The 55,996-nt window shown below is 65.0% G+C and carries 56 protein-coding genes, 1 tRNA gene and 2 pseudogenes (1 of these 59 cut by a window edge); 40 read left to right on the forward strand and 19 right to left on the reverse strand.

The features are described 5' to 3' along the window. The 23 genes and pseudogenes from ACSU1G_RS32340 to ACSU1G_RS32450 all read left to right on the forward strand — a co-directional run. A partial coding sequence (locus ACSU1G_RS32340; protein WP_439285402.1) for a hypothetical protein occupies positions 1–580 on the forward strand: 580 nt, incomplete at its 5' end. Continuing rightward, positions 526–1,344: a hypothetical protein gene (locus ACSU1G_RS32345; protein ID WP_439285404.1), complete on the forward strand. Its 819-nt coding sequence runs from the start codon at positions 526–528 to the stop codon at positions 1,342–1,344. The genes ACSU1G_RS32340 and ACSU1G_RS32345, both read left to right, overlap by 55 nt. Continuing rightward, the gene (locus tag ACSU1G_RS32350) at positions 1,345–2,376 is read left to right on the forward strand and encodes an HAD-IIA family hydrolase (RefSeq protein ID WP_439285405.1); all 1,032 of its coding nucleotides are present in this window, start codon (positions 1,345–1,347) and stop codon (positions 2,374–2,376) included. It abuts the gene before it with no gap. Between the two features lie 44 nt (positions 2,377–2,420). Continuing rightward, entirely contained in the window at positions 2,421–2,603 is a 183-nt protein-coding gene (locus tag ACSU1G_RS32355; protein ID WP_439285407.1) for a hypothetical protein, read from the forward strand. Beyond that, the gene (locus tag ACSU1G_RS32360; protein ID WP_439285409.1) at positions 2,600–3,397 is read left to right on the forward strand and encodes a TlyA family RNA methyltransferase; all 798 of its coding nucleotides are present in this window, start codon (positions 2,600–2,602) and stop codon (positions 3,395–3,397) included. The genes ACSU1G_RS32355 and ACSU1G_RS32360 overlap by 4 nt, the downstream gene beginning before the upstream one ends. Then, entirely contained in the window at positions 3,394–4,317 is a 924-nt protein-coding gene (locus ACSU1G_RS32365; RefSeq protein WP_439285411.1) for an NAD kinase, read from the forward strand. The genes ACSU1G_RS32360 and ACSU1G_RS32365 overlap by 4 nt, the downstream gene beginning before the upstream one ends. Then, the gene (gene recN / locus ACSU1G_RS32370; protein ID WP_439285413.1) at positions 4,314–5,996 is read left to right on the forward strand and encodes a DNA repair protein RecN; all 1,683 of its coding nucleotides are present in this window, start codon (positions 4,314–4,316) and stop codon (positions 5,994–5,996) included. Before ACSU1G_RS32365 ends, recN begins: the two co-directional genes overlap by 4 nt. A 26-nt stretch (positions 5,997–6,022) precedes the next feature. Further along, positions 6,023–7,720, forward strand: coding sequence for a CTP synthase (locus ACSU1G_RS32375; protein WP_439285647.1), 1,698 nt, complete (start codon positions 6,023–6,025; stop codon positions 7,718–7,720). Further along, positions 7,713–8,282 carry an NUDIX domain-containing protein gene (locus tag ACSU1G_RS32380; RefSeq protein WP_439285415.1) on the forward strand — a complete coding sequence of 190 codons (570 nt, stop codon included), beginning with the start codon at positions 7,713–7,715 and terminating at the stop codon, positions 8,280–8,282. The genes ACSU1G_RS32375 and ACSU1G_RS32380 overlap by 8 nt, the downstream gene beginning before the upstream one ends. Before the next feature lie 2 nt (positions 8,283–8,284). Continuing rightward, the gene (gene xerD / locus ACSU1G_RS32385) at positions 8,285–9,187 is read left to right on the forward strand and encodes a site-specific tyrosine recombinase XerD (RefSeq protein ID WP_439285417.1); all 903 of its coding nucleotides are present in this window, start codon (positions 8,285–8,287) and stop codon (positions 9,185–9,187) included. Between the two features lie 213 nt (positions 9,188–9,400). Next, positions 9,401–10,234: a ParA family protein gene (locus ACSU1G_RS32390; protein WP_439285649.1), complete on the forward strand. Its 834-nt coding sequence runs from the start codon at positions 9,401–9,403 to the stop codon at positions 10,232–10,234. After that, a complete protein-coding gene (locus ACSU1G_RS32395; protein WP_439285419.1) occupies positions 10,218–11,042 on the forward strand; it encodes a segregation and condensation protein A in 825 nt (274 codons plus the stop codon). Before ACSU1G_RS32390 ends, ACSU1G_RS32395 begins: the two co-directional genes overlap by 17 nt. Next, positions 11,032–11,601 carry an SMC-Scp complex subunit ScpB gene (scpB, locus tag ACSU1G_RS32400; protein ID WP_439285421.1) on the forward strand — a complete coding sequence of 190 codons (570 nt, stop codon included), beginning with the start codon at positions 11,032–11,034 and terminating at the stop codon, positions 11,599–11,601. Before ACSU1G_RS32395 ends, scpB begins: the two co-directional genes overlap by 11 nt. Continuing rightward, positions 11,598–12,437: a pseudouridine synthase gene (locus tag ACSU1G_RS32405; protein WP_439285423.1), complete on the forward strand. Its 840-nt coding sequence runs from the start codon at positions 11,598–11,600 to the stop codon at positions 12,435–12,437. The genes scpB and ACSU1G_RS32405 overlap by 4 nt, the downstream gene beginning before the upstream one ends. After that, on the forward strand, positions 12,434–13,558 hold the full coding sequence (locus ACSU1G_RS32410; protein ID WP_439285424.1) for a prephenate dehydrogenase: 1,125 nt from the start codon (positions 12,434–12,436) through the stop codon (positions 13,556–13,558). The genes ACSU1G_RS32405 and ACSU1G_RS32410 overlap by 4 nt, the downstream gene beginning before the upstream one ends. Next, positions 13,551–14,252 (forward strand): (d)CMP kinase, encoded by a 702-nt coding sequence (gene cmk, locus ACSU1G_RS32415; protein ID WP_439285425.1) that lies wholly within the window; start codon positions 13,551–13,553, stop codon positions 14,250–14,252. Before ACSU1G_RS32410 ends, cmk begins: the two co-directional genes overlap by 8 nt. Next, complete coding sequence (gene der / locus ACSU1G_RS32420) at positions 14,242–15,765, forward strand: ribosome biogenesis GTPase Der (RefSeq protein WP_439285427.1); 1,524 nt, start codon at positions 14,242–14,244, stop codon at positions 15,763–15,765. The genes cmk and der overlap by 11 nt, the downstream gene beginning before the upstream one ends. A gap of 109 nt (positions 15,766–15,874) precedes the next feature. Further along, a complete protein-coding gene (locus tag ACSU1G_RS32425) occupies positions 15,875–16,960 on the forward strand; it encodes a Glu/Leu/Phe/Val dehydrogenase dimerization domain-containing protein (protein ID WP_439285429.1) in 1,086 nt (361 codons plus the stop codon). A gap of 135 nt (positions 16,961–17,095) precedes the next feature. Then, positions 17,096–18,196: a FecCD family ABC transporter permease gene (locus ACSU1G_RS32430; RefSeq protein ID WP_439285431.1), complete on the forward strand. Its 1,101-nt coding sequence runs from the start codon at positions 17,096–17,098 to the stop codon at positions 18,194–18,196. Then, entirely contained in the window at positions 18,193–18,987 is a 795-nt protein-coding gene (locus tag ACSU1G_RS32435; protein WP_439285433.1) for an ABC transporter ATP-binding protein, read from the forward strand. The genes ACSU1G_RS32430 and ACSU1G_RS32435 overlap by 4 nt, the downstream gene beginning before the upstream one ends. A 19-nt stretch (positions 18,988–19,006) precedes the next feature. Beyond that, on the forward strand, positions 19,007–19,996 hold the full coding sequence (locus ACSU1G_RS32440; RefSeq protein WP_439285435.1) for an ABC transporter substrate-binding protein: 990 nt from the start codon (positions 19,007–19,009) through the stop codon (positions 19,994–19,996). Positions 19,997–20,316: 320 nt separating this feature from the next. Then, a pseudogene (locus ACSU1G_RS32445) lies at positions 20,317–21,629 on the forward strand (ATP-binding cassette domain-containing protein). Continuing rightward, complete coding sequence (locus ACSU1G_RS32450) at positions 21,629–23,323, forward strand: ABC transporter ATP-binding protein (protein WP_439285437.1); 1,695 nt, start codon at positions 21,629–21,631, stop codon at positions 23,321–23,323. The pseudogene ACSU1G_RS32445 and the gene ACSU1G_RS32450 overlap by 1 nt, the downstream one beginning before the upstream one ends. 9 nt (positions 23,324–23,332) lie before the next feature. Here the strand turns inward: ACSU1G_RS32450 and ACSU1G_RS32455 are convergent, their stop codons facing one another. Next, positions 23,333–23,890 carry a nucleosidase gene (locus tag ACSU1G_RS32455; RefSeq protein WP_439285439.1) on the reverse strand — a complete coding sequence of 186 codons (558 nt, stop codon included), beginning with the start codon at positions 23,888–23,890 and terminating at the stop codon, positions 23,333–23,335. A gap of 80 nt (positions 23,891–23,970) precedes the next feature. Between ACSU1G_RS32455 and ACSU1G_RS32460 the strand changes: the two are divergent. After that, a pseudogene (locus ACSU1G_RS32460) lies at positions 23,971–24,462 on the forward strand (NUDIX domain-containing protein); the annotation flags it as partial. A 6-nt stretch (positions 24,463–24,468) separates the two neighbouring features. On the opposite strand, the gene ACSU1G_RS32465 reads toward ACSU1G_RS32460, so the two are convergent. From ACSU1G_RS32465 to ACSU1G_RS32475, 3 genes are read right to left on the reverse strand one after another with little or no spacing between them, the layout of a single operon-like run. Then, positions 24,469–24,837 carry an RNA-binding S4 domain-containing protein gene (locus ACSU1G_RS32465; protein ID WP_439285441.1) on the reverse strand — a complete coding sequence of 123 codons (369 nt, stop codon included), beginning with the start codon at positions 24,835–24,837 and terminating at the stop codon, positions 24,469–24,471. Continuing rightward, the gene (locus ACSU1G_RS32470; protein WP_439285442.1) at positions 24,834–25,505 is read right to left on the reverse strand and encodes a lysoplasmalogenase family protein; all 672 of its coding nucleotides are present in this window, start codon (positions 25,503–25,505) and stop codon (positions 24,834–24,836) included. Before ACSU1G_RS32470 ends, ACSU1G_RS32465 begins: the two co-directional genes overlap by 4 nt. A 23-nt stretch (positions 25,506–25,528) precedes the next feature. After that, positions 25,529–26,119, reverse strand: coding sequence for a GNAT family N-acetyltransferase (locus ACSU1G_RS32475; RefSeq protein ID WP_439285443.1), 591 nt, complete (start codon positions 26,117–26,119; stop codon positions 25,529–25,531). Positions 26,120–26,226: 107 nt separating this feature from the next. On the opposite strand from ACSU1G_RS32475, the gene ACSU1G_RS32480 reads away from it, so the two are divergent. The 7 genes from ACSU1G_RS32480 (at position 26,227) to ACSU1G_RS32510 (ending at position 30,463) form a co-directional block, all read left to right on the forward strand. Then, a tRNA-Pro gene (locus tag ACSU1G_RS32480) sits at positions 26,227–26,300 on the forward strand. Between the two features lie 319 nt (positions 26,301–26,619). Further along, positions 26,620–27,597 (forward strand): hypothetical protein, encoded by a 978-nt coding sequence (locus tag ACSU1G_RS32485; protein WP_439285444.1) that lies wholly within the window; start codon positions 26,620–26,622, stop codon positions 27,595–27,597. A 70-nt stretch (positions 27,598–27,667) separates the two neighbouring features. Continuing rightward, a complete protein-coding gene (locus ACSU1G_RS32490) occupies positions 27,668–28,084 on the forward strand; it encodes a type IV toxin-antitoxin system AbiEi family antitoxin domain-containing protein (protein WP_439285445.1) in 417 nt (138 codons plus the stop codon). Further along, positions 28,081–28,500: a nucleotidyl transferase AbiEii/AbiGii toxin family protein gene (locus tag ACSU1G_RS32495; protein ID WP_439285446.1), complete on the forward strand. Its 420-nt coding sequence runs from the start codon at positions 28,081–28,083 to the stop codon at positions 28,498–28,500. Before ACSU1G_RS32490 ends, ACSU1G_RS32495 begins: the two co-directional genes overlap by 4 nt. Continuing rightward, on the forward strand, positions 28,458–29,024 hold the full coding sequence (locus ACSU1G_RS32500; protein ID WP_439285447.1) for a nucleotidyl transferase AbiEii/AbiGii toxin family protein: 567 nt from the start codon (positions 28,458–28,460) through the stop codon (positions 29,022–29,024). Before ACSU1G_RS32495 ends, ACSU1G_RS32500 begins: the two co-directional genes overlap by 43 nt. Positions 29,025–29,222: 198 nt before the next feature. Then, on the forward strand, positions 29,223–29,450 hold the full coding sequence (locus ACSU1G_RS32505) for a hypothetical protein (protein ID WP_439285449.1): 228 nt from the start codon (positions 29,223–29,225) through the stop codon (positions 29,448–29,450). 95 nt (positions 29,451–29,545) lie between these two features. Next, entirely contained in the window at positions 29,546–30,463 is a 918-nt protein-coding gene (locus ACSU1G_RS32510) for a phosphodiesterase (protein WP_439285451.1), read from the forward strand. Here the strand turns inward: ACSU1G_RS32510 and ACSU1G_RS32515 are convergent. From ACSU1G_RS32515 to ACSU1G_RS32530, 4 genes are all read right to left on the reverse strand, one after another. Then, complete coding sequence (locus tag ACSU1G_RS32515) at positions 30,411–32,009, reverse strand: stealth conserved region 3 domain-containing protein (RefSeq protein ID WP_439285453.1); 1,599 nt, start codon at positions 32,007–32,009, stop codon at positions 30,411–30,413. The two genes, ACSU1G_RS32510 and ACSU1G_RS32515, sit on opposite strands and share 53 nt — an antisense overlap. A gap of 213 nt (positions 32,010–32,222) precedes the next feature. Then, a complete protein-coding gene (locus tag ACSU1G_RS32520) occupies positions 32,223–34,727 on the reverse strand; it encodes an FtsX-like permease family protein (protein ID WP_439285455.1) in 2,505 nt (834 codons plus the stop codon). Next, positions 34,721–35,515: an ABC transporter ATP-binding protein gene (locus ACSU1G_RS32525; protein WP_439285457.1), complete on the reverse strand. Its 795-nt coding sequence runs from the start codon at positions 35,513–35,515 to the stop codon at positions 34,721–34,723. Before ACSU1G_RS32525 ends, ACSU1G_RS32520 begins: the two co-directional genes overlap by 7 nt. Positions 35,516–35,540: 25 nt before the next feature. Next, a complete protein-coding gene (locus ACSU1G_RS32530; RefSeq protein ID WP_439285459.1) occupies positions 35,541–36,167 on the reverse strand; it encodes an NADPH-dependent F420 reductase in 627 nt (208 codons plus the stop codon). A gap of 165 nt (positions 36,168–36,332) precedes the next feature. On the opposite strand from ACSU1G_RS32530, the gene ACSU1G_RS32535 reads away from it, so the two are divergent. Continuing rightward, a complete protein-coding gene (locus ACSU1G_RS32535) occupies positions 36,333–36,995 on the forward strand; it encodes a TetR/AcrR family transcriptional regulator (protein ID WP_439285461.1) in 663 nt (220 codons plus the stop codon). Between the two features lie 131 nt (positions 36,996–37,126). Further along, positions 37,127–37,999, forward strand: coding sequence for an LLM class flavin-dependent oxidoreductase (locus ACSU1G_RS32540; protein WP_439285463.1), 873 nt, complete (start codon positions 37,127–37,129; stop codon positions 37,997–37,999). 15 nt (positions 38,000–38,014) lie between these two features. Here the strand turns inward: ACSU1G_RS32540 and ACSU1G_RS32545 are convergent, their stop codons facing one another. Both ACSU1G_RS32545 and ACSU1G_RS32550 read right to left on the reverse strand, forming a co-directional pair. Then, positions 38,015–38,797, reverse strand: coding sequence for an alpha/beta fold hydrolase (locus ACSU1G_RS32545; RefSeq protein ID WP_439285465.1), 783 nt, complete (start codon positions 38,795–38,797; stop codon positions 38,015–38,017). Beyond that, positions 38,794–39,069: a DUF1905 domain-containing protein gene (locus ACSU1G_RS32550; protein ID WP_439285467.1), complete on the reverse strand. Its 276-nt coding sequence runs from the start codon at positions 39,067–39,069 to the stop codon at positions 38,794–38,796. Before ACSU1G_RS32550 ends, ACSU1G_RS32545 begins: the two co-directional genes overlap by 4 nt. A gap of 57 nt (positions 39,070–39,126) precedes the next feature. Between ACSU1G_RS32550 and ACSU1G_RS32555 the strand changes: the two genes are divergently transcribed. Next, on the forward strand, positions 39,127–39,777 hold the full coding sequence (locus tag ACSU1G_RS32555) for a TetR/AcrR family transcriptional regulator (RefSeq protein ID WP_439285469.1): 651 nt from the start codon (positions 39,127–39,129) through the stop codon (positions 39,775–39,777). A gap of 1 nt (position 39,778) precedes the next feature. Here the strand turns inward: ACSU1G_RS32555 and ACSU1G_RS32560 are convergent, their stop codons facing one another. Continuing rightward, positions 39,779–41,830 carry a heavy metal translocating P-type ATPase gene (locus tag ACSU1G_RS32560; protein ID WP_439285470.1) on the reverse strand — a complete coding sequence of 684 codons (2,052 nt, stop codon included), beginning with the start codon at positions 41,828–41,830 and terminating at the stop codon, positions 39,779–39,781. 261 nt (positions 41,831–42,091) lie between these two features. Between ACSU1G_RS32560 and ACSU1G_RS32565 the strand changes: the two genes are divergently transcribed. Beyond that, complete coding sequence (locus ACSU1G_RS32565; protein WP_439285472.1) at positions 42,092–42,718, forward strand: NAD(P)-dependent oxidoreductase; 627 nt, start codon at positions 42,092–42,094, stop codon at positions 42,716–42,718. Between the two features lie 14 nt (positions 42,719–42,732). Continuing rightward, the gene (locus ACSU1G_RS32570) at positions 42,733–43,617 is read left to right on the forward strand and encodes an oxidoreductase (protein WP_439285474.1); all 885 of its coding nucleotides are present in this window, start codon (positions 42,733–42,735) and stop codon (positions 43,615–43,617) included. On the opposite strand, the gene ACSU1G_RS32575 is transcribed toward ACSU1G_RS32570, so the two are convergent. Next, the gene (locus ACSU1G_RS32575; RefSeq protein WP_439285476.1) at positions 43,603–44,544 is read right to left on the reverse strand and encodes an AraC family transcriptional regulator; all 942 of its coding nucleotides are present in this window, start codon (positions 44,542–44,544) and stop codon (positions 43,603–43,605) included. The two genes, ACSU1G_RS32570 and ACSU1G_RS32575, sit on opposite strands and share 15 nt — an antisense overlap. A gap of 109 nt (positions 44,545–44,653) precedes the next feature. Here ACSU1G_RS32575 and ACSU1G_RS32580 point away from each other — a divergent pair, with 109 nt between their 5' ends. After that, positions 44,654–45,235: an isochorismatase family protein gene (locus tag ACSU1G_RS32580; protein WP_439285478.1), complete on the forward strand. Its 582-nt coding sequence runs from the start codon at positions 44,654–44,656 to the stop codon at positions 45,233–45,235. Here the strand turns inward: ACSU1G_RS32580 and ACSU1G_RS32585 are convergent. After that, positions 45,232–45,951 carry an alpha/beta fold hydrolase gene (locus ACSU1G_RS32585; protein WP_439285480.1) on the reverse strand — a complete coding sequence of 240 codons (720 nt, stop codon included), beginning with the start codon at positions 45,949–45,951 and terminating at the stop codon, positions 45,232–45,234. The two genes, ACSU1G_RS32580 and ACSU1G_RS32585, sit on opposite strands and share 4 nt — an antisense overlap. A gap of 151 nt (positions 45,952–46,102) precedes the next feature. Here ACSU1G_RS32585 and ACSU1G_RS32590 point away from each other — a divergent pair, with 151 nt between their 5' ends. Further along, a complete protein-coding gene (locus ACSU1G_RS32590) occupies positions 46,103–47,272 on the forward strand; it encodes a MalY/PatB family protein (protein ID WP_439285482.1) in 1,170 nt (389 codons plus the stop codon). Then, a complete protein-coding gene (locus tag ACSU1G_RS32595; protein WP_439285484.1) occupies positions 47,269–47,895 on the forward strand; it encodes a histidine phosphatase family protein in 627 nt (208 codons plus the stop codon). The genes ACSU1G_RS32590 and ACSU1G_RS32595 overlap by 4 nt, the downstream gene beginning before the upstream one ends. Here ACSU1G_RS32595 and ACSU1G_RS32600 read toward each other — a convergent pair. Genes ACSU1G_RS32600 through ACSU1G_RS32610 form a run of 3 tightly spaced genes read right to left on the reverse strand, consistent with a single transcriptional unit; the run spans position 47,892 to position 50,305 of the window. Further along, entirely contained in the window at positions 47,892–48,605 is a 714-nt protein-coding gene (locus tag ACSU1G_RS32600; protein WP_439285486.1) for an NADPH-dependent F420 reductase, read from the reverse strand. The two genes, ACSU1G_RS32595 and ACSU1G_RS32600, sit on opposite strands and share 4 nt — an antisense overlap. Positions 48,606–48,662: 57 nt before the next feature. Next, entirely contained in the window at positions 48,663–49,307 is a 645-nt protein-coding gene (locus ACSU1G_RS32605; RefSeq protein WP_439285488.1) for a DedA family protein, read from the reverse strand. 53 nt (positions 49,308–49,360) lie between these two features. Continuing rightward, complete coding sequence (locus ACSU1G_RS32610) at positions 49,361–50,305, reverse strand: methyltransferase family protein (RefSeq protein WP_439285490.1); 945 nt, start codon at positions 50,303–50,305, stop codon at positions 49,361–49,363. 72 nt (positions 50,306–50,377) lie between these two features. Here ACSU1G_RS32610 and ACSU1G_RS32615 point away from each other — a divergent pair, with 72 nt between their 5' ends. Continuing rightward, positions 50,378–50,758 carry a hypothetical protein gene (locus ACSU1G_RS32615; protein ID WP_439285492.1) on the forward strand — a complete coding sequence of 127 codons (381 nt, stop codon included), beginning with the start codon at positions 50,378–50,380 and terminating at the stop codon, positions 50,756–50,758. A gap of 26 nt (positions 50,759–50,784) precedes the next feature. Here the strand turns inward: ACSU1G_RS32615 and ACSU1G_RS32620 are convergent, their stop codons facing one another. The 3 genes in view from ACSU1G_RS32620 to ACSU1G_RS32630 are tightly spaced (each overlapping or abutting the next) and all read right to left on the reverse strand, a layout consistent with a single transcriptional unit that may run on beyond the window. After that, positions 50,785–54,123, reverse strand: coding sequence for an error-prone DNA polymerase (locus ACSU1G_RS32620; RefSeq protein ID WP_439285494.1), 3,339 nt, complete (start codon positions 54,121–54,123; stop codon positions 50,785–50,787). After that, positions 54,123–55,667 carry a DNA polymerase Y family protein gene (locus ACSU1G_RS32625; RefSeq protein WP_439285495.1) on the reverse strand — a complete coding sequence of 515 codons (1,545 nt, stop codon included), beginning with the start codon at positions 55,665–55,667 and terminating at the stop codon, positions 54,123–54,125. The genes ACSU1G_RS32620 and ACSU1G_RS32625 overlap by 1 nt, the downstream gene beginning before the upstream one ends. Beyond that, positions 55,667–55,996: the end of a hypothetical protein gene (locus ACSU1G_RS32630; protein ID WP_439285497.1), read on the reverse strand. The gene runs 456 nt beyond the window's last position; only the last 330 of its 786 coding nucleotides appear in the window; its start codon lies off the right edge, out of view; the stop codon is at positions 55,667–55,669. The genes ACSU1G_RS32625 and ACSU1G_RS32630 overlap by 1 nt, the downstream gene beginning before the upstream one ends.

Below are 55,996 nucleotides of genomic sequence, written 5' to 3' on the forward strand. Positions count from 1 at the left end.
GGTGGCGCTCCGCGCCGCGAAGGCGGATACCAGGGCAACCGCGATGGTGGCGCTCCGCGCCGCGAAGGCGGATACCAGGGCAACCGTGATGGTGGCGCTCCGCGCCGCGAAGGCGGATACCAAGGTAACCGTGATGGTGCTGCTCCTCGTCGTGAGGGTGGATACCAGGGCAACCGTGACGGTGGCGCTCCGCGCCGCGAAGGCGGATACCAGGGCAACCGCGATGGTGGCGCTCCGCGCCGCGAAGGCGGATACCAGGGCAACCGTGATGGTGGCGCTCCGCGCCGCGAAGGCGGATACCAAGGTAACCGTGACGGTGGCGCTCCGCGCCGCGAAGGCGGATACCAGGGTAACCGTGATGGTGCTGCTCCGCGTCGTGAGGGCGGCTATCAGGGCAACCGCGACGGTGGCGCTCCGCGCCGCGACGACCGCAGTGGCGGCCGCGGCTTCCCGCAGCGCGGAGGCGCTGACCGGGAACGTCCGGATCGCCATTCAGACGATCGCCCTCGCTTCAACGACCCTGAGGTGCCGGAAGACGTCACTCCGGATGATCTGCACACTTCGGCACGCAATGAGCTGAAGACGCTGAGCAAGGAGAACGCCGAGCAGGTCGCACGTCACCTTGCAATGGCCGCGCGTCTCATCGAAGAGGATCCCGCACTCGCCCACGAGCACGCACTTGCTGCATCCCGTCGCGCTGGTCGCATCGCAATCGTGCGTGAGTCGCTCGGCATCACTGCCTACGCGACCGGCGACTTCGCCCTCGCTCTTCGTGAGCTGCGTACGTACCGTCGCATTTCCGGTAAGGACGATCAGATCGCGTTGATGGTCGACAGTGAGCGCGGTATCGGTCGTTCCGATCGCGCTCTCGAGACTGGTCGTGCTGCGGATCGTTCCAAGCTTTCGACGCCCGTTCGCGTCGCACTTGCAATTGCGATGTCCGGTGCCCGCCTTGATCAGGGCGAGACTGAGCTCGCACTTGGCGAGCTTCAGATCCCCGAGCTCAATCCCGACCGCGCCTTCGAATGGAGTCCCGCGCTGTTCGGCGCGCACGCTGCTGTTCTGGAAGACCTCGGGCGAGACGATGAGGCGGCCTTCTGGATTGAGCGCGCAGACGTCGCGGCAGATGCTCTTGGACTGGGAGATGACGACGAAATGATCGTCGAAGACGGTCTGATCGAAGGGGAGTACCCCGACGACGAGAGCGTCGACGCACCGGTCGCTTCCGCTGTGGAAGAGCCCACCGTTAGCGAACCGGTCGACGAGCCGGCTGAGGAGCTCGAAACTGAGCCCGAAACGATCGTCGAAGACGAATCCGTCGAGGCACCGGAGGAGGATTCCTGAGTGGGTCTTTTCTCTCGATCGCGCCCGACTCCGCTCGATGGCGTCGACGTCGTCCTCGCTGACCTTGATGGCGTCGTTTACGCCGGCCCCGGTGCACTTCCGCACGCCGTTGAAAGCCTGAACCAGGTCGCAGCGAGCCGTCGTGTCGGCTACATCACGAACAACGCTTCCCGCACTGACGCCTCAGTCGCTGAGCACCTCACGTCTCTCGGCCTCACGGTCGTGGCGAACGATGTGGTGACCAGTCCGCAGGCTGCGATGCGCTTGCTCGTCACCATGGTCCCTCCGCCCGCCACCTTGCTGATCGTCGGGGGCGAAGGCCTTGTCGTCGAGGCGGAGAAGGCTGGTTACACCGTCACACGCAGCGCCGAGGACTCCCCGGATGCTGTCGTGCAGGGCTTCGCCCCTGAGGTGGCCTGGACCGACTTGGCAGAGGCAGCGTTCGCGCTCAAGGTTCCGGAGGAAGAAGGCGGCATCCCCTGGATCGCCACCAACAGCGACTGGACGATTCCGCGCGAGCGCGGTGTCGCTCCCGGCAATGGCACGCTCGTCTCGGCGGTTCACACCGCTGTGGGGCGTCTCGCGACTGTCGCCGGCAAGCCCGAGATCCCTATCTTCGAAGAAGCGATCGCGCGCTTCGGTGCGACCAAGACACTCTTCATCGGTGACCGGCTCGATACCGACATTTTAGGTGCGGCACGCGTCGGCATCGATTCCGTGCTGGTGCTCACCGGTATCGACAGGCCGAAGCATGTACTTGCGGCTCCCGAGGGATCGCGTCCGACCTTCATCCTGAGTGACCTTCGCGAACTGCACGAGCCCTACCCGCAGACGCAGCGCAAGGATGGCGTGGTCACCGTCAACGGGGCATCCGTTCGGGTGATCGGGGGAGACGTCGAGATCCTCTCGGAAGGTACTCGCCAGATTGATCTCGTCCGTGCCGGGGCGATTGCGATCTGGGATTCGGGCACTCCGGTGTTCGTGCTCAACGTTCCGGAGAAACTCTACGAAGATCCGTTCTACCGTCCCTGAGTGCGCCTCGCTGCCATGTCGGTGACGGCACGTAAAGTGGAACTGTGAGCGAAGAGAATGCGACCGCGCCGACCGATGGTCTGTGGAGTCGGCTGCGTCTGATCGAGGGACAGCCGCTTGCTTCGCGCGCCGATGCGTACTCGACGTTCCACGACGAGCTGTTCCGCCGACTTGAGAGTGGCACGAAGCTCGACTCCCGAGAAAAGACTACGTCCGGAGACAGATGACTCGCCTTGACGCCGCCCTCGCATCCCGAGGACTGGCACGCTCCCGCACGCACGCTGCCACGCTGATCGTCGCGGGGCTGGTGAGCGTCAATGGCCGACAGATCATCAAAGCCTCGGCTGCCGTAGGCGACGACGCCGTGATCACGTTGGCTGAGTCTGACCACTACGTCAGCCGCGGCGCCCAAAAGCTCGTCGCCGCGCTCGACGCCTTCGACGTGAAGGCCGAAGGCCGCCTCGCCCTCGACATGGGTGCGTCCACTGGTGGGTTCACGCAGGTTCTCCGCGAACGCGGTGCCCGTAAGGTGCTGGCCGTAGATGTCGGGCATGATCAGCTCGCGGCATCCATCGCCGAAGACCAAGCGGTCGTGAGCGTCGAGGGATTCAACGTGCGGTACATGACGCGCGAGAATCTGGCCGAGGCGACCGGCGAGACTGACGCACCCGACTTGATCGTCGGCGATCTCTCCTTCATCTCGCTCGAATTGATTCTTCCGGCGGTCGCAGGTGTCGCCGCATCCGACGCCGACATCGTCTTGTTGGTGAAGCCGCAGTTCGAAGTCGGGCGCACTGCTGTGCGCGGCGGCTTGGTCACCGATCCTGCCACGCGCTCCGACGCCGTCGCCCGTGTGGTGTGGAACGGCTGGGATGCCGGACTCGGCATGCTCGGAATCATTGCCTCGCCGATTCTCGGCACCCATGGCAACGCCGAATTCCTCATCCACATGTCGCCCGCACGCGGCAGTAATCCGACAGAATGGACGGAACGCATCAACGAGCTGGCAGGGGGCCGATGAACGAGCGAAATATCTTGGTCGTTGCCCACGCCGGCCGCGACGATACCGTCGCCGCAGCCCGTCGCGTCATCGAGTTGTTGCGTGGTGCGGGTGCCCGTCCCGTGCTGTCGGTCGATGACAGGGCAGAGCTCGCTGCAGTCGATCCCGTCTTCGGTGACGTCGACGCACTGGGCGATGTCGTCGGTGTTGATGACTTGGAGCTGGCGATCGTGCTGGGCGGTGACGGCACGATCCTGCGTGCGGCTGAGCTTGTCCGTGGCACGAACAGCGCGCCGGTGCTCGGCATCAACATGGGCCACGTCGGTTTCCTGGCAGAGATTGAACGCGATGCCATGGACGACGCCGTGCATCGCGTGATCGCCCGCGATTACGACGTCGAGGAGCGGCTCGCCCTCGCGGTGCGCGTGAAAGATGCCACAGGCTCGGTCGTCTTCGAAACGTGGGCTTTGAACGAAGCAACGGTCGAGAAGGCCAGTCGCGAGCGCATGATCGAGGTCGTCGTCGAGATTGATGGCCGACCGCTGTCGAGCTACGGCTGCGACGGCATGGTGATCTCCACTCCCACCGGTTCCACTGCCTACAACTTCTCCGCCGGCGGTCCGGTCATCTGGCCGAGCGTCGAGGCGATCGCAGTGATCCCGCTGTCCGCTCATGCGCTATTCGCCCGTCCGCTCGTGGTCAGCCCTGACGCTTCCGTCGCGATCGAGATGCTCGAGCGCACCGACGGTTCCGGCATCCTGTGGTGCGATGGGCGTCGATCGCATGAACTTCCTCCCGGAGCCCGTGTCGTGGTACGCCGTTCTTCACGGCCGGTACGTCTCGCCAGGCTCCACCCGACCGCGTTCACCGACCGTCTCGTGCGCAAGTTTCAGCTGCCTGTGGCTGGCTGGCGCGGACAGGCCGGGGGAGCTCCGGCGTGATCGAGGAGATGCGGATGCAGGGACTCGGCGTCATTGCAGACGCCGTGCTGCCTCTCGGTCCCGGCTTCACCGCGATCACCGGTGAGACCGGTGCGGGCAAGACCATGGTTGTCACAGGTCTCGGGCTGCTGCTCGGCCAGCGTGCCGACTCAGGCGCGGTGCGTGCCGGTGCGGCTCAGGCCTCGGCCGCAGGGGTATGGATCGTACCGGTCAAGGGTCGAGTGGCGGACATCGTCACAGACGCAGGCGGTGAACTGGAGCCACTCGATGACGGCTGGGGCGAGCTGTACATCTCGCGAACGCTGAACGCCGAAGGCCGCAGCAGAGCCAGCGTCGGCGGACGTGCGGCGCCTGCCGGCGTGCTGGCTGCCCTCGCCGATGAACTCGTCGTCGTACACGGTCAGTCTGAGCAGTTGCGGCTGCGTTCCACGGCCGCGCAGCGTGACGCACTCGACCGCTTCGGCGGAGAACCGATCGCCACGGCAGTGGAGGCGTACTCGACGGCGTTCGCACGCTGGCGTGAGCTGGACACCGAGATCGCCGAGATCACCGAGAATCGTGATCGTCGCGCTGAAGAAGCGGATCGCCTGCGTGAGGCACTGGCGCTGATCGAAGCGACAGCGCCAGAGCCGGGGGAGGATGCCGTGCTCGCGGAGCGCGCCGTGCGGCTCTCCAATTCTGAAGAGCTGCGACTCGCCGCATCCCTCGCGCGCAATGCGCTCTCCAGCGAAGAGGGCGAACCCGATGCATCCGCGCTCGTGGCGGAGGCCAGAAGAAACCTCGAGCGCGTCGCAGACCCGGCGCTCACCGAGATCTCCGAGCAGATCGCCGACGTCGGCTATCGCGTCTCAGATCTCGCACTCCAGCTCTCCGCATATCTCGCCGATCTCGATGAGACCGGCCCCCATGAACTCGCCGCCGTCGAAGAACGCCGCGCGGCTCTGACCACGTTGATCCGCGCGCACGGATCGTTGGACGAGGCGCTCGAGCTCTGGCACAGCGGGTCTACGCGGTTGGCAGAGCTCGACGATGACGGCGACCGTCTGCAACGGCTGCACTCGGAGCGAGACGTAGCCAGAGCGACGCTCGATGACGTCGCGGCGATCCTCACGTCGACTCGCACCGAAGCCGCCGTCAGACTGGGCAGCGCGGTCACCGAAGAGCTGCACGCGCTGGCGATGCCGGATGCCACACTCGAGGTCTCCATACGCGAGGGATCGGCGAGTGCACACGGCCGTGACGATGTCGCGATCCTGTTGGCCCCGCATCCTGGCGCCGAACCGCGCTCGGTGGCCAAGAGCGCATCCGGTGGTGAGCTCTCGCGTGTGATGCTGGCCGTCGAAGTCGTGATCGCCGGAACCGATCCTGTTCCCACGTTCGTGTTCGACGAAGTGGATGCCGGAATCGGCGGTGCCGCCGCAATCGAAGTGGGACGGCGACTCGCCCGACTTGCAGAGACATCTCAGGTGATTGCTGTGACACATCTGGCGCAGGTCGCAGCCTTCGCCACCAACCATCTTTCTGTCGTGAAAGCTAATGATGGCGCGGTAACCGCGTCCAGTGTCCGGCGTCTGGAGGGCAGCGATCGCGAGGCGGAGATGGCGCGACTGCTGTCGGGACTTACTGATTCGGATGCTGCCCTCACCCATGCCCGAGAACTTCTCAGCCTTAGTGCCTGAGCGAACTGTTAGGATTTAAGCCCGTGATGAACTCTTCTGCTGCGGGACCTAAAAACGACACAACCAAGCACATTTTTGTGACTGGCGGTGTCGTTTCGTCTTTGGGTAAAGGGCTCACGGCGGCCAGCCTGGGAAACCTTCTCACCGCGCGCGGTTTGCGCGTTGTGATGCAGAAGCTTGACCCGTACCTGAACGTCGATCCAGGCACGATGAACCCCTTCCAGCACGGTGAGGTGTTCGTCACCGACGACGGTGCAGAGACCGACCTTGACATCGGCCACTACGAGCGGTTCCTCGACATCAACCTGTCGGAGGCTGCCAACGTCACCACTGGTCAGATCTACTCGCAGGTCATCGCGAAGGAGCGCCGCGGAGAGTACCTCGGCGACACCGTGCAGGTCATCCCGCACATCACCGATGAGATCAAGCGCCGCATGCGCCTGCAGGCCGGCGAATCGCCGAAGCCCGATGTCATCATCACAGAGGTTGGCGGAACAGTCGGCGACATCGAGTCGCAGCCGTTCCTGGAAGCTGCGCGTCAGCTGCGCCACGAACTCGGCCGCGACAGCGTATTTTTCGTGCACGTCTCGCTCGTCCCGTTCATGGGCGCCTCCGGCGAGCAGAAGACCAAGCCGACGCAGCACTCCGTCGCAGCGCTTCGCCAGGTCGGCATCCAGCCGGACGCTCTTGTGCTGCGTAGCGACCGACCCGTCAGCGTCAGCAACCGCAACAAGATCGCGCTGATGTGCGATGTCGAGGTAGAAGCGGTAATCAACACGGTTGACCTCCCCAGCATCTACGACATCCCCTCGACGCTCAACGACCAGGGACTCGACTCGTACATCGCGCGTCGGCTCGGACTCGACGCCAAAGCAGCACCCGAGGTCGACTGGTCGCGGTGGCAGAAGGTTCTGCACGCCGTGCACAACCCGAAGCACGAGGTCACGATCGGTCTTGTCGGCAAGTACATCGACCTGCCCGACGCGTACCTGTCGGTGACTGAGGCGCTCAAGGCCGGTGGGTTCGCGCAGGAGACCAAGGTCAACATCCGCTGGATTCCCTCTGATTCCTGCGAGACGCCAGAAGGCGCGGAGAAGGCGCTGAGCACCGTCGACGGCATTTGCGTCCCCGGCGGCTTCGGCATCCGCGGCATCGAAGGCAAGCTCGGCGCGCTGAAGTTCGCTCGCGAACAGGGCATCCCCACCCTCGGCCTGTGCCTGGGTCTGCAGTGCATGGTCATCGAGTACGCCCGCAACATGGCCGACATCGTCGGTGCGTCCTCGACCGAGTTCGACCCGGAGACGGCTGAGCCTGTCATCGCGACCATGGCCGAGCAGGTCGACATCATCGACGGTGGCGACCTGGGCGGCACCATGCGTCTCGGGCTGTACCAGGCAACACTTGCCGAGGGATCGCTGGCTGCCGAGCTCTACGGCAGCTTGGAGGCATCCGAGCGTCACCGTCACCGCTACGAGGTCAACAACGCCTACCGTGCACGCCTCACCGAGGCGGGTCTCGTGTTCTCAGGCCTCAACCCGGAGCTCGACCTCGTCGAGTACGTCGAGTTGCCGCGTGCCGTGCACCCGTACTACATCGCCACCCAGGCGCACCCAGAGCTGCGCTCGCGTCCGACCGCCCCGCATCCGCTGTTCCGCGGTCTGATCGGCGCAGCGATCGAGCGTCACCGCTCCAGCGAACTGTTCGACGTCTCGGCCGATGACTGACGAGTTGCGCGACGAACCACTGAACCCGGAGATCATCTCCACAGAAGTGCCATATCGGGGTGCGGTGTGGGATATCCGCTCGGATACGTTCCGTTACGGCGATTCCGAGATCACTCGTCACTACGTCGATCACACCGGAGCGGTGGTGATCGTGGCGATCGACGATCAGGAGCGCGTTCTGCTGATTCAGCAGTACCGGCATCCGATTCGACACCGTGACTGGGAACTACCGGCCGGTCTCCTCGACATCGAGGGGGAGGAATTGGTGATCGCTGCGCAGCGTGAGCTGGCGGAGGAGACTGACATCGTGGCGGCGGACTGGCAGCCGTTGTTGTCGACGTACACGACTCCAGGTGGCAGCAACGAGATCGTGCATTTCTTCCTCGCAACGGGGCTGTCCGCAGCACCGGACTTGCACGCTCGCGAAGACGAAGAAGCCGACATCCGCATCGAGTGGGTGCCGCTGGCGGATGCCGTGGCTGCAGTGCTCGACGGGCGTATGCGCAACGCGTTGCTGGCGAACGGCGTGCTCGCCGCGACGCTCAGGCGAACCGGAGAGTAGTCATGCGGCTGGACCGTGCGATCGATACGTACATCCGGCATGTCACGATCGAGCGCGGACTGTCCGAGCACACGATCAGCGCATATCGCCGTGATCTGGACGTGTACCTGGCATGGCTGACCGATGTCGGAATCGATGACACCACGGCGGTCAGCGGCTCGATCATTGGCCGCTTCATCGCTGATCGGTCGGCGATGGTTCCTGCGCCAGCGGCGACGAGTCTTTCGCGGCTGCAGTCCTCGGTGCGGGGGCTGCACAGGTATCTCGTGCGGGAGGGGATCGAGCTCGAAGATCCGAGCGGCAGGCTCCGGCCGCCGAAGGCTCCGCAGCGGCTCCCGAAGGCACTCACGATCGATCAGGTGGAGCGGCTGCTTGCCGCGCCGTCGGCCGAGGAGCCCATCGGCATCCGCGACCGGGCGCTGCTTGAACTGCTCTACGCGACCGGCGCGCGTGTCTCGGAAGCCGTGGGTCTCGACGTCGACGACCTCGCGCACGGTGACGTGCTGCGTCTGCGTGGCAAAGGATCCAAGGAGCGCATCGTTCCGGTGGGTTCCTTCGCGAGGGATGCGGTGGACGCCTACCTCACCCGCGTGAGACCCGCCCTCGCGGCGAAGGGACAGTCGTCGGCGCGACTGTTCCTCGGCGCTCGCGGAGCGCCGCTGTCGCGTCAGAGTGCCTGGCTAGTGATTCGCGCTGCGGCTAGCGCCGCGCACATCACCTCCGAGGTGTCGCCGCACACCTTGCGGCACTCTTTCGCCACGCATCTGCTGCAGGGTGGTGCCGATGTGCGCGTCGTGCAGGAGCTGCTCGGTCATGCATCGGTGGCGACGACTCAGATCTACACGCACGTGTCGGTCGACACGCTCCGCGACATCTACGCAACGTCGCATCCCCGCGCCCGCTAGTTGCGAGCGGGCACTTGTGGCTCATTTTTTCGAAGAATTGCAGCCACACCCGCCCACTCGCAAGCTGGGAAAGGCGGGAATGCGGGGCGGCAACGAGGACAACGGGCGCGGGGTCGCTAGAATTGAAGACGCACGAGGGAAGCAGGAGAATCGGTGAGTCAGAACGTGGCGAAGTCCAAGGGTAAGACGTCGTCTAAGGGCGACGACATCCTGATGGGACCCACGGGGCGCCCCTACCACGGCTTCGACACCCCAACGCCGCTCGAATCGCACGGTCCTGCGCGCATCATCGCGCTGTGCAACCAGAAGGGCGGCGTCGGTAAGACGACGACGACGATCAACCTCGCGGCTGCCTTCGCCGAGTACGGGCGCAAGGTACTCGCGGTCGACTTCGACCCGCAGGGTGCACTCTCTGCCGGGCTCGGCATTCCCACGCACGACGTGCCAACGATCTATGACCTGCTGCTGGACACCAAGCGCGACGCGCATGAAGTGATTGTCCATTCGGCGACGCCCGGGCTTGACGTTCTTCCCGCGAACATCGACCTGTCGGCCGCCGAGGTGCACCTGGTCAACGAGGTCGCCCGTGAGACGATCCTCGCCCGCGTCCTGCGTCAGGTCGCCGGAGAGTACGACGTCATCCTGATTGACTGCCAGCCCTCTCTCGGACTGCTGACCGTGAACGCGCTGACGGCGAGTCACGGCGTACTTATTCCGCTGGAGTGCGAGTTCTTTGCTCTCCGTGGTGTTGCTTTGCTCATCGAAACAATCGAGAAGGTGCGCGACCGGCTGAACCCGGGGATCACCCTCGACGGCCTTCTGGCGACAATGTACGACGCGCGCACGTTGCACTCCCGTGAAGTTCTGGAACGGGTAGTGGAGACATTCGGGGACGACGTGCTGGAAACGGTGATCGGTCGCACGGTGAAGTTCCCCGACGCATCGGTGTCGGGCGTTCCGATCACCGAGTTCGCGCCGGAGCATGCCGCCGCCCAGGCGTACCTGCGACTGGCGCGGGAACTGGTCGCCCGTGGCGCTGTCGCATAGCTCCGAGGAAACTGAGCCCGACCCGGTCGAAGGCTTCCGCGTCTCGCTGTCCAACTTCGACGGGCCATTCGATCTGCTGCTGAACCTGATCTCCCAGCATGAGATGGACATCACCGAGGTGTCGTTGAGCGCGGTCACGAACGAGTTCATCGCATATCTGCGGGAGCTGGATTCGGACGAGGAGCTGGATCAGGCATCCGAGTTTCTTGTCGTTGCGGTGACCCTTTTGGATATGAAGGTCGCAGGCCTGCTCCCGCAGGGCGAGCTCGTCGACGCAGAAGCGGTCGCTCTGCTCGAAGCGCGGGATCTGCTGTTCGCCCGCCTGCTGCAGTACCGTGCCTTCAAAGAAGTTTCGACGTGGTTCTCACGTTGCCTGCAGCGCGAAGACCGCCGTCACATCCGCGCCGTGCGCCTGGATGAAAAGCATCGTAAGCAGGCACCCGAACTGGTCTGGACGCTCAACGTCGATGATTTCGCGGCGCTGGCGATGCTCGCGTTCGCACCCAAGGAAATCCCCAGCATCGGGCTCGGTCACCTGCATGCGCCTCTGGTCAGCATCCGTGAGCAGGCGGCGATCGTCGTGACGCTGCTGCGGAACACCGAATCGATCACCTTCCGTGAGCTCGTTGCCGGCGCCACTGAGCCCGGCATCGTCGTCGCACGATTCATCTCGGTGCTCGAGCTCTACCGACACGCCGCACTTTCCTTCGTGCAACTGGAACCGCTCGGCGAGCTGACGCTTCGTTGGGCCGCCGACTCCTGGTCGGACGAGACACTCGCGAGCCTGGGGGCTGACTATGACCGATGACACGCTCCCGCTGACAGAGAAGCTCGAGGCGATCCTGCTGATCATCGATGAGCCGTTGGGCCTCATCGCGCTTGCTACCGCTGTTGGCGCGCCAGTGCCTGCTGTGCGTCAAGCGATCGAAACCCTTGTGAACGATTACGACGGGAACGGCCAGGGGCCGCGTCGAGGGTTCGAACTGCGTGAGGTCGGCGGCGGCTGGCGGCTGTATGTCCGCGATGACCATGACGCACTGGTTGCCGATTTCGTCGGGGGACAGGCTCCGGCGCGTCTGTCGCAGGCTGCGCTGGAAACTCTTGCCGTGATCGCCTACAAGCAGCCGGTTACACGCAGCCAGGTGGCGTCCATCCGTGCGGTGAATGTCGACTCGGTGGTGCGCACGCTGCTGGCTCGTGGCCTGATCACCGAGCTGTTCGCCGACTCAGAGACCGGCGCGATCAACTACGGTACGACCGATGCGCTGCTGCAGAATCTCGGCATCAACTCGCTTGACGAACTGCCGCCGATTTCACCGTTGCTTGCTGACGGTGCCGAAGGATTTGAAGAAGGAAGCATCCGATGAATGACAACCAGTTCCCTACACCCACTCCAGTCAGCGGTGACGCGCCGGAAGGCATCCGGCTGCAGAAGGTACTCAGCGCGGCCGGCGTGGCATCGCGCCGAGTGGTCGAGCAGTACATCGTCGAGGGGCGCATCCGCGTCAACGGCAAGGTCGTCGAGGAACTCGGCCGCCGCATCGACCCGGAGACCGACCTGGTCGACGTCGATGGCGTCGCGGTCCAGTTGGATGTGTCCAAGCGCTACGTCATGCTGAACAAGCCCACCGGCGTCGTCAGCACCATGAGCGACGAGAACGGCCGACCTGACCTCCGTCAGTTCACTGACGACTGGGAAGAGCGGTTGTACAACGTCGGCCGTCTGGATGCCGAGACGAGTGGTCTGCTCATCCTCACGAACGACGGCGATCTCGCGCATGTGCTCGCGCATCCCTCATTCGGCGTGACCAAGGTCTACATCGCCAAGGTCGAGGGCACGGTCACCGCGCAGGTGATCGCGCAGCTCACCAAGGGAATCGAGCTCGACGACGGCCCGATCAAGGCCGATAAAGCACGGCTGTTGGACTCTTCAAAGGGCACGGTGGGCGGCCGCGGGGCGTCGAGCTTGGTAGAGCTCACACTGCACTCAGGTCGCAACCGCATCGTGCGCAGGATGCTCGCCGCGGTCGGGCATCCGGTCACCGAGCTCGTCCGTCGTCAGTTCGGCCCGCTCCACCTGGGAACTCTCCCTGCGGGGAAGACTCGGGAACTGACTAAAATCGAACGTGGTGCGCTGTTGACTCTCTCGCGCCATGATTCCCCCGCGGACGCTACGCCGGGAGACGCCCAGGAGAACCAGTGAGCGAAACCGCCAGAACGAATGGCAGCGGCAATGCGCCGCGGCTTTCGGGGACGGTGCGCATAGTCGGTGCCGGCCTTCTCGGCGCGAGCATCGGCCATGCGCTGACGGCCAAGGGCGTTGACGTCGTTCTCTCTGACACATCGCCTGCGCAGCTGCGTCTTGCGATCGATTACGGTGCTGGCCGCGCTGCGCGCGAGGATGATGCGCCCGCGCTGATCGTCGTCTCCGTGCCCCCGGATGTCACGGCCGATGTGATCGAGGCGGAACTCGCACGCTACCCGGATGCCGTCGTCACCGATGTCGCGAGCGTGAAGCTTGAGCCGTTCCGCGCGCTCAAGGCCCGCGGCGTCGACGTCACCCGTTACATCGGCTCGCACCCGCTCGCCGGGCGTGAGCGTGGGGGAGCGATCTCCGCACGTGCGGACCTGTTCATCGGTCGTCCGTGGGTCGTCTGCCGTGACGAGGAGACTCGCACCGCCGATCTTGCCCTGGTGGAGGCGCTGGCGCTCGACGTCGGCGCGATGCCACTGGAGATGACGCCAGAGGAGCACGACCGCTCCGTCGCCCTCACCTCGCACGTGCCTCAGGTCGTTGCGAGTCTGCTGGCGGCGCGTCTTGCGACGGCCGACGAAGACGCCCTCCGGCTTGCGGGCCAAGGGGTGCGCGACACCACGCGGATCGCCGCATCCGCTCCAGAACTTTGGGTGCAGATTCTCGGCGCCAACGCACGACCAGTGGTCGACGTGCTTGACGCGCTTGCCGCTGACCTGCGTACCGTTTCGGATGCTCTCCGCGAGCCTGAAGCGCCCGGCGCACGACGTGCCATTGCTGAGGCGATTCGCCAGGGCAATGACGGCGTCGAGCGGCTGCCTGGCAAGCACGGACAGAACCGCAGGTTCGATCAGCTCGTCGTCATGGTCGATGACACCGCCGGCCAGCTCGGTCGGTTGTTCGGTGAGCTCGGCGAGCTGGGCGTGAACGTGGAAGACCTGCGCCTGGAACATTCGCCAGGCGCACAGTTCGGCCTCGCAGAGATCAGCGTGGCCCCGGCAGCACTGCTCGGTGCGATCGAAGGACTGCAGCAACGCGGATGGCGAATTGCGGGAGCGACCAATGACTGATGCGACCCAGACCGATGCAGCGAAGTTCATCGCAATTGACGGGCCAGCGGGTTCTGGTAAGTCCAGCGTTTCCAAGGCTGTCGCGCGTGCCCGCTCCTACGGTTACCTCGACACCGGAGCGGCTTACCGCGCGCTCGCCTGGTACGTGCTCGACCGTGGTGCCGAGACAGACGATGCCGACGCGGTGCTCGCCGCGGCATCCGATTTCGATCTTCGTCTGGGTCTTGACCCGGACGACCGCACCGTCGCCGTTGGCGACAACGACATTACCGCGGCGATCCGCGAGCCGCGCGTCTCTGGCGCCGTCAGCGGCGTCGCGCGAGTTCCGGCCGTACGCGAACAGGTGAACATCCTCTTCCGTTCGCTGGTTGCGGTCTCGCCGTACCGTGCGGTTGTCGTCGAGGGACGCGATATCACCACGGTGGTCGCCCCTGACGCGCCGGTGCGGATTCTACTCACAGCTGCCCCCGAGGTGCGGGCTGCCAGACGAGCCGGCGAACTCGCCGGCGAGAATGCCGCTGCCGTGGCAGAAGCGCTGCACAAGCGTGATGCCTCGGACAGTGCTGTCGTCGACTTCCTGAACGCCGCGGAAGGCGTTGAGGTCGTTGACTCGACGGACCTCGATTTCCCACAGACCATCGACGCCGTACTCTCGGTGATCGAACGAAAGCAAGGAGCGGAAAATGCCCGCTGACGAAGAATACGAAGGCGGTCCCGACCGCCTCGCCGAGAAGATGGCGCAGCTCGACGAGCAGCTCGCCGAACAGCGCGCGGAGGCCCTGCGCGCTGGTCTCGCCGACTACGACCTGGACGACGAGGATGCCATACTTCTGGCCGGCATCACGCAGGGAGAGGGCGGGATCGAATTCCTGCCTGCGCTGCCTGTCGTTGCCATCGTCGGACGCCCGAACGTGGGTAAGTCTGCGTTGGTGAACCGCATTCTTGGCCGTCGTGAGGCCGTCGTGGAGGACACCCCCGGTGTCACCCGCGACCGCGTGACGTACAAGGCTGAGTGGAATGACCGCCGCTTCTCGCTGGTGGACACCGGCGGTTGGGAGCCCGACGCGAAGGGCATCGACCTTTCGGTCGCAGCGCAGGCAGAGGTCGCAATCGACCTGTGCGATATCGTGCTGTTCGTCGTTGACGCGATGGTGGGGGCGACCTCCACCGACGAGCATGTCGTCAAGCTGCTTCGCAAGAGCGGCAAGCCGGTGTTCCTCGTGGCCAACAAGATCGATGACGCCCGCCAGGAGCCGGAGATCGCGACCCTCTGGAGCCTCGGACTCGGCCAGCCGTACCCGACTTCGGCAGTGCACGGACGTGGTGTGGCAGACCTGCTTGACTCCGTGCTCGAGAAGCTCCCGGAGATCTCGGCCGTCGCGAAGTACGAGATCGGTGGCCCGCGTCGCGTCGCGATCCTCGGCCGCCCGAACGTGGGCAAGTCGTCGCTGCTGAACAAGGCTGCCGGCGAAGAGCGTGTCGTCGTCAACGAACTCGCTGGCACCACTCGTGACCCGGTGGATGAGGTCGTCGAGCTCGGTGGGAAGCTGTGGCGTCTCGTCGACACCGCCGGCATCCGTCGCCGCGTTCACCTGCAGCAGGGCGCGGACTTCTACGCCTCGCTGCGCACGTCTGCTGCGCTGGAGAAGGCCGAAGTTGCCGTCGTCGTGCTCGACGTCTCTGAGACGATCAGCGAGCAGGACATTCGCATCATCGACCTCGTCCTCGAATCTGGACGCTCGCTCGTTCTGGCGTTCAACAAGTGGGATCGTCTGACCGACGACGACATGGAGAACGAGGATCGCCGTCGTTACCTCGAGCGTGAGATCGAGCAGGACCTCGCCCACGTCACGTGGGCTCCGCGCGTGAACATCTCTGCCAAGACCGGTCGTCACTTCGACAAGCTGGTTCCTGCGCTGGAGACCGCGCTGGAGAACTGGGATCGCCGTATCCCGACCGGCAAGTTCAACGCATTCCTGGCTGAGCTGATCGCTGAGCACCCGCACCCTCTGCGTGGTGGCAAGCAGCCGCGCATTCTGTTCGGTACCCAGGCATCGACGCGTCCGCCGACGTTCGTGCTGTTCACGACCGGCTTCCTGGACCCCGGCTACCGCCGGTTCATCCAGCGCCGCCTGCGCGAGGTGTACGAGTTCGAAGGCACGCCGCTCGTCATCAACATGCGTGTGCGGGAGAAGCGTCAGCACTAGTGGTCTGACGGTTGCCTAACGGCTGACTGAGTGGTGCAATAGAAGGTGGATGCTGCGACAACGCGGCATCCACCTTCTGTGCCCACAAGGCCCGCCGAAAGAGGATGCAATGACGCACCACACCCTGCCCCTGCCCGAGTTCTCCCACGAGCGTGTGGAGGTGCTCACCGGTCGGCGCAGCGGCCTCTTCATCGCTGTTGCCCTGCATTCGTCTGTGCTCGGCTCCGCGCTCGGCGGCGCACGGCTGTGGACCTACCCGCACTGGAGTGACGCGCTGGGCGACGCCCTGCGGCTGTCTGCGGCGATGACTCTGAAGAATGCGACAGCCGGTCTTCATGCTGGTGGTGGCAAGGCCGTGATTGGGCTCGAACTGGGCACCGTTCTGGATGCTGAACGGCGTCGCGATGCCTTCCTCGATCTTGGCGATGCCGTGGAATCGTTCGGCGGACTTTACCGGACCGCCGAGGATGTCGGCTCAACCACCGAAGACATGGCCGTGGTCAGCGAGCGCACGGCGCACGTGGTCGGCCTGCCGGATGCCGTCGGCGGATCCGGTGAGCCCGCGGGCCCCACAAGCCTGGGCGTGTACGAGTCGCTCCGCGCCGTGTTGGAGCGCGTCACCGGAACGACCGATGTCGCTGGGCGACGTATTACGATCTCCGGACTCGGTCAGGTTGGTGGGCGTCTCGCCGTGCGACTCTCTGCCGAGGGTGCGGTCCTGACTGTCACGGACGTGAACCCGGCTCGTAAGCATCTCGCCAGCGAACTGGGGGCGAAGTGGGTGGAGCCTGGCACGGAGCACCTTGTGCCGGCGGACGTGTTCGTGCCTGCCGGCATCGGCGGACTGCTAACGGATGACGTCATCGATGCGCTCGACACTTCCGCAGTCTGCGGGCCCGCGAACAATCCACTTGCCTCGCACAGCGGCGCAGACCGGCTGGCAGCGCGCGGCATCCTGTACGCACCCGACTTCGTCGTGAACGCGGGTGGAGTCATCTATCTCGACCACGAGGCGAAGAAGCTCGGCACGCGTGCCGAGATCATGGATCGCGTCGCGCAGATCGGCGACACCGTCAGAGCGATCCTTGCGGATGCTGCAGAGCGGGGCATCACGCCGCTCGCCGCGGCGGAGGAATTGGCCGCGGCGCGCTTGCGCGCTGGCGCAGTTCCTGCGGAGGAACTCTCCCTCTCCTAAGCGACGACCTCCTAAGCGACGACCTCCTCAGCGACGACGGGCGCTGGACGTTAATTTGCAGTGTGTCATATTGAGAATGATTCTCATTACCGATACTGTGGATCGCGTTCACCTTCCGCAGCTCCGAGGACTCCCGTGCCACTTGCCTCCACCCCGATCACCTCCGCATCGGAGTCTGTTGACGCGCCGGGTGATGGGCATGCGCCCCGCGTACGCCGATCGCGCCGCGTGCTGGCGCTGCCGGTTCTGGTCGCCGGGACGCTTCTCGCTCTCATCATCGCGCTCGGGATCGGGCCGGTGGGAATCGCTCCGGCTGACACGCTAATCGCGCTACGCGACGCGGTCCTCGGTCGGGCGACGGAGGTCGCGAACGCCCTCGTCATCACCGAGGTCCGGCTGCCACGTTCGATCCTCGCGCTTCTTGCCGGTGCCGGACTCGCGATCGCGGGGGCAGCGATGCAGGCCTACTTCCGCAATCCATTGGCCGATCCCGGCGTGACCGGTGTCGCCAGTGGAGCTGCAGTCGGCGCGGTGCTCGTTCTGGTGACCGGCATCTCTGTGCTTGGTCCCTGGACGCTGCCTGTCGCGGCATTCGCTGGCGCCATGGCCGTGCTTCTGGTGATTCAGGCGGTGGCGATGCTGTCGCGCGATCGGGGCATCACCACGGTGTTGCTGCTCGGCATTGCGATGAATGCATTCTGCGGCGCGCTGACCGGTGCTCTCATCGCGAATGCCGACGACTCGCAGACCGTCCGTGGGGCGATGTTCTGGCTGCAAGGGGATCTGACCGCGGCGAACTGGCAGGACGTCGCGCTCGCGGCCGCGCCCGTCGCCGTCGGTGTGCTGCTGCTGCTTGGAATGTCACGCGAGCTGAACGCTTTGCTGCTGGGCGAAGAGATCGCCCGTTCCACGGGTGTGGACGTCGCGCGGACTCGATTGGGGATCCTCGTGCTGACGTCGGTTCTCGTCGGCAGCATCATCGCGGTGACCGGTGTGATCGGCTTCGTGGGACTCGTCGCCCCGCACATCGTGCGGATGCTGGTGGGCAGTGATCACCGCATCCTGCTACCAGCCTCCGCCCTGCTGGGAGCACTCTTCCTTCTCGCGGCCGACACGGTCGCGCGCCTCGCACCTGCCGGAACGTCGTGGCAGACCGGTGTCGTGACCGCGCTCGTCGGCTCGCCGCTGTTTTTCGCACTTGTGCTGCGGGCCAAGCACGGACGGCGGATGCTGTGACCCTGCGCGCGTGCGACCTCGAGGTCTCTCTCGAGCGAGTGCCGATCATCGGCGGAGTCTCGATTGAACTGCGTCAGGGAGAGATCCTCGGCATCATTGGCCCGAACGGCGCCGGCAAAAGCACACTGTTGCGTGCACTCGCCGGGCTGCTGACGCCGTCGCGCGGCGAGGTGCATGTGGATGGCCGTCCCCTCCTCTCGCTGCCCCCGCGCGAGCGTGCCGCGTGCATCGCCGTGGTCGCGCAGGACAGCCCTGTCGCCCACGATCTTTCTGTGCGCGAACTCGTACTCATGGGCAGGTACGCGTACCGCCGCCGCTTCGCTCCGCTCACGGCAGTCGACGACCACGCCGTGGACATGGCGCTCGAGCATGCCGGCGCAGTGGCGCTCGCTGATCGTCAGGTCGCCGCGCTCTCCGGCGGGGAGCGTCAGCTCGTGCAGATCGCCCGTGCGCTCGCACAGGGAGCCGCACACCTGCTCCTCGACGAGCCGACCTCGGCGCTGGACGTGCACCATCAGCTGCGCATCTTCGCGGTGCTGCGTTCCCGGGCCGAGACGGGAATCGGGATCGGCATCGTGTTGCACGATCTGAACGAGGCCGCACGGCACTGCGACCGGATCGCCGTCGTGCACGGCGGCGGTCTTCGTGCTATCGGCTCGCCGCACGACATCCTCACTGCCGACATGCTCGCCGACGTCTACGACATCGAAGCCCGTGTGTACGCCGACGAGTTCGGCTATCCGCACATCCATCCGCTCGGGATCCGTTCCGCGGTCCCTGAGCACATCTGAATGCCTGAGAAAGGCCCCAATGAAGTATCTTCGTCCCCTCGCCGTGATCGCCCTGACCGGAATCGTCCTGAGTTCAGCCGCATGCGCTGCCGACCCGGCCGACATCGCCGCGGAGACTGCATCCGTCACGGCGGCGTTTCCCGTGACTGTCACCGTGCCGGGCACAGCTGAGCCCCTCACGATCACGGCGGAACCGCAGCGAATCGTTGCGCTGTCATCCGACGCAGCGATCGCCCTGCACGAGCTCGGCCTGACCGAGCGACTCATCGCGATTCCCGCCGCTGCCCGGAACGCTACGTTGAACCCGTACGCCGACGAGATGGCCGACGTCGAGAACATCGTCGCGGGGGAGAACAGCCCGGAACCAGAGCAGGTGCTCGCCTTGAGCCCGGATCTCATCGTCGTCACCGCGCGCCACACCGGCGAACAGGATGCCTCAGATGTGCTCAGCGCGACCGGTGTGCCGGTGCTCACGCTGACGAACGGATGGTCCTCATCGGATGCCGTCATCGAGAACCTCGAAGTCATCGGCACGGCAACGGGCACCGCCGACGAAGCAGAGGCACTCGTTGCCGAGATCGGCGAAGGGCTCGCCGAGGTGCGCGAAAGCGCAGCGCAGGCGGCATCCGCTCCGAGCGTCGTGATCCTCAGCAACCAGGCGCAGGTTCCGTTCATCAACGCCGGATCATCACTCGTGTCGGAGCTCCTCGCCAACGGCGGTGGCACCAATGCTGCAGAGCAGATCGGGATCACGCAGACCATGCCGATCCAGCCCGAACAGCTCGTCGCCACGAATCCGGATGCGATCATGCTGGTCGACGTCACTGGTAAGGGCGAGGCATCATTTGATGCGGTGTTGGGCAATCCTGCTGTCGCGGCGCTGCCTGCCGTGCAGGAAGGACGTGTAAAGCTGTTCCTAGGGCGCGATGTCTACGCCCTCGCCGGACGAGAGGTCGTCTCCGGGAGCGCCGCGGTGCTCTCCTGGCTGCACCCAGAGCTCTCCGAGTGAGCGCGATGCCGCATCCGCTCATCCGGGCGTCGGTCCCGTGGACGACTACGGCGATCGCCGTAGTGCTCGCCTGGATGCAGGCCGCCTCGCTCGCTGTTGTGTTCATCGCGACCGGTGCGGCCGTGGATGCGTCCGGTAAAGAAGGACTCGGCCCGGCGATCATCACCGCTACCGTCGGCGTCGTGCTCGCTGCCGTGACCTCGGGACTCAGCGGGCTACTCACCGTCCGCGCTCAGAGTGATGCGGAGGCCGTGCTGCGCCAGGGCGTGACGGACGTACTGTTCGATGGAGGTGTGCGTGCGGCGCCCCAATCCGGCGCGATGCTGGCGCTGGCCACCGGGGCCGTCGAGCGCACCGCCCGGTACCGTGCGGCCTTCCTCGGACCGACGCTCGGCGCCTTCACTACGCCATTGCTCATTCTCGGCATCATCGCGCTCACGCTCGATCCGTTCATCGCGGCCGTACTGGCGGTGCTCGTCGTGTTGGTGCCCCTGCTCATCGGAATCGCTCAGCGGGCGGCGGGGAACGCCGGTGCTGAGAGCCGTAGGCAGCGCGGGGAACTCGCCGCACAGTTCCTGCAGAGCATCCAGGGGCTGGGAACGTTGGTTGCTGCGGGGGCGGCGGAGCGGGCGGAACGTGACCTCGCCGCGCAGGGCGAGCGACACCGTCGTGCGCTCATGCGCGTGCTGGCTGCCAATCAGATTCTCATTCTCGTGATGGATGCTGCCGTCTCTCTCGGCGTCGTCCTGATGGCCGCGCTGCTTTCGCTGGTACGTGTCGGGAACGGGACGCTCACGGCGGGGCAGGGGCTCGCGATCGTGCTGTGCACGCTGCTCGTCATCCGACCTGTCGACCTGGTCGGACAGTTCTTTTACATTGGCATCGGCGGGAGGGCCTCGCAACGGGCCATCGGCGCCCACCTCGCACGCGAGCGTGAGCGCGCCGTACGGACGCAGACGGACGGATCGGTGGCGGAGACCGCTTCGATTGTCCTTCGCAATGTCACCGCTGGATGGACGCCGGACCGTCCTGTGCTGCGTGATCTGAGCTTTCGCGTAGAAGAGGGCGAGAGGGTCGTGCTGGTCGGCCCGAGCGGCATCGGGAAATCGACTGTTTCGGCGCTCATCCAAGCGCATCTAACGCCGGATTCCGGCAGGGTCGAGGTCGCGGGTGCCGTCACGACGGAGACATCGTCCGTCGGCATCCGACGTTCCCTCGCCGTCGTCGAGCAGCGGACCCACCTTTTTTTCACGGCACGATCGCAGACAATCTGCGTCTCGCCGATGCGTCAATCGACGAGGACCGCATGTGGAAGGCTCTGGAAGGCGCCGGTCTCGCCGCCGAGGTACGTGCCATGCCTGCGGGCCTGGCGAGCATCGTTGGAGAGCATGGACTCGCGCTCTCGGGCGGACAGAGCCAGCGTCTCGCGATTGCGCGGGCCTTCATCCGTGACGCCCCGATCCTTCTGCTGGACGAGCCGACCTCTCAGGTTGACTTGGCCGGGGAAGCGGCGTTCCTCGACAGACTCGACGGGCTGGCCGCCGGACGTACCGTGCTCATGATCGCGCACCGTCCTGCCGCGATGATCGCCGCCGACCGCGTGATCGATCTCTCATCCTCGGAGGATCATTGATGTCCACGAGACGGGGCCTCGCAGCTTGGCTCATCCTGCACACCTGGCCGTTGCTCTGGCCGCTGAGCATCGCGACGCTCGCTCGCATCGTCGGTGATCTACTGAACGTCGCCGTGCTGGTCGTCGCCGCCTACGGTCTGGGCCGCGCGATGATCGGTGAAGTGGTCGCAGTGTGGCCGCTCGCATTGACAATCGTCGTGCTGGGTCTCAGCAAGGCCGTGCTGAGGTACGTCGAGCATTATGCGGGGCACTGGGTTGCCTTCGCTGCTCTGCAGCGGCTGCGTGAGTTGCTGTTTCGCCGCCTCATCCCACATGCTCCCGCAGCCACGACTGGCAAGGCGTCCGCCGAGCTGACTGCACGAGCGACGGAAGACATCGACCGCATCGAGGTGTTCTTCGCGCACACGATCCCGCCGATGATCGCGGCAGTGGTCGTGCCTGCGGTAGCCCTGACGTGGTTCGCGGTCCAGGTCAACCCGCTTCCGGCTACCCTCATCGCCGTGCCGCTCGCGATCGCCCTGCTGCTGCCGTTCCTGGCCGCTCGTCGTACGGCCGCGGCCGCGCGAGAGGAGCTCGCCGCACGTGGCGAGGTCGCGGTGCATGTGGCCGATGACGTGCAAGGGCTGCGTGAGGTGATCGCCTTCGACGCACGTGATCTCCGCGATCGGGAGCGGCGCCGCAGGGAAGGTTTCGTACGTCACGCCCGTCTGCGCATTGCCGGTGCGGTCGCGGTGCGCGAGGTCGCTGAGCGCCTCCTGTGGGGTGCTGCTCTGCTCCTGGTCGTCGTTCACAGTGGTGATGCGCGGACAGCTGTGCTCGCGATTGCGTTGCTCGTCGGTCTTTGGCTGGGCGGTGCGGGCACCGATGACTTCGCCAGCGGGCTCGATGCCGCACTCGCAGCCTGTGATCGCGTGCGCCGTGTCGTCGATGCCCCGCCCCTGGTGACGGATGCCGGAACATCCAATCTGCCGGGGACGGACGCACTGATGGTCGAGTTTGAGGATGTCTCCTTCTCCTATCCGGAAGGCCCGCCGGCGCTCGAGCAGGTACGATTCCATGTTGCAGCCGGTGATTGGCATAGCCTCGTCGGGGTCTCAGGCAGCGGTAAGTCGACGATCGCTTCGCTCCTGCTGCGCGCACACGATGCCGGTCACGGTCGGGTGCTGATCGGCGGTCTCGGTGTGGCAGAGATGCCGTTGGAAGAGCTGCGGCGCATCGTCGCGGTTGTGGATCAGCGGCCGGTGTTGTTCCCCGGGACGGTAGCCGACAACCTTCGGCTCGCGCGACCCGCAGCCGAAGATGCCGAATTGGAGGAGGTGCTGCGGATCGTGGTGCTCGACGGTGATGCATTGCCTGATGGTGTGCGTACCAGGGTTGGCGAGCGTGGTTCGGCGCTTTCGGGAGGGCAGTTGCATCGAGTGGCGCTGGCCAGAGCGCTTCTGCAGTACCCGCGCGTGCTCGTTCTCGACGAGGCGCTCAGCCAGCTCGACGAGGCGACCGCACAGTTGGTGCGGCAGCGTCTCAGAGCGATGGTGTCGCGACCGACCGTGATCGAGATCACCCACCGCACCGATCTGCTTCCTGGCGACGCCGAGGTCAGTGTGATCGACCGCGGACGCGTCGTCGAGCAGGGGCGTGCGTCGGATCTGCTCGTCGTGGGCAGCGCCTTCGCACGACTGAACGCGCGGGTCTGAGGGGTGTGATCAGACGCCGTATTCCTCGCGGACCCGGTCGCGCAGCTGGTGGCTGCACGCCGTGACTGCGTCGTTCCAGGTGGTGTTCGCGTCGTCCTGTGCGCGGTCGGAGATGGCCTTCCAGATGCGGATCGGCACACCGAACTGGGCTGCAACCCAGGCGTAGGCGTAGGACTCCATGTCGACGAGCTTGCCGCCGAGTCCGAGGATCAGCTCGGCTGCGGCGGCATCGTCGATGAAGCTGTCGCCGGTGGCGATGACGGCGTCGCCGTCGCTGAGGATGATCTGTTGGGGCATCGACACGTGCTGCCCTCGGATGCCTTCCTCATCGATGACGTCGTGCTGGAAGGTCGCGTTGATGTCGTACACGCCTGCGTCTAGTTCTGGATCGAGGGCTCCTGCCGTGCCGACCACGAGGATTTCTTCGTATTCGCCGGCATCGAGCGCGCGAGTGAGGCCGTACGTGGCTTTGAGCTTTCCAGGCCCGGTCACCAGGCGATCAAAGCCGTCTAGCGGGTCGGGGAAGGCATCGAGTTCGGATTCGAGAGCGGCGACGAGAAGTTTCACGGTTCCATTCTCCCAGAGCTACGTTACGTCTCTTGTCGGAGTGTGCGCCGATATGGCGGATGCTGTGAAAAGCTGGGGGAGTGACGATAGTTCCTCCGGCCCCTGGTGAACCGCGACGCCCTGAGGGGCCGCGGGATCCGGGTGATGCGTGGGTCGTTGCAGATACGGGGGAACGGTATTGGGGTCGCTTCGGTGCAGCAGGACTGCTCGCAGTGGATGCCGATCGTGGCATATTGCTGCAACACCGCGTCAGTTGGAGTCACTTCGGCGGAACATGGGGCCTTCCCGGTGGGGCCTTGCACGAGGGTGAGTCGGCGATCGACGGCGCCCTGCGCGAAGCGGCTGAAGAAGCCGGTATCCCGGAAGGTGCGGTGAAGCCGCGGTCCACGAGCGTGCTGGACTTGAAGATCTGGTCGTATACGACGGTCATCGCCGACGTGGTCACGCCGTTCGAACCGGTGATCAGCGACCCGGAGAGCGTGGCGCTGGAGTGGGTTCCGGTAGACGAGGTCACTGACCGGCCGTTGCATCCGGGGTTCGCTGATGCGTGGCCGCGCTTGCGTGAGCAGTTGGGCTGATCAGTCTTCGTCGCGTCCGCGTAGCTTGTCGATGTCTCGACGCTCGCGTTTGGTTGGTCTGCCCGCGCCGCGATCACGGAGGCCGAGAGCAGCCTGCGGTTCGCGTGGGGGAGTGCGTTCGTCGTAGGCGAGCGCAGCGACCGGTGCACCGACGCGTTTGACCAGGGTCTTACGGACGAAGAGGATGCGGTCGAATCCGCTGATGCGCACGCGCAGCTCATCGCCCGGCTTCACGGTCTGCGCGGCTTTGACCTTGTCGCCGTTGACGCGTACATGCCCTGCGCGACATGCGGTCGTTGCGGCGGAGCGGGTCTTGTAGACGCGGATGGCCCATAGCCAACTGTCCACTCGCACCGGAGCATCCGTCATGCTGTTCTCCTTGCACGCAGTGTCACCAGTGCGCCGGCGACGATGAGTCCTTGGCCGAGCGTGTAGGTGAGCATCACGAGAGGGCTCGTCCACTGGGGCATGGCGTCAGGGATGAAGAGGCGGAATGCAAGAACCGTGTCGCTGGTGAGGAAGAAGACGCCACCCCAGATCACGAGCGGGTGGCAGCGAGTGGAGAAGGCCGCGGTGCCGCCGAGTACGAGGCCGTAGACGGCGACCGCGATCAATAGCGGGCCGGTGTGTGGCCCGAGTACGGCGATCATCGCAACCCACCAGACGGCGTAGACCAGTGCCCACCATGGCATCCGTCGCACGCGCAGCACCCTGGCGAACAACACGATGTACGCGATGTGGGCGATTCCGAAGAACAGCAGCATGAGCGGCAGTTCGGGGCCGCCGGGGAAGAAGGTGCCAGCGCCGTCACCGATCCATGAGAGCACCACTGCCGCGAGGAGGAGAGCAATCGCACTCGGTGGGCGTAGCCGCAGCGCGAGCAGCACAGGGATCGTGAGCAGCGGCATCAGCCAGAGTTTGGTCGGGGCAGCGAGGTCGCTCTGCAGAGCGAGTGCCGTGACATGCACGATCGACATGACGATGTACGGGACGAACGACCACATCAGGGATGTTCGACGGAAGGTGCTGCGCTGCATGCCTCCATCGTAGATCGGTGCAGTCACATGTTGAGACTCAGGCTCACTAACGGGCGACCCGGTTTCGTGCTGGGAATCTCGGTGAAGCCGGCCGCGAGGAACGTTGACAGTGCGCCGTGGAACAGATCGTTGACGCGGACATCAGCGGTGGCGGTGGCGGTGTCGATCGGATAGCCCTCGACGACGCGGGCTCCGGATGCGCGGGCGAAGTTGAGGCCCGCTTCCAGCAGCACCGCGTTGAGACCCTGGCCGCGGTGCTCTTTTCTGACGACGAAGCAGGTGACGGCCCATGCGCTGTCATCGTCGAGTGGCTCACGCGTAGTGGTGACGATGTTGCGGGTGCGGGCGAGACGTCGCTGAGCGGGGCGGGGTCCGATGCAGATCCATCCTGCGGCCTCACCGTCGACGTACGCGACGAGCCCGGGAGGTGGGCCGTCGGCGATCTCGTTCTGGAACAATGCCGTGCGCTCGTCGAGGGTCGTCGCGTCCCATTCTTTGTTGGTGAGCACCGGCCAGACGCACTGGCAGCTGCGGCCGTCACCGCCTCCGCTCAGCGCGTGCTGGATGTCTTCCCATATCTCGGCGCTGGCGAGCGCGGTCGTGATCGTCGGCATGCAGGGCAGGCTACGCCCGGGGTGAGACAGAGGCAAGATGTCTGGTTCGCGAAGGCGTCGCAGTGCGGCTAAGATAGTGGAGTTGCCTCCGCGTGAGCGAAGAACAACGGGCTGTGGCGCAGCTTGGTAGCGCACTTGACTGGGGGTCAAGGGGTCGCAGGTTCAAATCCTGTCAGCCCGACAGATTTAGGCCCGGAAACTCGCAAGAGTCTCCGGGCCTTTTGCATGTCCCGGAAGTACGTGAGACCCCAAAAAGAGGGTTATAGGCCCGGCTTTGACGAGGCGGGCCAGGACCTGCTGCCCGGAACGGAGTCTTTGATGGATGAACCACCATCTCTGGCCGGGCCGTGCCCAGGACGGCGGGGCCACGCGGGAAGAGGCGTAGGTGCGCTGTCTGTCATCGAAACCCCATCTTGAACCCCTTTTGAATCTCCATCTGAACCGCATTTTTCCCAGTTCGCGAGCGTCGCTCGCGGGTGGTTTTGGTTGTTTTGGAGCGCGTGACGCACCTGGTCTGCATGACCGATCTACCGCGGCTGCTCGATATCCGCGAGCTGTTGACGTATGTGAGTGCCCATCTCGACGATCTGCGACTGGTGCTCGCGCGGCCTCGGCACCTCGTGCCTATCGCGTCGGCAAGCACCTCAAGTTCGCGATCACTGATGTCATCGAGGGGATCGAGGAGCGTCGTGACCCGGCGCCTTCTGCACAGCCTCAAGTTTCCCGGAGGTAACGCGATGAGTCACCCACTCCTGACGATCGGCACCTACGGCGAGATTATGACCCGTCGCCGCCCGAGTCGACGCATCGAAGCCCGCGCCCGCCGTCGCGACCCGGGCGGTGTCGCCCGGCTCGTGCAGGTGAGCGGCGATAGTGCAGCTGCCGCGACGCACGCGTTGAAAGCAAAGTGCGTCGACCGTGATCTGATTGCACCCAGCGCGGGACCGCTCGCGGCCGACAGCCTGTTCCCCTATCTGGTGGCGTACTGGCTCGAAGACATCGAGGTGGAGGATCGGTTGGCGGTTGCGACCCGGCAGCTGCTTGGCCTGAGCATGCCATCTGTGCGGATCAGCGGAACGATCATCAGCCCGAGAGGTGAACCGACGGCGTGGCAGGAGCACCCGAAGACCGCGCGGTCGCGACGCACGGTTCAGCAAACCGTCGCAACCACGATCAACGAGCATGCTGGCGTCGAACTGGTTTCGCAACTGCTCGGACATGCCGACCCGGCAATCACGATCAACCACTACAACTGCCGCAACGAGGCTGTCGACCCCACGACTGCGGATCTGTTGGAAAAGCGTTCGAGAGATGAACATCTAGTGATCCAAATGGGTAACAGGTATGCTGTATGTGTAACTATTATTGTCCGTTTAGGGGGCGGCCATGGAGACGACGCTGCCAGATCTGTTGGGATACCGAGACCTCGCAGATGCAGGACTCACGCGGAGGCAGCTCGAGCGACTTATCAAGGCTGAGGAGTACGAACGGATTGCCCCGGGCCAGTTCCTGCGCACCGGCGCAACCGACGACACCACAGCTGCGTGGATGGCAATCGCTGCAAAGCGACCGCAAGCGACGCTCTGCCTGCTGACGGCGTTATCGATTCATGACCTCACGGACGAGATCCCGACGCGCAGCAATATTGCGATTCCGCGCGGCACGAAGCCACTGAGCATCTGGTCTGCGCCGATCACTTGGCACCACTTCGATACCGCAACTTTCGACATCGACCGCACTGAATACGCACTGCCTGCCGGGAGAGCAATCGGACTGTATTCCGCGGAACGCACGATCATCGATCTGTTTCGTCTCAGCCACGAATGGGGCAGCGACCTCGCAGTCGACGCGCTCAAACGATGGCTCCGCGCGCGAGGAAACAGCCCTTCTCGGCTGCTCACTATGGCCAAGCGCTTCCCGAAAGCGAAGCCAGCTCTGCAGAACGCCTTGGAGATACTGCTGTGACACCGAAACCGCAGCGCGGCACGCCTGAAGGTGACGCGACCCTGGCAATTCAGAAGCTCGCGCGTGAGAACGGCGCAGACGTGCAGGAATTGCAGACCCTGTATGTAATCGAAGCACTTCTTGCTCGCATTGCCGCGTCGTCGCATCGCGATGATTTCGTACTCAAGGGCGGTGTGCTGTTAGCTGCTTTCGCAGCACGACGCCCGACCAAAGACATCGATCTTCAAGCCACTGGGTTCTCGAACGATGCCGACGACGTTGCCGAGCGCATTGGTGCGATTGCAGCGATCGAATTCCCTGATGGTGTTGTCTTTGACATGGACAGCATCATGCTTCCCTCATTCGAGACGGGGATCCCGACGAGTACGCTGGCGTGCGTGTTCGACTCGTCGGACTCCTCGGTCGTGCTCGGCTGACTGTCGGGATTGATGTCAACTTCGGCGACCCGATCTGGCCTGAACCGCAACTCATCGACCTGCCTCGCATCGTGCCACTCGGCCACCCGCCGGTTACCCTGCTCGCCTATCCGCTCGCGATGGTGCTCGCCGAAAAGATCGTCACCGCGATCGACCGAGGAGAAGGAAATACGCGCTGGCGGGACTTCGCTGACATCTACACGCTTACGCGTCTTCACTCTGTGGAAGCGGTCATCCTCCGAAGCTCGTTGGAAATCGTGGCGGCTCACCGAGGCGTCACCCTCACTCCGGTGCTACCTGCATTAGGGGAGATGCCAGCGCGCGCTCAATCCAAATGGCGCGCCTGGCGCACGCGGGTGAACCGTCAGAAGGAACTACCCGAAGCCTTCGCGGAGGTGCTCAATAGCATCGCGCGCTTCAGCGACCCCGTGTTGCTGAGAATAGCCAAGGGGAGCTGGAATATTGCAGATCAGATTTGGGACGCGCATCCAATGGGCGGACCCGTGGGCGGAAGGGGCGCGTGAGAATACCTTCGGTCAGATCGGCGTAGCTCCGTGCGGCAGATCATGCAGCAGAAGCTTCGCGCGAGGGAGACCCTTGGCGGCACAGTTGCAGAGGTATCCGCCGTTCTCGAATGAGCGGATGTCGCACCCACCGCCGCGGCAAAGAGCTTTCGATTGACGACTTCCAACGCATGCCGCGCACGACCGTAGAGTGGGGGCATGTCAGACCCTGTCGAGTTCATCCGGGCGGCCCCGTTTGGCACTCGGATGACGGTACGCACACGCATCGAGGGGGGCTTCACCGATGCGGTCGGCTACCTGCGCGAGCGCGACAACGACAAGTGCGTCCTCGAAACCCGTCGCGGCCTGGTCACCATCTCCTTGGATCGGGTCCACTTAGCCAAGGCTGTGCCACCTCCGCCGCCGCGCCGGGCGCCGCGCATCTGAGCTGTTTCGCGGACAGTTCACCGTGTCGCCGTGTCGTCGTCATCTCTCACCGGTACCATTCCGGGAAACCGCGGCCGAGGCGAGGAGCCGAAACGATGCGCAGCGCTGAGTATCCCTTCCCTGGGCAGACCCTTCTGCACCTGAGCGACACCCACCTGACTGCGGAGGGCGCACTCCTGTTCGATCTGGTGGATGGCACCGAACGACTGGCCCGCGCGCTCACCGTCTTTGAAGCATCCGGCATCACACCCGACGCGATCGTCTTCACCGGCGACCTCGCCGACCTGGGTGAGCCCGCCGCCTACGCGGCCCTGCGTGGCCTTGTCGAGCCGTTCGCCGAGCGATTGGGTGCGCGCGTGCTGTGGGTCATGGGCAATCATGATGAACGTGGGGCGTTCCGCGAAGGGCTGCTGGATGAAGCAGCCGACCTGCGGCCGGTAGACCGGGTCGACGAGCTCAACGGGCTGCGCGTGATTACTCTCGACTCGACCGTTCCGGGCGAGCACTACGGCGAGCTGCGCGACGAGCAACTGCAATGGCTTCGGGATGAATTGGCAACGCCGGCACCGCTGGGGTCGATCCTCGCGATGCATCACCCTCCCGTGCCCAGCGTGCTGCCGTTGGCGGTGAGCGTCGAGCTGCGCGATCAGTCACGGCTCGCCGAGGTGCTGCGCGGCACCGACGTGAGAGCGATCATCGCCGGTCATTTGCATTACTCGACCTTCGCGACGTTCGCGGGCATTCCCGTCTCGGTCGCATCGTCGACGTGCTACTCGCAAGACCTTACTGTGCCGACCGGTGGCATGCGTCCGCAGGACGGCGCACAGACCTTCAACCTCGTGCATGTGTTTGATGACACGATTGTGCACTCGGTAGTGCCGATCGACGCGCCGCGCACACTGGAACACATCGACGCGGCGGAGGTCCGCCGGAGGCTCTCCGCCGCGGGCATCCGCCCGTTCAGCGCGCCATCGGCGGATGCTCCGACTGGGCCGAGCGCCCTGCATCACTGACGTCGGCCCGCTCCCACGGCGGCAGCACCGGGAACATCCGATCCAGCGTCGCGCGGATAGTGCGGATTCTGATTTCTTCGGGGAGTTCTGTCTCGCCGCCGTCATTGAGGCAGAACATATCGACATCGGTTCTTTCAGCGAGCCGCTCCATGCGGCGAAGTGCGGTCGCGAGCGTCGTATGTACGTATCGCACTCGGGGTTCCTTGGTGGCGACTGCCCGCCCGGTCATGAGCGCGTAGTAATGGAAGAGGCTGTTGGTCACTGAGATGTCGGCGGCAGAGCGGAATCGAGATGCCGCGGTGCGCTCGAAGTCCTCAGGAAACTCATGTTCAAGCTCGGCCATGACGCTTTTGCGCAGCGGGGTGGCGCAGTGTGAGAGGTCGCGCGAGATCGTGCGACCGAAGCGGGTTCTCAGGAGTTCCCGGTTCACTCGCAGGCCATTATCGTGGCCGCTGCGATGCGGCGCGGGTATCCCGGTGCCGATGCGCACCTCGGACTCGACGAACTTCGTCACCCCGGCCGACGTGAAGAACAGCTCTGGGGAGACCAGCCGACCGAAGAACATGTCGTCGTTCGCATAGAGGAAATGTTCGGCGATGCCCGGGATCCGGTGCAACTGTGCCTCGACAGCGTGTGAGTTGTGGGTGGGCAGCACTGAGGGGTCGGTGAAGAAATCCTCGCTACGCATGAGCGTCACCTTCGGGTGATCGATCAGCCATACGGGGGCGGGGGAGTCGGTCGCGATGAAAATTCGTCGCACCCATGGGGCGTACATATGAACGCTCCGCAGCGCGTAGCGCAGTTCGTCGACATGACGGTACCGGGCGGGGCTGTCATCACCTTCACCGACGACGTACTCCTCCATGCGTGCCGCCCGCTGGCGCTGGAACTCACTCGTGGATCCGTCGACCCATGAGAAGACCATGTCGACCTCGTCGATGAACTCGTGCGGCTGCGGATCGAACATGCCCGCGATCGTGCGCCACTGGCGACCGTAGCGTTCGATGGTGGCGAAGGCGAGATCGTCGCGAGGGATCACGCGGCGTGTGAGCGCATTGTCGTTCGGAGCTTCGACGAGATCGTCCTGTAGGCGCCAGAACTCAAGTCGCACTCCGAGTGACGCGCCGTAGCGCAGCGAGCGATTCGGTGTGATGCGTGGGCGATACACGCGCACGGCCCGTGGGTCGGCAGTCTGCTCAGCAAGCGGGGCGGATGCTTCGCTCGCGAGCGCGGGCGCCTGCTGTTTCGCTTTGATGTACAGGGGTTCGCGATCGCACACGGCCGCCAGCGCAGCGATGACTGCAGCATGTGCATTGACGTCGACCACGAGCGCGGGGACGGAGTGATCGCTTCGGATCAAGACAACCTCGACCCCGGCGTCCTCCAACGCGGCCGCGACCAAGAGCAGATCTTCGCTACGCGCCTGTTGCGGTGTTACTGAGTCATGGACGATGTGCAACACACCCCCGTCAAGGACGACGTCATCGCGATCAAGCAGACCAGACCACGGACTCGGTTGTTCAGGGACGAGTGTGAGTGTTGGCACCGATACCTCTTTCGTGACGCGACAGAAGCTACAGGCACCGAAGCGCCGGAAGACGGGCGGAGCCCGGGCGCGAGCGTCACACTGAGCACCACAAGGTACAACACGCCCGGGGGTCGGATCATTCCATTTCAGGCACAATTGGTTCAGTCCATGCCGACCTGGTGTATGAAGGTCGTTTCGTTCGCGAAGCTGCATCTTGGGCCCTGGCAGACGTTACTGGCGCGATCCGATCTCGACGATTGGCGCGCTGCGCATGGCAGCCCGAGTCGCGACAGCCAGCGAGATCAGGCCGATGATGCTCAAAGAGCCGACGATCGCCACGCTCTCGACCAACGAGATGCTCGGCAGTAGCTGTCCCGATATGCCGTAGCTGATCCCGATCAACGGGGGTCCGGCCACCAGTACTCCGAGTGCGACGGCGAGCACGACGACCATCATGGACTCGGTGCGCATCATGGCCCGCACCTGCCTGCGCGTGGATCCGACCAGCTGCATCAGCGCGAACTCGCGTCGCCGCTCTCCGGTTGCCATCACCAGCGTGTTTACTACTGCAATGGCGATGTAGCCGAGGATGACGGCCAGCGCGATCAGGTTGACGAGCGAGTTCGCACCGCGCTCGCCGTCGCCTGCGGCCTGCAGTTCGCTGCGGTTCGTCACGGTGAATCCGGCCGCATCCAGTGTCTCTTGCACATGCGCCTGCTGCCCGGGCTCCGTGCCCACGAGCACATAGTTGTTGAGGCCGGTCGTCGTGTGGGCGAGTAGCGCAGGATTCGTCATGGTCACGTCTCCGAAGCCCAACCCTCGGGTATAGATGGCAACCACGGTCGAGGTGACTTCCGCTCCGTCGCCGAGATGCCCGCTGATTGTGTCGCCGACACCCACGCCCGCCGCTTGCGCTGCGTCAGAACTCAAAGCGATGGTTTGCGTGCCGGTCAAAGCGTCGAGTGTGCCGGCCACGACGCCCAAATCCATCGTTGCCGCCGTTGCTGCCGGGTCGATGCCCTGTACGGGGTATTGGTCGGATGTCGGATCGCCGAGTTGGACGAAACTGTAGATCATCTGGCTGAGGGCCACCGGGTTCGCTGCACTGACACCCGACGTCTGGGCGATGGCTGCGACGGCGTCATCAGAAAGTCCGGATGCTCCGCCTGTCACCATCAGCTCGGCTGTCACTCCGGCCTGTGACTGTGTCGTTGCTTCGGCTGCGACGATCGACTGCGTACCCACTTGCACAAGGCCCAGGCCGATGCCGAGAGCCAATGGAACGATCGCTGCCGCCAGTCGCCGCGAGTTACTGCGCGCATTCGTTGCTGCAAGGAACGCTGAGGGCGATTTCAGATGCCGTAGCGGCCCGCCGAATACCGTGATGGCGCCGCGTACCAGGCGTGGCCCGAGCAGACCGACGGCAACGATGAGGAACAAAGCGGCCGCGGCCGGCCCGGCGACCGCGATCGTGCCGGGGACGAACAGCGGAATGGCGGATGCGAGCAGGCCGATGACTCCGAGAATAACGCCAGTGATCGTGCGGCCACGCCCTACACGCGACGGCGTGGTCGACGCTTCCTGCAATGCTTCGATCGGGTTGATGCGTGCGGGGCGCCGTGCAGCGACCGCAGCAGCGAGTTGAGACGCCACGACCATGACCACGACGGCGATCAGCGCGGGAATCGGACCGAAGGTGAGTGCGAAATCGAGCGGAATTACTCCAGCTTGTGCGAAGCCGAATCGCATCACGACGGCCAGAAGGAAACCGGGAATCACTCCGACGAGTGCACCCGCGCCTGCAACCAGGAGCACCTCTTGTGCGATGATCCGATGGATCTGCAGAGGGGTTGACCCGATGGCTCGCATGAGAGCGAAGTCTCGTCGTCGCCGCTGGATCGACAGCGACAGTGTGCTTGCGACGACAAACAGAGCAATCAGGATGGCGGTGCCGGCGAACGACGAACCGATCGCCACGAGCGTTGCTCGGGCGGCGCCGGCGTCAAGAAACTCGGCGGCGCCGCGCTCGTACCCGGTGTATGTGACCGCGTCGGGCACCTGCGTGCGAATCTCATTCGCCAGATCGTCCGGCGAGATTCCTTCGCGGGCGAACACTCCGACAACCTCGGCAGCACCGCCGCGCGGCGCCAGAGCGGATGCCGTAGCATCCGTCAGGAACACGTGCGCGGCACGGTCGGGCTGGTCACTTGAAGTGACAGCAGCGATCCCGACCACGAGATAGTCACCGTCGATACCACCGTGGGCGAGCGTGATGGTTGCGCCAAGTTCCGTACGCGCCGCGAGGTTGCTATCAACGACTACCTCGTTCGCAGCACGAGGGGTCTGCCCGTCACTGATCTCATACGGGGTGAGCGCCGCGGAACTCCAACCGTGGGCCTCGATCAGCGATCCGTCCCACGACAACGGAACGGTCGTGTCTGTGACGACGCGCGCCGCGTCCGGGAGCGATCGAATCGCGTCGAGTTCATCGGCGGGAAGCGGCACACGCTCGGGAAGCGAATACGTTGCATTCTCTGGGGTCTCGAAGGACTGTGGGCCACCCACGATCACGTCGGCAGCGGCGTAACGTTCGGGGTCGACCCCGCCGCGTGAGCCGGACTCGATCAGAACGCCGAGCCCGGTAGCGAGCATGGTTGCAGTGAGCACGGCGACGAAAACGCCGATGAGCGTGCCCTTGTTCTGGCGGATTCCCGCCCGGATGAGCGTGTTCACCATTTCCCCAATTCGGTCATGCGATCGACGATCTGCTGTGTTGTTGCGCCGTCCTCGTATCCGACGAATGCGCCGTCGGCGAGAAAGATGACGCGGTCCGCGCGGGCTGCGACGGCCGGGTCGTGGGTCACCATGATGACGGTCTGGTTCAGCTCGCGCGTCATCTGTGCGAGCAGGTCGAGCACCTGTCGGCCGGTACGCGAGTCCAGCGCGCCGGTGGGCTCGTCGGCGAAGACGGCATCCGGTCGCGTGATCAGCGCACGTGCGATGGCCACCCGCTGCTGCTGACCGCCAGAAAGCTCCGCCGGGCGCCGCTGTCGAAGCTCGTCCAGACCAACCGAGCGGATGATGCGGTCGAGCCAGTTGCTTTCCACGCGTGAGCCTGCCAGAAGCAGCGGCAGCGTCACATTCTGCTCGACCGTCAGGGCCGGGAGCAGGTTGTATGCCTGGAAGACGAACCCGACGTGCTTGCGACGGAACTTCGCGAGCTTGTTGGCCCGCATCCGCGAGATATCGGTGTCGCCGATCCACACGGACCCGCTCGTCGGAGTATCCAGACCGGCCGCGGTGTGCAGGAAAGTGCTCTTTCCCGAACCGGATGGCCCCATGATGGCGGTGAACGACCCGCGCGCTAGTTTGAGATCGATGCCGCGCAGTGCAACCACTGCCGATGGGCCCGTGCCGTATTGCTTGACTACCGCCTCGAGTCGCACGGCTTGAGTCGTGGCTTGGTTCGCCGCTCGTGAGTCGATGGCGGTCGCAGTGTTGCCCGAGCCGATGTTGTTGGTCATGATGTGTGTTCCCTTCGGGGATGGATCAGATGGTCGTTCCGAGGTTGACGGCGAGCGAGAGGTTGAACCCCAGGCCGTTGCGCGCGAGGCCCATTTCCAGCAGCCCCGCGCCCTCCAACCAGTGCGCCATGCTGAGGTCGCCGGCGTCCCGAGGGCGCAGTCCGAGGCTCGTGATGAATGCCGAGACGCTCGCCTTGGCCTGTGCGTTATCGCCAGCTATGAACACATCCACCGGGTTTCCCGCGGCCAGGACGTGGCTGAAGAGGGTGTTGAATGCCTTCACGACGTGGGCGCGTGCGGGGGCGGCCTCGGCGATCATCTGCGCGACGGAGGTGTCTTGAGGGATGGCCAGCCCGGTGGCGTCAGCGTTGAAAGGGTTCGTGATGTCGACGACGATCTTGTCGGCCAGCGCGTCCCCGTACTCGCGGACGATCGGCACGGCGCCGGCGAATAGTACGGCGAGGATGACGATGTCCCCCGTCGGTACGGCGCCCCATGTTCCGGCGGTAGCGCCGTTGCCGAGCGTCCGAGCCAAGGCCGCGGCCTTATCCGCATCCCGGCCTATGACCTCGACCGTGTTGCCGCCTTTGAGTGCCTGGGTGCCAATGGCTGTGGCCATGTTCCCCGCGCCGATGATGCTGATGCTGCTCATGATGTGCTCCTTCGTCGTGTCCGTATCGGTGGGCCGGGGGAGCCTCAAGGTGAGGCATCCCTCCGGTTGGTGGATTCAACCGGAGGGATGCCTTATCTATTCCAGGCGCCGGCGTGAAATTCCGGAATCGGAGGGCACCCTCCGATTCCGAGGTAAATTTGATGCATGAGCATCATCGACGTTGAGCAGACGCGAAAGCCCCTGCGTCGCGACGCCCAGGAGCGCCGTGACAGGCTCATCGCTGCGGCACGGCACGAGTTCGCCGCTCGAGGCATGGATGCCTCCCTGGAGCGGATCGCTCGCGACGCCGACGTTGCCATCGGGACCCTCTATCGCCATTTCCCGACCCGTATGGACCTGCTCCTGGCCGCCCTTGAGCCGCGACTTCGGGAGTTCCTCGACGGTTCCACGCAGGCTCTGGAGATCGATGATCCGTGGGAAGGGTTCGTCTATTACGTGGAGAACCTGTTTCGCGTGCAGGCGGGAGACCGAGGTTTCAACGACTTTCTGTCCCGTCGCTTCCCCGGCAACGCTGACACCGAGCGCATCCACGACGAGATGTGTCGACAAATCGAAGACGTGCTCACCCGAGCTCAAGAATCCGGCCAGGCGCGCCCCGATATCACGCGGGCCGACATCGTCAACCTCATCTGGTTCAACGGCCGGATGCTCGACGCCACCAGCACCACCGCCCCCAATGCGTGGCGACGTCACCTCTACCTCATGCTCGACGCCTACCGGGCTGAGCGGGCACATCCGATCCCCGAGCCGCCGATGACAGACGAGCAACTCTACGACGCCATGGTCCGTCTCAACACGGTGGACTAGATAGCGGTCTGCATAGGCTGTTGCCTAAATGGAGTAATAAGCAGGAGTGACATGAAGATCGAACTGATTATTGACGCCACCCGCGTCGAAGTGGAACTGCACGACCATTCGACCGTTGAGAGTGGTGCTCTGTGACCCGTGTCGGCGCGGTCTTCAGCCCTTACCAGAATGCGCCTGAGGCCTTCCGTGTGGCTGTGGAGGCGGCAGAAGAAGCCGGTGTTCCGGAGTTGTGGCTCTGGGAGGACTGTTTTCGGGAGTCGGCGTTCGCCTCCGCAGCTGCCGCGCTCGCCTGGACGGACAGATTGCGCATTGGCATTGGGATCGCTCCGATGCCCCTGCGCAACGTGGCCGTTACCGCGATGGAGATCGCGACGATCGAGCGGATGTTCCCGGGTCGGCTCTACCCGGGGATGGGGCACGGCGTGCTGCCGTGGATGGCGCAGGTTGGTGCACGAGTCTCCTCGCCGCTCACCTTGATGCGCGAGTACATCCCCGCGCTGAGCGCACTTCTCGCCGGTGAGGAGGTGACGGTTTCGGGTCGGTATGTGACTCTCGATCGGGTGCGACTCGAATACCCACCGGAAACGGTACCTCCCGTGTACGCCGCGGGGGAGGGTCCGAAGACGCTCGCTCTTACGGGCGAGGTCGCCGACGGTACGATCCTTGTCGGCGGACACACACCGGCGGAGTTCGCGGACCAGATTCGTACAGTGCACGATGGTCGTGCCCATGCAGCCCGCGGAGACTCCACCGCGATCATCGCGTACGTCACCGCTGCGTTCGGCGATGGCGCTGAGGCTCGGGTGCGTGCTGAGCTCGGTGATCGTGGGATCCTCGACGACCGCGCAGTGTGGGGAGACGCCGACGATGTCGCGGCGGCGGTAAAGAGGTTCGCTGCCGTGGGCATCGATGACGTGGTTCTCGTCCCCGCAGCAGGAGAGTCCGATCTCGACGGCTTCTTGCGCGCGGTCGGGAAGGTCGCGCAGCTGGTGGCGTCGCGCTGAGCACGACGGCCAGAGCTATCCGGCCAGCCCGGCGAGCCGCGCGAGCCGCTCCGCCATCGCCTCCGGCTCCCACGAGTGCCAGGCACCGGCCAGTTGCTCCGATCGTCCGTCGGACGCCGAGGCCGCGAGTTCGTCGGCGGTCGCCGCCATGCCGGGAAAGGTCTCGGAGCCGACCAAGGCGAGGAGAGGGGCCGTGACAGATGACAGCACGTCGCGATAGCCGCGTTCCTCGACGGTCCTGAGCGCTTCGCCATCCGGAACCCAGCCGAGCACGATCTGCGGGTAGGTGGGGGACTGCTTGAGCTCTTCAAGCCATTCCGGCGGCATCCCGACCATGTACCGGGCGACCGCGTCCTCGAGATCGTCGGCGTCGATCGCGGCGCGGATGCTGGCCCACCATGATGGTGCGCCGTCCTCGAATAGTCCGAGTGGCGCCTCCCACAACACCATCCCTGCAAGGTCTGCGGTGCGGGCGGCGGCGAGCATTGCGATCGCGCAGCCGGAGGAATGCCCGATCAGGATGACTGGGGCGTCGGCCTCACGTGAAAGCGCGGCGATCGCCTCGAGTTGCGCGTCGAGGTCGATTGGGCCCGCTGGTATCGACTCGCCGCGCCCCAGACGGTCGGCGATGAAGGCGCGCCCACCACGTGCGGCGAACGCCTTGCCTGTAGCGAGTGTCACAGGGTCCTCGTCGCGAGCGGGTCCGGCTCCGGAAATGAAGATCGCGGTCGTCGCCCCGGTTGAGCCCAGGTCGTCGTAGACGATGCGATCGCCGCGTGGGGTGGTCAACGCGCTCAATTCGCAGCCTCGATCCGCACCCGCACACGGTCGCCGACTGCCTTGCCGATCAGCTTCCTTGTCGCTGCTTTCACAGGGCCGAAATGGAGTCCCCGCCCAGTGGGCATGAGCGTGATCTCCACCGGCGTCTCGTCGATCGTCCCGGTCACGCGCACCGGGTTTCCCGTGCCGAAGTGCTCGATCGAGCCGGGTACCTCGAACACGGTCCAGGATCCCGCTTCATCGGGGTGGATGAGCTCGGCATCGAACTCGAGAGCGGTCTTCGTGCTCATCATCATCTCCTATTTCAAGACTGAACAGTCTGATTTCTCTAAACTAGACTGGTGGGTATGAATTTATCAAGCGGTGCCGCGGATCTCCGTCCGAGTTCCGCGCGCAAACGCGAGTCCATGCTGGCGGCTGCGCAGGAGCAGTTCCTGGCCAACGGGTACGAGGGTGTGACCATGGAATCGATCGCACGAGAGTCCGGTGTCGCCAAGCAGACGCTCTACAGTCACTTCGGAGGCAAAGAGGGGCTGTTCCTCGAGCTCGTCGGATCGCAGACCCGCGCCGCGAGCGAACGTGTCCTCAGCTCGCCTCCGGTGATCTCGGAAAACGCCGATGCTCGTTCCGTGCTCGCCCCGATCCTCGAGCAGCAGCTCTCCACCGTGTTGGCTCCAGCTCTGCTCGCACTTCGACGCCTCGTGATCGGACTCTTGCCGCAGTTCCCTGATCTCGCCCGCGCTCTGCATGTGCACGGTCCGCAGCGTGCGATCGACTCTCTCGCCGAGGTGCTCAGGCGATTGGATGCTGCGGATGCTCTCAACACGCCCGATCCGGTTCTCGCGGCCACGCAGCTCAATTGGCTGATTATGGGCGACCCCGTCAATCGCGCCATGCTGCTCGGAGATGACGAAGCGCTGTCCGGCATTGACATTGCGACCCAGGTCGCGCGAGGGCTCGACGTCTTCCTCGCCGCCTATGGTTCGACAAGCGACTAGGTTATCGGCTGAGGATCGCGCGAGCCGTGGATTCGGGCCGAAGGTCGAGGCGACGCAGCAACTGAGCGTTGACCGCGACGACGATGGTCGACAGTGACATGAGAACTGCGCCGACCGACATCGGCAGGACAAATCCCACAGGTGCGAGGACACCAGCCGCAAGCGGCACAGCAAGAAGGTTATAGCCAGCGGCCCACCAGAGGTTCTGCTTCATCTTCCGGTACGCAGCGCGCGACAGTTCGATCACCGAGAGCACGGAGCGAGGGTCGTCGCTGGCGAGGATCACGCCTGCCGAAGCGATCGCGACGTCCGTGCCGGCTCCGATCGCCAATCCGACGTCGGCTTGGGCGAGGGCAGGGGCGTCGTTGACACCGTCGCCGACCATCGCCACTTTTCGGCCCTCGTTCTGAAGCTCTTGAACCTTCATGGCCTTGTCTGCCGGACGTACGCCGGCGAAGACCCGATCGATTCCCAGATCCTGCGCGACCGTCTGGGCGACAGCTTCGGCGTCACCCGTGATCATGACGACCTGCACGCCCAAGGCGCGCAGCGCATCAACTGCTTCGCGTGACTCGGTGCGCACCTCGTCGGCCAGTTTCAGTGCGCCGATAACCCGGCCATCCTGGATGACGTGGAGGATGATGGCGCCGTCGACGCGCCATTGATCGGCGATGGGAAGCTCTGCCAGATCCTCTTCCGACAGCAAGTGCGGGCCGCCAACGCGGACCGTGGTGCCGTCGATCGTTGCGGTGACGCCGACGGCGGGAGACGAGGTGAATTCATGGCTTCCGGGCACCGCGAGCTTCTTCTCGGCCGCGGCACGGACGATCGCCTTCGCGAGCGGGTGCTCGCTGTCGGCTTCCGCGGCCGCAGCGAGGGCGAGCACCTGGTCCGCGGTATTGCCGTCAACGACAGAGACGGCGGAGACGACAGGTTCTCCCTTCGTGAGGGTGCCGGTCTTATCGAACAGCACCGTGTCAACCGTGCGCATGCTCTCCAGCGCGAGCCGATCCTTGACGAGAACGCCACCACGAGCTGCACGCTCGGTCGCAATCGATACCACGAGCGGAATGGCTAATCCGAGTGCATGGGGGCAGGCGATCACAAGCACGGTGATCGTGCGGATGACCGCGGCGTCGGGAAGACCCCACACGCTCCATGCGATCGCGGTCAGGACGGCGGCACCCAGCGCGAACCAGAACAGCCACCCGGCGGCCTTGTCGGCGAGGCGCTGAGCACGAGAAGAGGAACCCTGCGCTTCGGCCACCAAGCGCTGAATGCCCGCGAGAGTCGTGTCGTCACCGGTCGCGGTGATCTCGACACGCAGCCCGGAGTCGGTGGCCACGGTGCCCGCTGTGACCGAGTCGCCGGTGCCACGGGTGACGGTGCGGGATTCACCAGTGACCATGGATTCGTCCATGGACGCGCGACCGTCGACAACGCGCCCGTCGGCGGGGATGCTGCCACCCGGGCGGACGACGACGATGTCGCCGACGACGAGATCGGCCGGTGAGACGACGACGACCCGGCCGTTGGCGACGCGTTCGGCCTCATCGGGCAGGAGCGCGGCCAACGAATCGAGGGCGGAGGTCGTCTGGGCGAGGGAGCGCATCTCGATCCAGTGACCGAGAAGCATGATGACGATGAGGAGCGCCAACTCCCACCAGAAATCGAGCTCGTGATGCAACAGCCCCAGGCTCGCACCCCACGATGCGAGGAACGCGACAGTGATGGCGAGACCGATGAGGAGCATCATTCCCGGCTTGCGGGAGCGGATCTCGCTGACCGCACCGACCAGGAATGGCTTGCCACCCCAGACGTACATCACGCTTCCGATCACCGGGGACACCCAGGCGAGGCCAGGGATGTCCGGAAGAGCGTAGCCGAGGATCATGGCGAACATGCCGGAGAAGCCAACGGTGGGGACGGCCAAGATGAGCATGATCCAGAACAGTCGCCGGAACTGCCCGACGTGCTCGCCGTGCCCGGCATGACTGGGGGATGGGCGGTGCTCGGCCAAGTGTCCAACATCGTCGTTGTGCGAGTTGCTCATGGAGTTTCCTCTTTGGGATGTTTGTTGCGTGCGGGGCGGCTCAGCGGTATTGATGTGCCCAACCGAATACCCACCCCGGGTATTCCGAGTGGGCATGAACGCCGAAGCCTGGAGCCGCTGATCTTCACAATCGCCAGGGGTGGGAACTCGCACAGCGCGTGGACGATGGCGTATGAAATCTAGACCATGCGCCATGGCGCATCCAGCATGAAGCGACTGAACTGAGTGTGACACGACACACACACACCCAAGGAGGTCGTCATGAAGGTAATCGTCTTCGGCGGAACAGGCAGTATCGGAACGCTCGTGGTCGGGCAGGCGCTCGAGCAGGGGCACAGGGTGACGGTGTTCACGCGAAGTGCAACATCAGTCGACAAGATGCAGACGCGACTCACCGTTGTCGAGGGCAACGTATTCGAGATCAGCGACGTCGCATCCGCGATCGAAGGACACGACGCGGTCATCGTCACACTCGGCGACGGGGCGAAGGGGGAAGTGCGATCGAGAGGCACCGCGACTATCGTCGCGGCAATGCAACAGCTCGGTGTACGCCGACTCATCGTGCAGTCGACGCTGGGAGTGGGGGACAGCTGGGAGAACCTCAACTTCATGTGGAAGCGCGTGATGTTCGGCTTCCTGCTGCGCAAGGCCTACGCCGACCACGTCGAGCAGGAGCGAGTGACGCGCGACAGCGGCCTGGACTGGACAATCGCGCGGCCAGCGGCATTCGTCGACGGACCGCGCACCGGGCAGTATCTGCTCGGCTTCGGACCTCGAGAGGCGGAGTCATCGCTCAAGATCGCTCGCGCCGATGTCGCTGACTTCGTCGTCTCGCAACTCACCGATCACGCCTGGCTCGGGAAGACCCCGGCGCTGGCCTACGCGTGAGGTGAGGTGTCGCTGTGGCGAAGTGGATCGCGGACGACGTGGCAGATCAGCGCGGATGCACCGTCATCATCACCGGGGCGAACAGTGGGCTCGGCGCCGAGATGACGCGTGTGCTCGCAGGTGTGGGCGCGAGAGTCATCGCAGCATGCCGCGACATCGACCGGGCATCCGCGTTCGCCCAAACTGTTGTTGGCGAGGTCGAGGTGCATCACCTCGACCTCGCCGATCTGGCCTCGGTGCGGGCCTTCGCGGCCGGCATCGACACCGGCGTTGATGTGCTCATCAACAACGCCGGCGTCATGGGCGTTTCGAAGGGGCGCACGGCCGACGGCTTCGAACGGCACATCGGCACCAACCACCTCGGGCCGTTCCTCCTCACGAACCTCCTGCTCGACCGGCTTCGCGCCCGCGTCGTGACGGTCACGAGCGGGCTGCACATGCTCGGCACGATCTCGCCCGACCTCAACTGGGAGCATCGCCGATATCAGCGGTGGCTCGCCTATGCGCAATCGAAGCTCGCCAACGCGCTCTTCGCCTACGAGCTGCAACGTCGGCTCGTGGCCGACAATCGCGACGTCGTCTCGATCGCTGCGCACCCCGGCGTCGCCGCAACCTCGGGGCAACGCCGCGACGGCTCTCTGCAGGGCAAGATCCTTGTCGGTGGTCGCGCCCAGCCGCCAGCGATGGGTGCGCTACCCATTCTTTTCGCTGCGACGGCGCCGGGTATCCGGGGCGGAACCTGCATCGGGCCTGACGGCCGATTCCAACGCAATGGTTTCCCGACCGAAGTGCGCACAAGCCGCACCTCCCGCGACCTGACGATCGCGGCGAACCTGTGGCGCGAAAGCGAACGACTCACCGGGCTGCGTTCGCCGGTCGAGCGGCTACGACGTGAGTGATCGCGCCCGGTGCTCTTTCGGGCTCATGCCGCGCTCGCGCTTGAACGCCGTACTGAGGGCAAAGCCGCTGCTGTATCCGACCTCGCGGGCGACCGCTTCAATCGTCGTGTTCGGTTGCAACAGGCGGTCGGCCGCAAGTGCGAGGCGCCACCCAGTCAGATAGGTCATGGGCGGCTCTCCGACCAGCTTCGAAAAGCGTAGGGCGAGCGCCGCCCGCGAGACGCGCACACGCGCCGCGAGCTCTGCGATCGTCCACGGGTACGCGGGGTCGTCGTGCAGCAGTCGCAGGGCGTGGCCGATGATCCGGTCGCTCTGTGCGCCGTAGAGCCCGGCACGTTCGGGCTCTGCGTGTGTGACCCATGCGCGCAATACCGCGACGAGCAGCACGTCGAAGAGACGATCGAGCACGGCTGACTGACCGGGTGCATCTCGCACGATCTCATCGGCCAGGATGCTGATGAACGGGGTATCGAAATCGGGCGCACGCACGTGAATGACGGGCGGAAGCGCGCTCAACAGTCGCTGCGTGACTTCACCGCGAACTTGGTAACAACCCATGAGCATGACGGTCTCGCCGTCGCGATCGTTGCCCCATGATCGCAAGCCCAGTGACCACTCGTCGTCGACATCGCGGCCCTCGGGGCTTTCGACGCGCATTCCGGGCAGGATAACGACGTCGGGACTGACGCCGGGCTCATCCGAAACGGTGACAGCAGCGGGACCGCGCGCGATCGCGACATCACCCGCGCGCAGCTCAAGCGGGGCGCCTTCGTCTCCTTCGACCCAGGCGGAACCGCGCAAAATCGCGATCAGTCCCAGGGGTGACTCGTCGGCGAGCCGCACCGACCAGGGTGGCGTCAGACTCGCGCGCAGCAGGTAGGCGTCGCGACCGCGAGGAGCGTCGAGCAGGCGTGCGAGCGCATCCATGGGTTCAGCCTAATAGGGGTGCACCGACGACGTACCGTGGCCGGATTTTTCCGTATGTTGGCAGTGTGACGCCTTGCCTCGCCGCAGGATACGAAGCCAGGATGGATGCATGACAACCGGAACCGACACCGCTCTGCTGGTTATCGATGCACAGGAATCCTTCCGCCATCGGGTGAGCGACTGGGCGGCGACGGCGAACCCCGAGGTGCTCGACAACATCGCGCGGCTGGTGGATCACTCGCGGTCAGTTGGCGACGTGATCGTCTGGATCACCCATGCCGAACCAGGATCGGGCGGGGTGTTCGATCCCGCGCTCGGTCTTGTTCGAGTCGTATCGGACTTCGAGCCTCTCGACGCGGACATCCACATCACGAAGACCTCGATCAACTCCTTCACCACGACGAATCTGCAGCAGCAATTGATGCTGCGCGGCATCCGTCACCTGGTGATCTGCGGCATCCGCACTGAGCAATGCTGCGAGACGACCGCCAGGGTGGCGAGCGATCTCGGTTTCGCGGTCGATTTCGTCACCGAAGCCACCACGACCTCCGGGATCGAGGCCGGCAAGGGGTACGCCGCTGTGACTGGCGAGGAAATCATGCGGCGAACCGAGAGCGTTCTCGGAGCCCGCGGCTTCGCTGCGATCGTGACTGTGGCTCAGCTGGTGGAGGCTCCGGCGGTCAGCGCTTAGGGCGCCGCTTCCACAAACCATTCGTCAAGCCTCCGTGCGAGCCACACGGGTTTCTGCAGCGGGACGCCGTGTCCGGCACCCTCCACAATTTCCCCCGTGCTGTGGGGGAGTGCGTCGTGCAGAGCCTCGGCCGACGACCTCATGATTCCCTGTTCCTTCGACCCGGCGAGTATGAGCGCGTGCCCGGGAAACGCGCCCCAACGCGCGGGAATCGTGAATCGGATGTTCTCGCCGACGGCCGCGAGCAAGGTGTCTCTCGACACCGTGGATGACGTTCGCAGATAGTCATCGAGGAGTTCGGGCGGGATGAAGAGCGCTTTTGCCTGCAATCTCGCGAACCACGTGTACTTCGCAAGGCCGGCGGTCGCACCGAGCAGGGCAAGAGTCAGGCCGGGCGCACGCGTGGGCTTGGCCTGTGCGCTGATCACGACGACACGATCGACAAGATCCGGTCGCCGGGCGGCGAGCATGATCGCCAGCTGTGCACCGAGCGAGAATCCGATGACCGTGACGGGCGAGGCTTCGCCGGCCAGCAGTGATTCCAGCTCCGCGATCGTTTGATCGTGTGAACGGTAGATTTCGTGCGCGCTGTGGTCGTGGCCGGGGAGATCGGGCACGATGAATCGATTGCCCGCTCCCATCTGCGTGCGCAGAGGATCCCACATCCACCCGGCGACGCCGCCGCCGTGCAGGAGGAGAACGGGTCGGTCGCTCACCTCGCCGAATTCTCTTACATGCATGGGGGCGCCAATCAGCTGGGACTCGGTGCTCGAGCTTACCGGCCTCGGCGGACCACATTCGGTAGGGCCGCCCCGGGGCATCCGCCACTGGATAGGGTTGACCACAGCCGTGCCAGAGGAGACCAGAATGACTTTTTCCGACGAGATCGACGCGACCTCCCTTGAAATGCTCCGCGCAACCGGTGGGATGAAGTGGACGGATCCGCAGGTGGCCATCGGAGCGTTCGTCGCCGAGATGGACTTCGGCGTTGCTCCCGTCATCCGGGCAGCTCTGCACGACGCCGTGGATGCGGGCGTCTTCGGATACATGCCGACCGCGATGAGCGATGATCTCAAGCAGGCGACGGCCGAGAGACTCCGCGACCGGCAGGGCTGGACGATCGACGCCAAGCAAGTGTTTCCGATCCCGGACGTGATCAAAGCCCTGGAAGTGACGATCGAATCCTTCTCCACGCCGGGCTCGAAGGTGATCGTGCCGACACCTTCGTACATGCCGTTCCTCTTCGTTCCGCCCACCATGGGGCGCGAAGTGATTGAGGTCCCGATGTTGGAGGTGGACGGCGTGTGGAACCTCGACCTCGACGGCATCCAGCGCGCATTCGACGACGGCGGCGAAGTTCTCATCCTCTGCAACCCGTACAACCCGCTCGGTCGAGTCTTCACACGCGAAGAACTGGTGGCCGTGAGCGAGCTTGTCGATCGCAACGGCGGACGCGTGTTCTCGGACGAGATCTGGGCGCCGGTCGTCTACGGTGAGGCGACGATGGTGTCGTATGCGACGATCTCCGACGTCGCGGCTGGGCACACGATCACGGCGGTCTCCGCGTCTAAGGCCTGGAATCTTCCTGGGCTCAAGTGCGCACAGCTCGTCGTCAGCAATGACGCGGATCAGGCGAAGCTCGACGAGATCGGAGGATGGATCGGCCACGGCACGTCCAACCTCGGCGCGGTCGCGAACACTGTCGCCTACCGTGAGGGGCAGCCGTGGCTCGACGAGGTCATCGACTACCTCGACGGCAACCGCCGTGAGCTCCTGTCGTTGGTGGCGAGGCACCTCCCCGGCGTGCGCATCTCCGCCCCCGAGGGCACGTATGTCGGATGGCTGGACTTCCGGGGGCTCGGAATCGAACGGCCGGGAGACTACTTCCGCGAGCACGCAGGCGTCGGACTCACCGATGGCAGTGCATGCGGGGCGGCCGGCGTAGGCAGCGCTCGCCTCATCTTCGCCATGCCTCGCCCCATCCTTCGCGAAGCGATCATGCGCATGGCGGCGGCGGTCCCAGTGGAGCGCACATGACGACGCTCTACTTTGCTCGGCACGGCGAAACCGAGTGGCATGCCGAACATCGCTACGCGGGTTCGTCCGACGTGGCGCTCGTGCCGGACGCGATCTCTCAGGCCGCGGATCTCGCTGCATGGGCAGGGACGGCGGGACTCTCGGCGATCGTCACCTCGACCCTGAGTCGTGCACGGCTGACGGCCGAGCCCGCTGCCGAGGCTGCGGGTCTGCCGCTTCGCATCGACCCGCGTCTGGTGGAGATCGATTTCGGACGCGGCGAAGGGCTGACACCGGCGGAGCTCGCGGTGGCGTTCCCGGATGACTGGGCGGGATTCGAGCGGCAGCCGGCGCAGCATCCACTGCCTGGCGGAGAAGCAGGACGCGCCGGTATCGCCCGCGCTATGCCTGTGTTCGACGAACTCGCGGACGAGTTCCCCGATGGTCGAGTGCTCGTGGTCGGACATGCGACTCTGATGCGACTCATGCTCTGCGAGCTGATCGGGCTTGACCCCAACTGGTACCGCGACATCTTCCCGGCGCTCGACAACTCGGCGCTTCTTGAGCTCGACTTTCCGTACCTGGGTGAATCGAACTGGCCGGGACGTGCGCGCATCCTCGGCATCAACGTGCCCCCGATCTAACGAAGCGCCTCACCGCGTGCCCGTGCCACGACGATTCCTCGCTGCGATGTCGGGAAATGGTCGAGCATGTCTCGTAGCCCTGCGGCGTCGACATCCGCTCCGAACGCCTCGGCGCCGGATTCCAGCATGATTCCCGCGGCCAGCGGACCGGCGACTACCGGATCGAAGCCGAGGTCGTCCACGAGTGCTGCGACGATGGCAACGCTCTCCGCATCATCACCCGCGATCGCGATGGCCTTGCGCCCTGGCGTGTCACGAGGACGCGCCTCATCCTCGAGATCCTGGTAGCTCATGTGGCTCAGCGCCTTCACGACGCGCGCTCCGGTGAGGTGCGCCTGCACGAGTTCGCTGGTCGAGGTGCGCGGATCGCTTAGATCATCGCGGATGCCATCGGTTGCCCACCAGTAGTTCATCGCGTCGATCACCAGGGTGCCGCGCAGCAACTCTGCGGGCAATGTCCGATATCGGCCGAGAGGCATCGCCAGTATGACGGCATCCGATTCAGCGATGACCGTCTCGGTAGTGGCTGCTGTCGCGCCGATGGCGTTCATCAGCGGCGCGATGAGGGTGGGGCTTCCCGACGCCGCCACGAGAACGCGATACCCGGCGGATGCGGCGAACTGTGCGAGCACGGTGCCGAGTCTGCCTGCACCGAGGATGCCAAGGGTTCGGATCGTGCGCGTTTCGCTCTCCACAGGGTTGCTCTCCACAGGGTCAGCGTACGACGGCATCGTGCAATGGCATCGTGCGGCAGGCAGTGCAGAGGGTCAGTCGACAGCGACGCGGTTGCGACGTACCTTACGCACGCGCACCACGATCCACGTGGCAACAGCCACGACCACGACCACGATGACGACCTTCTGGAAGACACCGGCATATTCCTCGACGACGTGCCAGTTGGCTCCGAGGAAGTACCCGGCGAGCACGAAAATCGTGTTCCAGATCGCGCTGCCCGCAGTGGTGAGCAGGGTGAAGCGCAGCAGTGGCATCCGCTCGATGCCCGCGGGAATCGAAATCAGGCTGCGGAAGATGGGGATCATTCGGCCGAAGAACACGGCCTTCGATCCGTGGCGTTCGAACCAGGATTCCGTGCGCTCGACGTCTTCCCGCTTGATCAGCGGCATCCGCTCGACGATCGCATACATGCGGCGCCGGCCCAGCCAGGCGCCGATGCCGTACAGCGCGAGCGCGCCGACGACGGAGCCCACAGTGGTCCAGATCAGGACCTCGATCAGCCCCAGCGTGCCCTGCGCGGCCGTGAAACCGGCCAGCGGAAGGATGATCTCACTGGGCAGCGGCGGGAACAGATTCTCCAGCGCGATGGCGAGTCCTGCGCCGGGCCCGCCCAGCGTCTCCATGAGGGTGACAGCCCAGGCAGCGATCGCGTTGAGGTTCTCTGCTCCGGCATCCATGACTTCCAGCGTAGGAGAGCGCTCCTGAGTATCCCCGCAGAGCCACCCGATGCTCAGCGTGTTGCTCGGAGCGAAGCGGGATGAAACGGCGTGAGTCGCGGCATCCAGCACCGCACTGCGCGCACGTAGTCGGCATAGGCGGCGCCGAAGCGCTCCTCGAGGTCTGCCTCCTCGAGTGGGCGCACCACCGCGTTCCACACCAGTGAGCCGCACAGGGCGTAGATCACCACCAGCCACGACCCGGCGAGGAGCCCGACGGCGACGCCCTGCGCGATGCCGGCCAGCGCCATCGGATTGCGAACGAACCGGTAGGGGCCCGCGATCACCAGCAGTCGGGCGGTGGCAGACGGCAGTGGAGTGCCCTCGCCCTGGGTCGACATGGATACTGCCGACCAAATGCCGAGCGTGCTCGCCGCGATGAGGAGCATGACTCCTGCCCACCGCACGACGTCAGGAAAGGGCAGATGCAGTTGCCAGCGCTGTTCGAGAGCGACGATGATCGCTGGGATCACCGCGAGGAACAGGCCCCAGAACAGGATTATCTGGACTGTTGTGCGTGCAATGTGTCTGCCGGTGGATGCAACGGATGCCTCCCGGATGGCGAACGGCCCGAACAGGATCCACTGCGTGGGCAGCCTGCCGAGCCACACGAGTAGCCCTGCGGCCACGCTGCCTGCGGTCGCAGCGATCATGAACAGCACGCCCCACCCGGCTTCGCCGGTCACCGTGGCGTACAGTGCCATCCCGACCGCGACCAGCGCCGTCCACGGCACGATCACCCAGACCAGGGCGCGCAGCCCGCAGGCCACCAGCGCGGAGGTGAGCACGAACAGTGGAATGTCGAACCACGCCACCAGGACGGGATCGAGCCTGCCGAGAGTCAGGGCACGGATGTCCGCGCTGAAGAAGACACCAATCCACCATGCTGCTCCCGCAATCGCCTGAACCGCGAAGTACAGCCGCCCCGCCCGTGGACCGAGGCGCTGGAGGAGGGGCATGGACCGAGTATATGAGTCGTTCAGGGCGCGCCGGGCTCTTGCACTCGGGACAGGACTTCATAGGCTGGAGCCATGGACAGAACGATCGTGATCGCGGTGCCGGCGGCGATCCCTCACGGGCATCGCATTCAGGTGGTCGAGAGTGTGGACGAGGTGGGCGAACGCACCGTGGTCATGCTGATCGATCTGGAGACGCGGATTCACTACCGCCACAGCGGGCAGACGCCCTCCTCCTCATCGACCTGGACCGGACGAGTGCTGGAATGCACGATCGCTCCGACACGGCACGGAGTCAGCACGACACTTCTCGTGGATCCGGTTGGTCCTGGTGCGGCGGAATCGGACGTCGCTCTGCGTGGCGCGGATGCTGCTGCAGACGCCGCCAGAGACGAAGCACTGCGCTGGGGCGGCGGAGACCGAGTACCCGAGCCCGAACCGCCGCGCTTCTGGTGACGGTGACGGTATGCGTGACGTAGAGCTCAGCGGAAGTCACGTGAGCGATGCTCGATGCCGGTGCGCAGATCTTGGAAGGCATCGGCGAGCACGTTGATCACGCCTTCGGGGGAGCGCTCCAGCATGCCGCGCACGATCAGCGCGGGCGAATCCCTGGCGACCTGGCGATAGCGACTCCACACTCCGGTTGAACAGACCACATTGACGAGCCCGTGCTCGTCTTCGAGGTTCAGGAACGTGACACCGCCCGCCGTCGCCGGACGTTGGCGGTGAGTGACCAGACCCGCAACCTCGATGCGCCGACCGATCTCATGGTCGCGCAGTTGTGCCGCGGTGAGCACGCCACGTTCGGCAAGCGCTGTACGAAAGTGCGCCATCGGATGATCATCCGTGGAGATGCCGGTGATGGAGAGATCAGCGGACAGTTGCTCGTAGCTGGTCTGGTCGGTGAACAGCGGCGGCTGCACAGACACGGTCGTACCGGGGATGTAGCGGGCGCGATCCTCAGCGGCAGCGCCGGCGAGCCAGATCGCTTCGCGCCGCTTCAATCCGAGGCACTCGAACGCCCCCGCGGTTGCCAGTGCTTCCAGCTGGGCGGCCGTGGCATCGGTGCGACGCACCAGATCATGCAGATCCCGATATGGCCCCTTCTTCGCTCGTTCGTCGACGATGCGCTCGGCCATCGACATTCCGATACCACGCACCTCGCTGAGGCCCAGCCTGACGGCGAAGGCGGAGTCATAACGCGTCTCGTCTGGAGCAGCCGACTGCTCCGATACCTGCCGCAGAGAGGTCGTGGCATCCGAATCATGCAGATCGGGTCTGAGCACCTCTACGCCGTGACGGCGGGCATCCGCCGTGAGCGTCGCCGCTGAGTAGAAGCCCATCGGCTGGGATCGCAGGAGACCTGCCAGGAAAGCACCGGGATAGTGCAGCTTCAGCCACGAACTGGCATAGACGAGCAGCGCAAAGGACAGTGAGTGCGACTCAGCGAAGCCGAAGTTCGAAAACGCCTGAATCTGCGCATAGATGCGATCCGAGGTCTCTTCGTCGAGGCCCTTGCGTTCCATGCCCGTGTAGAGCTTCTCCTTGATCCGCTCGATCTTCTCCAGCCCGCGCTTGGAGCCCATCGCCCGGCGCAGCAGGTCAGCTTCATCGGCCGTGCAGTCGCCGAGAGCGGTGGCCATCTGGATGAGCTGTTCTTGAAACACGGGGATACCCAGTGTGCGCTTCAGGATCGGCTCCAGATCTGGGTGGGCGTATGTCACCTCCTCCTGGCCGAGTTTGCGGCGTACGAACGGATGCACGGCACCGCCCTGGATGGGCCCGGGGCGGATGAGCGCGATCTGGATGACGAGATCGTAGAAGCAGCGTGGTTGCAGCCGGGGGAGCAGACCCATCTGCGCCCTGGATTCCACCTGGAACACGCCGATCGAATCGGCTCGGCAGAGCATGTCATAAACGGCGGGCTCTTCTTTGGGCAGGTTCTGCAGCGTCCAGGTTCTGCCGGTGGAATCCCGGATGAGATCGAAACAGTGCTGCAAGGCTGCCAGCATCCCGAGCCCGAGCAGATCGAACTTCACCAGCCCCATCCACGCCGCGTCATCTTTGTCCCACTGGATGACCGTACGGTTCTCCATGCGCGCGTGTTCCACCGGCACCACCTCGCCGACAGGCCGTGCCGTGAGCACCATGCCCCCAGAGTGGATGCCGAGATGCCGTGGCGCTTTCAGCAGCTCACCGGCGTACTCCAACACGTTCTCTGGGATGTCATGCCCATCGGCAGGCTGCAGGCCAGCGCCCCAGCCTTCCACCTGCTGCGACCAGGCATCCTGCTGGCCGGGGGCATGACCGAGCGCCCTGGCCATATCGCGGATCGCGTTCTTCGGGCGGTATTGGATGACGTTCGCGACCTGAGCTGCGCGTTCGCGTCCGTACCGCTGATAGACCCACTGGATGATCTCCTCACGGCGACGGGAGTCGAAATCTACGTCGATGTCCGGCTCTTCCTCGCGCGTGGTGGCGAGGAACCGCTCGAAGGGCAGTCGGTACAGGATTGGGTCGACAGCGGTGATGCCCAGCAGATAGCAGACCGCGCTCGCCGCGGCGGATCCTCTGCCCTGGCAGAGGATGCCACGGCGCTTCGCCTCGGTGACGATGTCATACACGATGAGGAAGTATCCGGGGAAGTCTTTCTCCTCGATGACGTTGAGCTCACGTTCGATACGAGCGCGACCGTCGGCATCAAGCTGCGGATATACCTCCGGCACCGCAGCCCATACGAGTGCGCGGAGATGACTCATCGGGGTTTCCCCTTCAGGCACCTCTTGTCTGGGCAACGCAGGGCGCGCACGGCGTAGCGGAAAAGCGGATGCCGCGGCGATCTCTAGGCCGTTCGTGATCGTCCCTGGATACCGCTGAAATCGGGCGGTCATCTCCGCGCCACTGCGCAGGTGCGCGGAACCGTGTGAGGGAAGCCATCCGTCGAGCTCATCCAAACCGCGAGTGGCACGCACCGCGGCGACGGCCTCCGCTAGCCGCGCACGCTGTGGCACGGTGTAGTGCACGTTGTTCGTCGCGACGAGGGGAAGACGCAGGTGTGCGGCGAGGTCGGCGAGGGCATCGTTGCGCCTGTTGTCTTGTGGGTCACCATGGTCGATGAGCTCGACAGCGACGTGCTCCTGGCCAAACAGATCGACGAGTCGCCGCAGGGGAGTCTCGGCATCGCCACGGGCAAGACCCTGCCTCACTCCGCCTTTGCGGCAGCCGGTGAGGATTGTCCAGTTGCCATCTGCGCTCGCCGCAAGATCGTCGAGATCGTAGACGGGGCGGCCCTTCTCTCCGCCACGCAGTTGCGCCCTGGTGATCGCGCCGGAGAGTCGGTGGTATCCCTCCAGGCCGCGAGCGAGCACGAGCAGATGTTCACCGACCGGATCTGGCACCCCGTTCTGCGGTGCAGGAAGGTCGAGGGAGAGCTCGGCGCCGAAGATCGTCTGCACCTGCGCTGCGCTCGCATCTGCAGCCTCGGCGAAGCGGGCGGCACCGTAGAAGCCGTCGTGGTCGGTGATTGCGAGAGCGGTGAGTCCGAGCCGTTCGGCCTCTGCAATGAGGTCTTCCGGAGAAGAAGCGCCGTCCAGGAACGAGAATGATGAGTGCGCGTGCAGTTCGGCGTAGGGGACAGCATTCTCCGGGCGGATGGTCTCAGCAGGTGGCGTGCTCTTGCGTTTTCTGCTGATGGGGCCCGGGTCGGGACGGCGCGCAGGTTCCGTGCTGGTTGGATCACTGGTTGATTGAGCACTGGTTGCGCGGCCGCTGAGGGTCTGCTCGAGCTCTTTCCAGGAGAGCGGTGGGTTGTGGAATTCCATCAGCGGTATCGCCCCTCCGCCCACCAGGAGTCGTTCTCCCAGAGCACAAGCCAGGCACGCTGCGACTCATCGACAATCTGCAGTCGCTGGGCGAGTCGGGCATTGTCGCGGTCCCAGGCGCGCTCGCGCAACGGCCATGGACCTGCCCAGCTCAGCACCGGAGTCTCTTCAATCCACGCAGGAGGAGCAGAGAGCTCTCCTCTGTCGTTGACGGCCGGCTCGGTCCCGTCAGCGGCAGCGAGCCGTATCGGCAGTGGTGTCGTGTACACCTCTGAGGGGTACGGCGGCGGCAGGCTGCCAGGCCAGGGCAGGGCAGCATCTCGCTCCGGAGGTGCCAGGTCGCCCCAAGGCTGGAGCAGTTGCCGATCGGCAAGGCGACGGCCGCCGACGATAACAGGGCAGGAGACGCCACGATGGCCGAGCATCGCCTGCACGCGGGATACGGCATGGTGAAGTCGCTGCTGTGGTCCCTGTCCGAACAGTCCCGGCTGATGGTGGGCGCTGTCATCGACCCTGGTGGGGGTGATTCGTACTTCGGTGATGCCAGCGGACTCGCGGTCGGATTCGACCGGACGGAGCCCCTCCAGCTGCCAGCGCACCCGATCGACGAGGTCACTGGCTTCGAAGGAGGTCGGATGCAACCACACCCGTGATGTGATCGACCCGTCATCGTCGGTCAGGTCGATGCGCACCTCTGTGCATACCTGTGACAGTTCAGCGAGGGCAGCGGTCACGGCATCCGCTGTCTGTCGCACCGCGAATGCCACCTGATCGGCTTGCTCGAGCGGGCTTTCGAACACGATCTCGCGCGCGAGCTCCGGCTCTGGATGCTGGGGCGTCAGTGGGCGAGAATCCGCGCCTGATGCCAGAGCGTGCAGCCGTGCGCCTCGCTCTCCTAATCGGTCGCGGATGTCGCTCTCGGCGAGGGCGGCGAATTCAGCGAGTGTGCGGATGCCGAGCCGCTTCAGCAGAGCGGCCACGTCGTCGTCACCGAGAACTTGCACAGGGAGAGGCGCGAGGAACTCCTGTGATCTGCCGGGATCGACGACGAGCGCAGGAGCGGCCAGCCGTGCCGCCTGCTCTGCTGTGAAGAGTCCGTCGGCGACCGCGGCACGGGCGTCAGGATGACCGTGTGCAGCGAGGGCAGCGATGAGTCGCAGCGCGGACTGTTCTTCTCCGCCGTAATAGCGGGCGGCGCCGCGGGCGCGCAACGCGGCGAGCCCTGGGCGCAGCGGTTGTACGCCGGGTACCAGCTCTTCCAATAGGCGCAGCACGGGCAGGAACGCGCGCTCGTCACGGCGCGGGTCTGCCGGGATCAGACGCAAGGCAGGAGAGAGTGACTGTGCAAGTCGTCGGCGCTGGCCGCGGCGCACACCCTGTGCTCGGGCAGCCGCAGAACAGGCGATGATCGTGTTCGCGTGAAATATGGCAACAGGTTCATCGGTAGCGGGTTTATTGATAACGGGCTCATGGGCGGATGATGCGCCGAGCGCAGCACGCACCGGCCAGTCCGGAAGCCACAGCACCAGATGGCGTGGGGGCATCATCCTGCTACCGCCCAGCGGTCGGTGTCGGTGTCAGCACCGGTGCGTGATGGTGCCGGCGACGGCAACGATGTCATAGGCAACGATGCCACCGGCCGCAGGGGAGCGGGCGCCGCATCCACCCGTCCGAGAGAGGTGGGCATCTGCACGCGCACTCGACGTGGAGATTCGTGTCGCCGGCCCGAGGAGCTCAACGTCACGGTGCGCTCGGCGAGGAGTCCCCAGCCGGAACCCAGACCGTGCCATTCGGTCTCTTCCACTCGGATCGTCGCCTCACTCTGTGGCCAGGGTGCCGTGACCAGCAGTGTGCAGCCGCGATCGCGCAGCCG

Source organism: Microbacterium sp. A93 (assembly GCF_051842835.1).

Bases quoted from the DNA above. Each gene is read 5' to 3' on its own strand.
- ACSU1G_RS32465 (WP_439285441.1), bottom strand. From the start codon at position 24,837: ATGACGGATGCTCCGGTGCGAGTGGACAGTTGGCTATGGGCCATCCGC.
- ACSU1G_RS32625 (WP_439285495.1), bottom strand. From the start codon at position 55,667: ATGCCCCCACGCCATCTGGTGCTGTGGCTTCCGGACTGGCCGGTGCGT.
- ACSU1G_RS32620 (WP_439285494.1), bottom strand. From the start codon at position 54,123: ATGGAATTCCACAACCCACCGCTCTCCTGGAAAGAGCTCGAGCAGACC.
- ACSU1G_RS32390 (WP_439285649.1), top strand. From the start codon at position 9,401: ATGGGACCCACGGGGCGCCCCTACCACGGCTTCGACACCCCAACGCCG.
- ACSU1G_RS32360 (WP_439285409.1), top strand. From the start codon at position 2,600: ATGACTCGCCTTGACGCCGCCCTCGCATCCCGAGGACTGGCACGCTCC.
- ACSU1G_RS32535 (WP_439285461.1), top strand. From the start codon at position 36,333: ATGAGCATCATCGACGTTGAGCAGACGCGAAAGCCCCTGCGTCGCGAC.
- ACSU1G_RS32530 (WP_439285459.1), bottom strand. From the start codon at position 36,167: ATGAGCAGCATCAGCATCATCGGCGCGGGGAACATGGCCACAGCCATT.
- ACSU1G_RS32520 (WP_439285455.1), bottom strand. From the start codon at position 34,727: ATGGTGAACACGCTCATCCGGGCGGGAATCCGCCAGAACAAGGGCACG.
- ACSU1G_RS32605 (WP_439285488.1), bottom strand. From the start codon at position 49,307: ATGGATGCCGGAGCAGAGAACCTCAACGCGATCGCTGCCTGGGCTGTC.
- ACSU1G_RS32440 (WP_439285435.1), top strand. From the start codon at position 19,007: ATGAAGTATCTTCGTCCCCTCGCCGTGATCGCCCTGACCGGAATCGTC.
- ACSU1G_RS32575 (WP_439285476.1), bottom strand. From the start codon at position 44,544: ATGGATGCGCTCGCACGCCTGCTCGACGCTCCTCGCGGTCGCGACGCC.
- ACSU1G_RS32505 (WP_439285449.1), top strand. From the start codon at position 29,223: ATGTCAGACCCTGTCGAGTTCATCCGGGCGGCCCCGTTTGGCACTCGG.
- ACSU1G_RS32475 (WP_439285443.1), bottom strand. From the start codon at position 26,119: ATGCCGACGATCACGACCGCGCTCGCCAGCGCCGAGATATGGGAAGAC.
- ACSU1G_RS32555 (WP_439285469.1), top strand. From the start codon at position 39,127: ATGAATTTATCAAGCGGTGCCGCGGATCTCCGTCCGAGTTCCGCGCGC.
- ACSU1G_RS32450 (WP_439285437.1), top strand. From the start codon at position 21,629: ATGTCCACGAGACGGGGCCTCGCAGCTTGGCTCATCCTGCACACCTGG.
- scpB (WP_439285421.1), top strand. From the start codon at position 11,032: ATGACCGATGACACGCTCCCGCTGACAGAGAAGCTCGAGGCGATCCTG.
- ACSU1G_RS32405 (WP_439285423.1), top strand. From the start codon at position 11,598: ATGAATGACAACCAGTTCCCTACACCCACTCCAGTCAGCGGTGACGCG.
- ACSU1G_RS32580 (WP_439285478.1), top strand. From the start codon at position 44,654: ATGACAACCGGAACCGACACCGCTCTGCTGGTTATCGATGCACAGGAA.
- ACSU1G_RS32590 (WP_439285482.1), top strand. From the start codon at position 46,103: ATGACTTTTTCCGACGAGATCGACGCGACCTCCCTTGAAATGCTCCGC.
- ACSU1G_RS32510 (WP_439285451.1), top strand. From the start codon at position 29,546: ATGCGCAGCGCTGAGTATCCCTTCCCTGGGCAGACCCTTCTGCACCTG.
- ACSU1G_RS32595 (WP_439285484.1), top strand. From the start codon at position 47,269: ATGACGACGCTCTACTTTGCTCGGCACGGCGAAACCGAGTGGCATGCC.
- ACSU1G_RS32565 (WP_439285472.1), top strand. From the start codon at position 42,092: ATGAAGGTAATCGTCTTCGGCGGAACAGGCAGTATCGGAACGCTCGTG.
- ACSU1G_RS32380 (WP_439285415.1), top strand. From the start codon at position 7,713: ATGACTGACGAGTTGCGCGACGAACCACTGAACCCGGAGATCATCTCC.
- ACSU1G_RS32615 (WP_439285492.1), top strand. From the start codon at position 50,378: ATGGACAGAACGATCGTGATCGCGGTGCCGGCGGCGATCCCTCACGGG.
- xerD (WP_439285417.1), top strand. From the start codon at position 8,285: ATGCGGCTGGACCGTGCGATCGATACGTACATCCGGCATGTCACGATC.
- ACSU1G_RS32560 (WP_439285470.1), bottom strand. From the start codon at position 41,830: ATGAGCAACTCGCACAACGACGATGTTGGACACTTGGCCGAGCACCGC.
- ACSU1G_RS32365 (WP_439285411.1), top strand. From the start codon at position 3,394: ATGAACGAGCGAAATATCTTGGTCGTTGCCCACGCCGGCCGCGACGAT.
- cmk (WP_439285425.1), top strand. From the start codon at position 13,551: ATGACTGATGCGACCCAGACCGATGCAGCGAAGTTCATCGCAATTGAC.
- ACSU1G_RS32610 (WP_439285490.1), bottom strand. From the start codon at position 50,305: ATGCCCCTCCTCCAGCGCCTCGGTCCACGGGCGGGGCGGCTGTACTTC.
- ACSU1G_RS32490 (WP_439285445.1), top strand. From the start codon at position 27,668: ATGGCAATCGCTGCAAAGCGACCGCAAGCGACGCTCTGCCTGCTGACG.
- der (WP_439285427.1), top strand. From the start codon at position 14,242: ATGCCCGCTGACGAAGAATACGAAGGCGGTCCCGACCGCCTCGCCGAG.
- ACSU1G_RS32375 (WP_439285647.1), top strand. From the start codon at position 6,023: ATGAACTCTTCTGCTGCGGGACCTAAAAACGACACAACCAAGCACATT.
- ACSU1G_RS32470 (WP_439285442.1), bottom strand. From the start codon at position 25,505: ATGCAGCGCAGCACCTTCCGTCGAACATCCCTGATGTGGTCGTTCGTC.
- ACSU1G_RS32550 (WP_439285467.1), bottom strand. From the start codon at position 39,069: ATGAGCACGAAGACCGCTCTCGAGTTCGATGCCGAGCTCATCCACCCC.
- ACSU1G_RS32525 (WP_439285457.1), bottom strand. From the start codon at position 35,515: ATGACCAACAACATCGGCTCGGGCAACACTGCGACCGCCATCGACTCA.
- ACSU1G_RS32425 (WP_439285429.1), top strand. From the start codon at position 15,875: ATGACGCACCACACCCTGCCCCTGCCCGAGTTCTCCCACGAGCGTGTG.